The following is a 57,671-nucleotide window of genomic DNA, read 5'->3' as shown; positions in this document are numbered from 1 at the left end:
ACAGACCTTTTACTGCCGGAACATCGAGCGAGAACATCGCTTTACCCATCATAGGTCCACCTGCAATGATCTTCTCCGGCAGCTTGCCATCCTTAAAACCGCCTGCCGCTTCTATGATCTCCCGACAGCTTGTACCATTACGAACCAGCAGATTACATGGATTAACGATAGCATCACCTGTAACCGTTACGATTCTGGTGTACAGTGGCTTACCCTCGATCACCGCTTCATAGATGGAAACAATCGTATCTGCATTATGTACGATACAGCCCGCATCTGCAGGAAGCATCTTGGAATTCACATATCTTCCTGTCGTTGCATAAATCAACTGACGTTCCGCACCCTGTGGATATTTTGTCTTTAAAACTTTTACCTCGATCTTATCGTTATCAGCCAGATGCTCTGAGATCTTTGCAATTGCTTCCGGCTTATTGTCTTCAATCGCGATAATTCCCTTTGCCTTATCAAACAGATTTACACAGATCTGAAGTCCAAGGATCAGCTTATCTGTCTCCTCTAACATTCTTCTGTAATCAGAAGTCAGATACGGTTCACACTCCGCACCGTTTACAATGATATATTCGATATCATCTTCATTTCTCGGTGACAGCTTTACATGAGACGGAAACCCTGCACCGCCCATTCCAACGATACCTGCCTCCTTGATCATATCCTTGATATCTTCTCTGTAAAGTGTGGAGAGATCTCGCACATTCTCGGAGAAATCAACCGTCTCAAATAAACCGTCATTTTCTATTACGATTGAATTTACTTTATTACCGCCACTTGTCATCCTCGGTTCGATCATTTTTACCGTTCCTGAGATTGAAGAATGGATATTTGCCGAAACAAATCCTCCCGCCTCTGCAATCTTCTGTCCTACCAGTACACGGTCGCCACGCTTTACGATCGGAACAGCCGGTGCACCTATATGCTGACTGAGCGGATAAACACACTCTCCCTTTGGAAGATATTCTCTGACAGGCTTGTCTTTTGTTAGATCTTTGCCTTCATATGGATGAATACCACCCGAAAAAGTTAATAAACCCATCTGCATACCTCTTTCTCTCGTTATTCTTATCAATTCATTCTCTGTTATCGAGAAAAACTAATCATATAATAATACTTCACAGGGTCAAAAACAACCCTAAAACTTGCCAATCTGACCGCCAACCGCCCGCATGACAAATGCTGCCGCAAGACCGATCAGAACTCCCGTGATCGTTCCAGAGACCAGTAAAACCGGAGCATATATCAGGATATTTTGGTTCTTTATCACCAGATATGCAACGATAAGCTGACCAACATTATGTCCGACACCTCCAAGAATACTCGTTCCCGTTGTTGAAAAAAAACCAATCTTAACAGAGATCCACATAAACAGCATGCTGACTGCTGCTCCGGCAAGACTGTATATCATAACGGTAAAATTGCCAAATAATAAAGACGACAGGAAGATACGGAGCACGGATACCAAAACCGCATCCGCAAGTCCAAGCTTGCACAGCACTACAATAGTTACAATATTGGCAAGTCCGAGCTTGATTCCCGGTACCGCGATATCGATCCGGATAAAGGATTCGATATATGAAAACACCATTGCAACCGCAATAAACATTCCAAGCTGTGCTATCGTTCCTGCGCTGTTATGAGCCTTTTTCTGTATCTTTCTATTTGTAGATTTTTTTTTGGAATTTTTTTGTTTCTTCCCCATCTTTTCTTTCTATATATGCCTTTCCTGCTATACTATGAATAGCCCTTATCGATTATCATATTCTGCTTTCTGTCCAACATCACCCTCCACCTGAATCACCAGCTTATGCGGCAGGCAGACGATATTTTCTCCTGTCTTTGATATCTTCCCCATACGAATGCATACCTGATCCGGACAGTCTGCTTCTGTTACATATGCCATTCCATTCTTTATTTCCAGAATATTCATTCCTTTTGCGGTCTGAATCTCTTTCGTGGTATCTGTATTCAGATCATATCTGCCAATCTCTTTCTGGTCTTCATATATAATAACCTGACTGCCTTTTTTCTGACCCAGCCGGATGACTCCATAGCAGACGATTCCTAAAAGGATCAGCACAAGTGCCAGAATGATGTCTCTTTTTTTTATCATTTTACTTTATAGTCTCCATTTGTTATCGTGAACTGTTTTCCTGCCTGCTCTGTCATATATATATTCTTATCCTTATCGATCAGGATCACATCTGCGTCAAAGCTTTTTACAAGCTTAAGTGCCCGATCCGCCGGAAGCAGAATACACATCGTTGATAAAGCATCACTTAATGCACCGCTTTCACAGATCACTGTCGCTGATATCGTTCCGGTGTCTGCCGGGTATCCGGTCTTTGGATTTAAGATATGATGATATCTTTTTCCATCCTGAATAAAATACTTCTCATAATCGCCGGATGTTGATATATAGACCGGATGCTTGTCTGACCGGACTTCTACGGTTCCCATCATATCATTTTCATTTCCTCTCGGATCACGAATACCGATCCGGAAACCGGAACCATCCGGCTTTGCGCCGTAGCATAAAACGCTGCCGCCGACTGCCACACAAGCGCCTTCCACCTGATTTTCTTCAAGTCTTTCTGCCACCCGATCACAAGCAATGCCTTTTCCCATCGCACCGAAATCAAGGCTTAAGCCTGTTTCATCAAACAGCACATACCATGTTCCATCCTCTGAAAGCTCACTTACCTGTGTCAGCTCTTTTCCCTGTTCGTCTACGATATGCACTTTCGAATCGTTAACTACCGAACAGGCTTCTTCTATCTTCTGAGTCTCCGGTACTTCTTTCTTCCCATCTTCGATACCCCAGCAGGACGCTAACGGACGGATCGTGAGTGCCAGTAGATCATCTCCTGCCGCGCTTACTTCTTTTCCCTGCAAGACCGCAGATGCCAGGTCATAGCTTATCTCATAAGGCTCTCCTGCCTTATATTCATGATTCACACGGTATACCTCTGCGCCTTCTATCCGCCATGAGATCTGTTCACGCTCCAGTCTGCTTACGCAGTCGATCACAGCATCCGCATCCTGTCTGCCCTGATCCGAATAGACCGATACCGTAACTGCAGTTCCCATGGCAAATCCGGTCGTCGTATACCCCTTTTTTTTCTGGTTATCCTTTCCGGTATAAAAGATAAACGCAATTACCAGCCCGATACATAATATACCTGATAATAATGCAAGTTTATTCTTCAAAGCATTTATTCCTCCATATATAACAGCCAATACAGGCATAAACACACTTTGCAAACCTGTTCACAGGAACATCCCACGCGTAAATTAAAAGAGCTGTTGCCAACCACGGTTCCAGCTCTCTTTTTGTCTCTGTCTGCAAAGCTCCTCGCTCTGCACCTTTTTCTATCCTCTGTAATATTTCAGGATTGCTTCTACATCAAAGTATCTGCTTCCAAAATCTTTATAAATGGCATTCTTTGTCATCGCATAAACAAATACATCACCCTGACCTTTGATTCCGTCTAAGGCAGATGGCTCTATCGCTACTGCAAACTCATCAAAGTGAAGTGCAAGTATAAAGCCCTCTGTATAATATGTATTATACAGATTCATCACTGTAAGCTCTGTCTCCGGTGTGATCGTCATATCTGAGATCGTAAGACTGTTACCTCTTGGGATATTCATATATACCTCTGCTTTCATTTCTTTACCGAAGGAAAGCTTTACGGATGCAGGATCTTCTGTCGTACGAATGCTTTTCAGAATCTCTGCAGCTTCAGCCGGTATTGCTCCCGGTGTCTTCGTGCAGTCTACAACTTCCCGTCCTGCCATGTATTTCTTATCCAGAATGTTGACACACTTTACAATCTTGTTGTCATTGCCCGGATTCGGTAATATGCTGGCAACCTTGTAATAGTCTTCGTTCTCTAAAATCTCTTTAAACAATAAGCTTTTAATATCATAAAACTTTGCCAGCATTACAGGCTTGTAATCCATGTACTTGATCGCTGACCGTATTTCATTTATATCTCTGATTTCCATTTGTATATTGTCTCCACTTCATTCAAATTTGTTCCGCTCAAATCATACATCCATTTTCTGATCTTTGCAACCCGGTTTTTAATGGAATTCCTGACAGACCAGTTCTCGCAGACGATATCGGAAAGCTTTCTCGTATTCCTCGTCTTCATCAACGCTGTGATTGACCTCTTCAAAACAAGCTTTTCGGATGGCCTCCTGTGTAAATATCGTAGGGCTTTCATCATCTCTGCCCCAGTAGAATACCGCGCCATCAACACTCTCATTTCCATAGATCTCCTGCATCCGGCTGATACAGCTCTCATCTCCCAGGAACACATGACAGATACCGGCTAATGATTTACAGAGAACCTCTGCATTGATCGTATATCCGTCAAAATCCTGCGCCCAGTCCGGAATCTGCTCCGGCTTATCTACAAGGATCACCGGAAGACTTCTACCAGCATGTGAAAGAAGGTTTTTAAGCTGGTCTGCGGATATCGGAACCGCTTCGGTGTCTTCATCCATAAATACGTCCGCATCCAAGAATCCGACCTGATTAAATATATCCCGCATAAACTTTGGTCGATTATACCGGCGCTCTCTGGAATAGATATTCTCACAGATATGACGGCAGGTCAGATACAGTCCATCATTGTCTTTTCGAAGTTCTGCAACCACATGCCAGATCATACCGGCTTCTTCATTGCTGATTGTCTGCATATCCATAAGAAAATATTCTTTCTCTGCAACGACCTTTAACTTATATCCCATCACTTCATATGAAACGGATTCCAGTTTTTTCGGCATCTGTCCGAATATCAGGGAAATATGCTGATATGCCCATTCATATATAATCTCACTTGCCCGGTCAAATCCGTCATCCCGTATCCGAATTCTCTGGTCAAATACCAGATCCGATACCAATGGACGGATCTCCTGCTTAATCTCTTTGTTCAGCACTCTGCCGAACTGTTCTCTGTCAAGCTGTGCTGATATGAATTCATCATTTACCACTTCTTTATTGATAAGGTAGATTACCCGGTTCGGCGACAATACCTTCTGATATTTTTTATTCAGCAGAATATTTACAAGCTGCTGCTTGGATACCGCCCAGAACTTCTCTACAACCTCCGGATGTTCATCAAAATATGCCCGAACCTCAGGCTTAATCTTATCCTGTGTGATCTTTAACCGGTATTTGCTTCGGATCGCATTTTCCCAGTTTTTCTTAATATACTGGTCTCTTGCCAGATTATCGAAGATCTGCACGATTGACCAGTCGCACAGCTCTAGGTTTGCGATGATGCTGTTCATCATGCGGGCATCCTTTTCCTGTCCATCCCACAAACTGCTTCTGTTATCATCAAAGCCTTCATCCATTTTATACTTGTACCGCATCTCATGCTCGATCTCATGCCAGCCCTCAAACAGAACCGTTCTGAGCTGAACCTCAAAGGTCCGGTCAAATGGCTGCTCCCACAACTGATCGGATATGTTGATCAGATATTTGCTTGGGATCTTAAATACACCATTACACTTCTGTGCTTCAAACCTGTTTTCTTCCCATGCCGTCTTCGACCAGTTATCTACCATAAATGTATCTTCAAGCAATGCTTCACTGATCCTGATATCTTCTGTATAAAATAAATTAATACGGATACCGATCAGATCCTGAATCTTTTTATCATCTTTTCCTGTGCCATATTTCCCTGTATCTAACTTACGCTGTAATGACGTCAATGTCTTCACTCTCGACATACTGTGAAAATAGATTCCGGCATTTCTGAGCTTCGTCATCAACGTCTGTTCCAGCTTCGTTCTTATATCATTCAATTCCTGAATATCTTTGTCACTGATCAGTGCCAGAGACTCATTATTACGTTCCATATAACCACCTGCTTTTCAAATAACTTTCACCCGTAAAAAGCGCACAAAAATACACTATTATGATACCATTTTATTCCCTTGTCAGTCAATTTTTATGACATAACCTTTTTCTAAATTTTATGTGAAAATATTCCCTTTTTATTAAAATTCTATTTCAATGGATATTGCTTATTTCCTGACACACCGATATAATGTTATGAGATCTGACATGATATAAGAAAATAAGGAGGAATCTTATGATTCTCGATTGTCAAAATATAAGTAAAGCATTCGGAACCAACGTAATTCTCGACAATGTATCCTTTCATCTTGAAGATAAGGAAAAAATGGCGATCGTTGGTATCAATGGTGCAGGCAAAACAACATTATTAAAGATCATTATGCAGGAAGAAGAAGCAGATTCCGGACAGATTGTTTTATCAAAAGACCGTACGATCGGTTACCTCTCCCAGCATCAGGATATTTTCTATGACGATACGGTATACGGCGTGATGGAGGATGCCATGAAGCCTGTGATCGAGCTTCAGAATAAGATCCGCAAACTGGAACAGGATATGACAACACTGACCGGCGACGAACTGAAAGCCGCCCTCTCAACCTATAACCGCTATACACATGAATTTGAATATAAAAACGGATATGCCTACGAAAGTGAGATCACCGGAGTATTAAAAGGTCTCGGCTTCTCCAAAGAAGATTTCGACCGTCATACCGATACCTTATCGGGCGGACAAAAAACCCGTCTTTCACTCGGCAGACTTCTTCTTACAAAACCGGATATCATCATCTTGGATGAGCCGACCAACCATCTGGATATGGATTCGATCAGTTGGCTTGAAACCTTTCTAACCGGCTATCAGGGAAGTGTGATTCTCGTCTCCCATGACCGTTACTTTCTGGATAAGATCGTAACAAAGGTCGTAGAACTTGATCGTGGACACAGCACCGTATATAACGGAAACTACACCTACTTCTCTCAAAAGCGCGCCGAGATCCGGACAAATAAGATGAAAGCCTACTTAAACCAGCAGGCAGATATCAAGCATCAGGAAGAAGTTATCACAAAATTAAAGCAGTTCAATCGTGAAAAATCAATCAAACGGGCAGAAAGCCGTGAAAAAATGTTAGACCGTGTGGAACGTCTGGACAAGCCAACCGAATTAAACAGTGAAATGCGGCTGACGCTGGAACCATCCGTTATCAGCGGTGAAGATGTACTTACGATTGAAGGGCTGTCCAAAGCCTTTGAACAGTATAATCTGTTTTCCGATCTGAATATGGAGATCAAACGTGGTGAGCATGTCGCCCTGATCGGCGGAAACGGAACCGGTAAGACTACGATCTTAAAGATCATCAACAAGCTTGTTCCAAAGGATGCCGGAACTGTCATCTTAGGCTCCCGTGTCAAGATCGGTTACTACGATCAGGAGCATCAGGTCCTGAATATGAACAATACGGTATTTGACGAGATCAGCAACGCCTATCCTGACCTGACCAATACCAGGATCCGAAACGTTCTTGCCGCCTTTCTATTTACCGGAGAGGATGTGTTCAAACGGATCGCAGACTTGAGCGGTGGCGAAAAAGGGCGTGTATCCCTTGCCAAAATGATGCTCTCATCTGCAAACTTCCTGATTCTCGATGAGCCGACCAACCATCTGGATATCACATCCAAGGAGATCCTTGAAGAAGCGATACGGAACTATACCGGAACAGTCCTTTATGTATCCCATGATCGATATTTTATCAATCAGACAGCAACAAGGATCATCGAATTAAAGGATAAGCAGTTAACCAATTATATTGGAAACTATGATTACTACGAAAGCCACAGAGCCCAGCCGGCTTCCACCGGAAAGCAGGCATTTGCACCAGTATCTGATACTGTCTCTCAGGAAAAACAGACAGAATCCCAGGCAAAGCTCTCTTGGAAGGAAAACAAAGCCGAACAGGCAAGACTTCGGAAAAAAGCAAATGATCTGAAAAAGCTGGAAGACAAGATCGAACAGCTTGAAAACCGTCTGGCTGAAATTGATGAAGAATTTCTGGTTCCTGAAAATGCAACAAATGTTGCACTGTTAAATGATCTGACAAAAGAACGAAATTCTGTAGAAGAAGAATTGAACACGATGTATGAACAGTGGGAAGAATTATCTTCTGAGGAATAAACATCTAAAAAAGCATTAGATACGGACAATTTGCTGTTGTAAGTTACATACAACCATGCAATATCCGCATTCTAATGCTTTTGTATTATTAGTCGATCACATTTATGATCTTTCTTCCATATGTATATGTATTGCCGGATGCCGGAATACAATAAGTACTGTTACTGATATAGACCTGACTACTGCTTCCCATTCCACCGTGAATACACCAGTAAGTTCCATCATTATCATAATAAGCGCCCCAGTCCTTGACACAGGCTTCCGCCAACTGTTTGGAAACACCCATCCGGATCAGATATTTCTTAACCGCTGCCGCATTTTTAAACTTACCAAGAAACAGGGAAACATGGCTTGCCTCTGTCTCTCCGTTTTTATAATATACGATCACGTCTCCCGGAGTTAATGCATCATATGAGAAATCTACAATATCTGAATTCAACTGAATCGAATCCTGTTTCATCCAGCTTTTCCCATCTGACAGAACAACTTTTCCGGTCACAGTTCCGGCACCGCCCCATTCCGTTCCGGTATACATCCGATCTAACAGGATACCGCCTTTTTCCGGACTTGTATACTGAACCGCAAGTTTCTGCGATGGATCATCTCCACCAGCAAGTGCAAATGCCTGATCGACAAATACATTGCAATATATATTTGTCTTACCCAGATATGCCAGGATCACGCGCTTCATCCATGCATCCGTATCCCAGTAAACAGAACCTTCCAGTCGTCTGCTATATGCACGTCCATATTTATCAAAGTCATATAGATATCCATCCACGGACTGACTTCCAGATACACTTTGTCCCTGTTCATTCATCAGGTAATATACCGTCTTGCCATTGATCTGGACAGTAACAATCCCCGGAACGATCTGATCCAGCTTCTGTCCTTCTCTGTATATGGAATATTTTCCGGTCTTGTCATAATATATGTATTTTGATACTTTTCCGGAAGCATCCGTATAGACTGCAGTTTTTTTGTCAATGGTCTGCCAGCCCTCTTCTGCCTTTATCACGCCATCTTCCGGTATATAATAATAATCCGAATGAATATTTAATAATTTATCTGTTACCTGCTGCCATCCGGAACTTCCTGCATCATAGATCCATACTGTGTTCCTGTATTTGCTCTTTGAATAGCTGGCATTAAAATACCGGTACAGACTTGTTCCATTTTTATCATAGTAAAAGGTTTTTCCTTTATTATATGGCGCCCACATACTGGAAACTTTCTTCCATCTGACTCCATTTGCCTGATACAGCACATATCCGTTTCCGGACTGTTTTCGTTTATAGAGCACTTCTCCCTTTCGGATATAATACATGGTCGTATCATTTGAGCTGTACCATCTGGTTGATGTATAATGTCTTCCATTTTTAAAATATACAAATGAGCCATCGATCTTATAAATGCCATCTGTTACAAAATTCCATTTGTTTTTACTGTAGATCTTATACATTCCGATCCGCTCGCTGTCCTTATATCCATCCAGATAATAGGTCTTTGTATTACGTGCATTTGCATTAAAATACATCATGGCATTTTTTACATTTACCCATGTATCTCTTACTGCTTTGCCATCTTCGCCAAAATAATAGCCATAACGATCAACCTTTTTATAATAGTTCCGACGGCTTACACCATCCCGCAAATAATAATATTCTCCGCCGGCCTGTTTCATTCCCTGTGCCAGTGCACCCGCTGCATCAAACCAGTACACTGTGCCTTTAACGCTGATGTAACGATCCGTTACACGCTGTTTCTTGCCATTTGTAAATGAATAACAGGCATCTCCTGAAAAGCGGAATATTGCCTTTCCATCCTTTACATATACCTGTGATCTTCCATATGGATACCAGCCGGTTTCATCCACCCGCTTTCCTTTCCGGAAGAAATAATACGTTCCTGCTACCTTCTTGATTCCTTTTACCGGTGTTCCGTCAATGTAATATATATCCTTTGAAAAACCGGTTGTCAGAATGGAATAATCGTCACTATAGTAAAAGCATTTTTCAAGAGCTGTGTTTCCGGTTTTATTTTTTGAAAACCGAAGCACGGTCTTTGTCGTTGCCGGCTTAAATTTCAATGACATCTTGCCTGTATAAGAGCTGGTATCATAGGAACCATTAAACTCACTTTTCTTAGTTACTACAACCGCCCACAGCTTCTCATCATAGCTTACAAGTGCATATTTCAGTCCGGTGCTCTCATCTACACCCATACCTTTATAGTAATCTGACTTTACTGCATAATCATATTGGAAGGAACCGTCACTGGCATTTGAAAATGTATGTGTGTTCTCGTCCTGTGATAATTCCTGTTTCTTTACTGATTCCGCAGCCTGCACATTTCCGGTATTTTTCCCGGCTCCCATAAACAATATCAACAAAGCTGCTATACATAGAAGTATTAATCGTTTATTCTGCTGTTTCATTTTTCTTTTTATCCGCCTTTTCTGTCCATAAATACGGGGTTATCTGGTATACGTAATAAGATATTCTTGTTGTTAAAATTGGTACTTCACAAATGCTTATTTTAAGCCATTCTTTGAATATTTGTCTCCACTAACACCAGTTATACCACCATTGAGTCTCCACGAAAAACAGTTATTTTAGCATTATGGATGGTATTTTTGTATTGTTTTTCGACAAGATTATCACCCAATTGAGAGATGGTGTCAAGTACATCTGCAAATTTATTCATCTCTGTCTCCATATGCTGTGGCATAACAGATGTATAGAGATCCATTGTCATTTGTAATGTAGCATGTCCCAGATATTTTTGTACTGTCTTTGGTGTAATACCAGCTTCAAAGCAACGTGTGGCAAATGTGTGGCGAAAACAATGAGCAGAAAATGATTCCATTTCATCTAAATAGTCTTTTGTTAGATTGATCTCTTCAATGATTTTGTTGATTGCATCACATACAATTTGAGAATTTAAAGGTGTATTAAATCTTGTTGTGAATAACAAATCTGCACAATCTTCCCTGACATTTTTTGTGATTGGCTGTTTGGATGCTACAGCTCTTTTTTGCATGAACTGCTTCTTTAAGGCTAATTCACATTGTCTATTAATTGGTATCTTTCTTGTGCTTGTATCTGTCTTAGGGTTTTCAAAATGAAAATCCTTTTTGGCATCACCTTCGTATTGTTGGTATACAAGCGTTTTTCTGACATTAATAACCATGTTATTCCAATCAATATCTTCCCATTTTAACGCTGCAAGTTCTCCAATTCGCATTCCTGTTGATACCGCAGTCACAAATAGATTATCATAAAATGTGCCTTTACAGCAATCAAAGAAAGTTACCTGTTCTTCTCTGGTTAATACTCTAATATCTTTTTTCTCGTCTCTTTTTAAAGTGATTCCTTTCGCTGGATTTCTTCGCACATATTCGTTTATAAGAGCTTTATTAAAAATATCAACCAGTAAGATTTTTACTTTATTACAAGTTTCAAATTTGTACCCATTCTCTTTTAACTCTTTGAGTCTCTTTTTAATTTGATATTGAGTAATATCTGTTAAATGGAACATACCAAGATAAGGTGATATATGCTTTTTGTATACTGTGTTGTAATATTTTTTTGTATTTTCTCGTATAACATCAAACTTATAAACATCCATCCATTCTTTATACCACTCATCGAGTGTGATATTCTCTCTGATGTTGATTTGTTTATCATTTTCATACAATGCTTCATTGTATCGCTTTTTGACATCTTTTAAATCTTTGCCTGAAATCGATATTCTTTTGCCAAAACGATCAACATATCTTGCTTCATATCTACCACTCTTTTTTTGGACGATACCTTGCCCTAATTCTTTTCCTTTTAGATCTTTGCCCAATCGTAATTCCTCCTTTATATAAGGCAAAGAATCTCTGCGTGTATGTATTATACCACACAAAGATTCTTATTGTTATATCAATCTCATATAAAATGCTTACTATTTAAATATTTCTCGAATTCATTTCTTTTAATTAACTGTTTATTACCCACTTTTAATAAGAAAGGACATGCCGTTGCAGATAGTAGTTTTCTAATTGTAGTTTCTCCAATATTAGAGTATATCGATGCTTCTTTAATGGTAAGATTAATCTTATCCTTAATTTCCACTGTTTGTTCTATATATGCTCACCTCTTTAATTTGTTCCAGTAGACCCAATTCCACCTCTTGATTCATCATCTAAGTGATCAACTTCTACGAATTCGATCTCAGGCTGAATCTTCTGAATCTCAAACTGACAAATTCTATCATTTTTACGAATAATAGTATCTCGCATAGCAATAGCTGGGAAATACCGTGATTTTACGGTATTAAAATCTAGTAGGTATGTTTACATCTTTAAAGTCAGAGCAGAGCGAGGAAAAGCGTGTATCTGTTCCATTCACACGAAACTCTTAAAAATCCCAAGTATATCCATCCTTTTTACCACTCTCTCATTCCTACTACCAAAAATCACCCACTTCGATATTGAGTTCGACAAACCTCTTGCAAATCAATCAATTTTAATCATTTCTATAATATGTAAAATAACCCATCTTGTTATCAAACACTCAATTCAGCAAAGAAAATTAAGCAATTTACGAACATAATATAAATTAAGTCGAATATCACTCAATGTACCAAAATAAAAATACAAATTATACCTAGCTCAAGCTTACATTTCAATAGAAAATTAACTATAATTTCAAAATCAGCACCAACGCATTTCTCATCAATCGCCGAACTTAATTTTTAATATATATATTCTAACTTGCTATTCTATGTCCAATTCACTCTCAAACAGATAATAACCTAATAGAAACACAAAAAAATAATTATTGAACCAGGAAGATTTACAATGAACAAACCAACCAAATATTATCTTGTACCAATACAGACAAATACCAAGCAATGCTTATAGCAATATGATCTCATAATTAATCTGCCAGTGATAAACAAGGATATAAAACACCAGTTATGAAAAAAGATCAATGACATGTGGATTATAATTACAATGCATATCAAGAAAATAGAAAATCCAGAACAGATATTTACCTATATGAGTAGGTAACGCACATATTAAAATTAAAGGCAGATGATTTACTTCACCTGTCTTATTTTTATTTAAAACATAATTACTTGACTAATTCGTATCAAATCGACACAAAAATCAATTTTATCTTCTACCCTACCAATCTATCAACAAAGATATAAAAATAAAAATTTACCCTCAAAATGATCGATTTAGTTCCCATAACTCCATATAAAGAATGTAATGGTATACGTCAGTATAAAAATAGTCCCTTTGATAAGGGACGGTATTTTCGCAGCGTAGCAAGAAAATAATTTTGGGATAGATAACTGATCACAAACTAATACCAAAAGAGAGAATAATATATCAAGGAGGAATCAAATATGATACAAGAAAACGAAATACCAAAATATCTCAAATCAACAGAAAGCAATATCTCAAAGAGCAACCGTAAATCAAAGCACAAACATCAATATGAGGAATGTATTATAAGATATAAGTTTTCTTTTATGGGAAAGAATAATCTTTATACAGAATTAAGTAGCTACTGTTCTATTTGTGGAAAAATAGGTGATAGATTTAGCAAAGAGAAAAGTATTGTAGAAGAAAAAACTATTCATAAGCAGTTACCTAATGGAATAAAATATCTAACTCATATGTCTGGTAAAGAAATATATGAACAATATTATAACATATTACCTGTATTCAATGCTGAGTTTAATGATAAATATATAGATCTTAATCAAAAAGAAAATGATTAATGATAAGAGAATAAATATTATGAAATATATAGAATATTAATTTGACTATACTAAAAGGATGGAACAAGTAAATGAATATTATAAATAAAGTTGAAGAAATTCAATTAATGAGAAAATCTTTTATTGAGTGGGAAACAAATTCTTCGCAAGAAAGTAAAGATAAATTCAATGAATTAAAAATACAACTTGAACAAGCATTTAATAACATTCAAAAAAAATAAAAATAAAGAGTAATTTATGAACGTAGTGAATAAATTACGAATAGTCTGTCTTTTTAATAATGTTATATATCTTCTTTCAGTTCGGCAAAGTAGGTTTTATCCCCTATCAATTTCAAAAATAAAACAAACAAGTGGGGGTTCAGACCCACTTTACTGAACGCTCGTAAATTTATCTTCTGCCTCATGTCAAATAGAGAATAAATAAATATCACATATAAAGGAGGAATTTTTATTGCAACAGAAAACAGAATACTTTACTCGTTTTCCAAATAACTATATTCAGGGAAACATTAAAACTAAATATGGCGTTAGTCGTAAATTCTATATTACTTATATCCTTATTGATAAATATAGGTCTTACGAAGACTATAGCTGGATTACTCTTAGAAAAGTTTTAAATTTTTACGGATACAAGACACACAAACGTAGACCGAAAGCTGTTCAAGAAATTCTTGATGTACTGGAATATATGATTAACAACAAAATGATTGAAGTTCAACAGGATCTTGATACGCTTGGATATGATACTGGAATTGAAATTAAAATCATTCCTGAAAATTTTGATGTTGTTGATAAGTTCTCAAAGATCACATCTTCTCAACTTGATTTTATTATGATGAGTGAATCAAGTATCAATAAAGAGAATATACTAATGGCTTTTCTCTATATCAATTCATATATCTTCATTCGTCCTAAAAATAAAGATAATGAAGAATCTATGTATAATCCTGAAACTAAACCAGAAGCTTTTTGGCGAAGTATAGAATCTATGTCTAAAGAACTTTCTATGTCAAAGGATACAATTAATCAATGTATTCAATATCTTACTTCTTCAATTGGTGACAAAGAACCACTTCTAATCAAAAAAGAAGTTGGTAGTGTTCAACCTAATTCAAAGAAACCACCGCAAAATGTACCAAATATATATGTACTTAATAAAGAAGGATATGAGCAAGAAATTGAATGGGCTATTGCTAAAATGTTGGAAATTTATAATGTAGACTCATTTGGAGAAATTAAAAATGGTAATAAGTCGTAAATAAAACAGAGAATAAACATATGACACAAATTAACGCAACACTATAAAAGGAGCGATGCGAATGAAAAAATATTTAACAGAGAAAGGAAACAAAAAATTATATGAATTATACTACACCAAAAATTTATGTAGATCCATCAGAATATAGAGGACTGATCTACGAATCAGATTTTGACACTACTAACGCTACTTCCCACAATATTGCGGCGAGAATTGAATCAGATATGCGGTTCAATCGAGCATGTCGGTTAGGGAAAGTCTATGATCAATATACATATAAGAGAGGTATTAAAAATGCTTAGATACGAAAATATTGGAACAGTTTGTATAAAAATTGACTTACATAATAGGAATTATTCAGTAATTGCTATTGCTAAATGGAATAAAGAGACAGAAAAATATATGGCTACATTATATTTAAAAGAAAATAGTGTAGAGCTGCTTGATCTCATGGAAAAATATAAAGATGTCGAATTTGATTCAGATTCCTCTTCTATCCGTAATAATATATTACAGGAAGTATCGAAATTAAATGATCACGATTCATTCAAATATTATATGGATCGCTATGATCTTGAACAAAAATGCTTCGATCGAGGTTTGGAAATTGTTACTAGAGAGGAATTAAATAAATGAATATTATGAACTGTACATGTGAGTATTGCGGACAACTTCATCATATTCCAGGATGCCCTAATTATAGAGAATATAAAAGCAATGTTATATGTGCCGAATGTGGCGAAGAAATTTGCATTGGAGACAAATATGTGCGAAATGATGTTGGACAATCTGCCCATGTAGACTGTTTTGATAGAACTGAAGATATGGCTATTTTTCTAGGCTATAGGATTTATGAAATGACGGAGGACGATTATGGAGAATAAATATAATAGCGAAGATTTGTATAATATGGCAACAACTCTTCCACTATCAGAGTGTCCGATGAGTAATATGGTTGATTGTGCTGGTTGTGAATCTTTGCAGGTGTGTTATGAAGAGAATAATCCGATGAATGATGAATGCAAGGAGGAATTTTAAATGAATAAACAGGTGGTGATATAATATACATGAGTGAATTTGGAATCAAAATTAAAAACATTGAAGCAAGCACTCTTTATGAGTATAACAATGGTGTCAGAGATCATTATGAGTATAAAGATGCAATGTTTACAAATAGCCTTTTTAGTGACTTTCTAAAAGAAAACGGATTAAAAGTATGGAAGGAAGAATCTACACGAGATATAATTTGTTTAGAATTTAACTTTGGTTCTCGTTCATATGAAGAAGAAATTGCACATTTACAAAAAGTTGCCAAAAATGCTAGAACTGAATACAAATTAGCAAAATCATATGGTTACAAAAGCCAAATTCAAAAGAAAAGAAACAAGCGCAAAAAACTTTCACAATTATTTCAAGAAGCAAATAAAAATAAAGATCGTTACCATAAACATACCAAGGAAGAAATCAGAAAGTTATTTTATAATGATGGTGTGAATGTTGAATATATCACTAGAAAGAAAAATGATGATATTATAAAACGAGAAATTATTCATTATAAAATGCTTTATAGAAGTACAGGAAAAGCGAAAAAAGGATCATGTATGTTTATATGTGATCGTCTTTATAAAAAAGCAATTAAATTCTTGTATATGGGTATTCGGCTTCCGAAAAGGAATTCTCCTACAGTCGAAATCAGTGCATATGCCCCACTTATATCAAGTGCCATTGTTGGTAAAGTCAAAATTAATCCCAAGAATATTTTAATATTAAAAGATGTTGACAGGTCGTTTTTTACTAAAGTTGTCAGTATTGAGACTGATGAAAACAAACATTGTTACGCAAAACATATTGATAATTATGAATTGAAGAATACAATGTTTGATGGACAGGCTCTAATTGATTCTAGTATTTTCCCAACTTGGGGGAATGGATATATCCTATTAAGACATCATTTTTGTAAAATGGCAGCGTTCAGTACAAATATTCAACAGTTTTTCAGAGATTATTTTGGAGAAAACTACTACTCTGCCATTGTAAAAGATATGTTTGGAGTTGAGCATTTTGTCAAGGATATTGAGTTGATCACAACTGACAATGCTATGAAATGGTTGAAATTTGATAAGTCGTATGAATATTGGTGTGACAGAGTTTATGAAAATGGTTGTATGTTTGGCATTGTGAAGACAGCACATGAAAGTAAGCTTGGTGAAGTTCAGAGAATGAGTTATCAAATGGTGAACTCTCTTGATGAAGAAATAATGCCAAATGTTGTAAAAGAAAGTGTTGAGTATATTAATAAACTCAAACAGGACAATTCTGAGTTTCTGAAATATCTTGAAAAGAATAAAAATTTTTCAAATGATTATGAAGTTTTAATTGCTTTGTGTAATCAAAATCCAGATTTTGTAAGAAGTTCATACTTTCGTGACAGAAAAAAAGCTATTATTAAAGGATACGTGTTAATATGAAAAGTGGACGTATCATTCAAAATGCAGAAAATCTAGTAATAGTTGGATCTCCATATGCAATGCTTTTATATGCCGCTACTGGAAACGAATCTGATGTGGATAATGATAATACATTCTTTACAGAAAACAATACAATCCAATGTTACACTGAAAGATTTAATAGTGGCGAATATCTAGCTTTCTTTAGAAGTCCTTTCAATAGCAAAAATAATCTTACATATCTTCACAATGTATACCATAAAAATCTTGAAAAATATTTTAATCTTGGAAAACAGTGCATTGCAGTAAATATGAATGGAACAGATTTTCAGGATAGAAATAATGGGTTAATATAATGGCTCAGTTCTACAGAAATGTAGTTCTTAAAACAATCGGTGAAAATTGAGACGCTAAGTATGTGAATAATTTAAAGTATAAAAGAGAATATATATAGGAGGTGAAACATGAACGACTACTATGTATATGAGCACATTAGATTAGATAACAATACATGCTTTTATGTTGGCAAAGGGCATGGTAACAGATGTAATTATTACTCAAGAAATGAGCATCATGATAGGATAGCTGATAAAGTCGGAATGAAAGTAAATATCATAAAAGACAAATTATCAGAAGACGATGCTTATAAGTTAGAAAGAGAGTTAATTCATCATTATGTTTTTGATTTAGGGTATGGAATTGACATTATTGGATATAACAATAACCCAAATGAGAATGGTCATTTAACAAATCATACATTTGGCGGTGATGGTTCTTACGGTATGGTTCATTCAGAAGAGTGGAGAAGACAACATTCTATTGATATGATGGGTGAAAGTAATCCAATGTACGGAGTTAATCTTTGGGATACATATTCTAATGATAAAAAGAATGAAATTCGTTCACGATTAAGTAGATTGAATTCAAAAGAAAATAACAAAATGTATGGTATTTCACCAGAAGAACGTATGGATGATGAAACATATACAATATGGCGAAAGAAACTCGTTGACAGACTAAAATTTCAGACTGGAATAAATAATCCTAATTATGGAAATAAAACATTACATAATAAAATAAAAGATAATCCAGAATTAAGAAAACAATATTATTCTAGGAAAGGTTCTCAGAATGGTAGGTCAAAAGAAGTTTTTGTTTATGACTCAAATAAAAACTTTATCAAACACTTTGATTATATTGGTGAATGTTGTAAATGGGTAAAAGATGAACTATCTTTATCAAGCAATATTAATACAATCAGAGGTGGAATTATTGAGTCTATAAAAAATAAAAAAACTTATAGAAAAATGTATTTTTCTTTTACAGAGTTATAAATTATTCACATATATGCCAATCAATTACCAAGACTATCGAAATCCATAAAAGTAGATAGTAAGGTTTAGAGACTAGGTGGTGAGCAGGTGAGCAATAATCCACCCACGAGTGCCGATTACCCTAACATACAGATGAGGGTAAAGATATAGTCCGACACTCCGATGAAAATCGGAGGAGCCAAGGATAAAGAGCCTTGGATATAACAGATGCAGATCAAGATTCTGATAGCGGATATACAACAAATCAGTCTGATATTGTTGAACATGCAAGAAACTGTTATCAGAATTATCCTACAATTAAAAACAATATTCCAAAGGAAAAAAATATATATGGTAAATCAATGGATGATTATGCTGGCATTGACAACAATTTAGCAAAATCACAATTGGATATTGGCGAATCAAGTAATTTGGCTCAAATTGCTCAAACATATGCTTGCAATTTTGATGATAAAAAATACATTGACTATGTATGCATATTGAGTGTTTTAGCGCAAGTTGCTATTGATAATGCAAAAAGAAGATTTGATATTGACTTAACTGGTGAGATTAAAAGAATAAAAGACGACATGGATATTAAGACAAATCTTTATCCTTCTTTTTGGAAAATAATCAAACATGGATTTAATGATAAAAACATAAATAAAGATTTAAAATGTCCTATGAATTACTTATATGATTTGGATTTAATGAAGTTTCGTAATGTAGATACCACTTTATCAATGTGTCATTTTTTTGTTAAATATGAAATGAAAAGTAATATTCGTACTTGTAGAAAAGTTGAAGAAATTATAGCAAAATATTCATTGAAATTATACGAAATAAACGATGATGCAGAAAATGAGGATTATTTATTACTTAGAAAAGATTTTGATGATATAATTTGCGAAATACAATCAATTAAAATATCGAAGAATTATCTTGGGTTATTTTCTTGGATGATTGATCGTTCGTTCAAAATTCTTCCTGGTTCAATTCGTAATCAAAAAACAATATCTTCTGTTCTTAATAAAAATAAATCATTGTTGCTAAAAGTATTATATAATGTAAATTCAGCAAATTTGCTAAAATGTTTTTCAAAAAATTGTTAAAATGCACATTTTTTGTACAGACTTAATTATTTTACTATATCAAAAAGCTAGTAAAATCAACGGTTGTAACAGTTGTAGTTAAGTGAACTTATGAGGAGAAAGTGGGCAATGAAACTTTATCTATGTATAATAGCGTAAATTTGCGTGTACTTAGTACAATACCAACACAACTATCCTCTCCGCTTAAATGCAAATGCGGAATAAAAATATGCAACGATCGTTTTTATTACAAAAGAAAAGCCCTCTTAATTGAGGGCTATGCTGTAAGGCTAAAAACAATGAAATCAGCTTTTCCTAGCTGATAAAACAGAGAATATATAATTGTCGAGAGACATTACAATATTTCGTCTAACACATAGCTATAAATCATTGCTGTGACGCTATGTGAAAAACTTGTATGTGGTGCGCCAAACCAGGTAAGTGCAGCAAGCGAGCCTGTACCATATACATTCTGTGGAAGATATATGGATTCATGCCTACGGGTAGCAAATCAAGGCGTTTTCAAACAGATAATACATTTCATAAAAACAACTCTTCTTTTAGCAGTAGTTGTATTTTCGTTCTGAAGGTATGACTACTGCACTCTTTTTGGGAATTAGTTCAGTTTGGTAGAACACATGATTTGGGATCATGAGGTCGTAAGTTTAAGTCTTACATTTCCAATTTGCGGTAAGGTGTAAAGGTGCATGTTGGGTTCATACCCCAAAGGGTCTGTTCGAGTCAGAGTCACGCTACTCTTCCACTTTTCTTCACTTGTGGATGAAACTAAAACAGGAAGGTGGTTTTTATAATCAACAAAATATATTTTTATGATACTAACGCACTTCTTGAATTACAAAATAAGATATTTGACCATGAATTTATTATTAGTTCTATCTCGCTTCAAGAATTGGAAAATATAAAAGTATCAAGATCAAAAGATGATCAAGTAAAGTATAATGCAAGGAAGATACTACATTTACTTGATGAAAAATCTGATAAATATAAGGTTATTATATATGACCTCTTAATTGAGACATACATATCAGACAAAAATATGGAAATCACTCCTGACACAAAAATAGTAGGAACTTGTTCATATATACAAGATAAAATATCAGAGGAAGTAATTTTCGTAACAAATGATATAGCATGTAAAATGATTGCAAGTAAGATATTTAATCTCAATGTAGAAAGCGTTGGTGAAAATCCAGACGACAAGTATTCAGGATGTTTAGAAGTCACTCTTTCTGATGAAGACATGGCATATTTTTATGAACATTTGCAAGATAATATCTATAATTTATTTGAAAATGAATATCTTATTTTAAAAAATTCTGAAAATCGAATTGTTGATACTCTTGTTTGGAGAGATGGAACATATCAAAACATTAAATTTCCCAATATAAAATCGGACTACTTTGGCATTGTAAAACCTTTAAATGGTGATGTATATCAGCAGATGGCATTGAACAGCTTTTCAAATAATCAAGTTACTATGATTAAGGGAGCTGCTGGCACAGGAAAATCATATCTCGCCATTGGTTATATGATGTGGCTTCTTGAAAAGCATAAAATTGATAGAATTATAATTTTCTGTAATACTATTGCGACCGCTAACTCTGCAAAACTTGGATATTATCCTGGAACAAAAGATGAAAAATTATTAGACAGTTCTATTGGTAATATGTTATCCGCAAAACTAGGTGGTCTATTTGGTTTAGAGAGAATGATTAATCAAGAATTAATTCAGTTGCTACCCCTCTCTGATATTAGAGGGTTTGATACCAATGGAATGCGTGCAGGAGTTTATATAACAGAGGCACAAAACATGGATATATCTCTTATGAAACTTGCATTACAGAGAATTGGAGAAGACTCTATTTGCATTGTTGATGGTGATTATAACACTCAGGTAGATCTCAGCCAGTATGCAGGAAATAACAACGGCATGAGAAGAATGTCTGAAGTATTCAGAGGACAAGATTTTTATGGAGAAATAGAACTTAAAAATATATATAGAAGTAGAATTGCTGCTGTCGCAGAAGAAATGTAGAAAGAGGTGTTATTTATTAATTTAAAACCTATATTCAATAGTTTTTTAGCAAAGCAACTACTCCATTGTGGAAATCCAATAGTTGATTTACAGAAAAATCATAAATTAAAAAATGCTACTGTTTTCTTTTTTGAAGAAACTGATAAATTTATAAAAGACTTAAAAAAACTGACTGCTGAGTAATCGGCAGTCTTTTTATATTCATTAAAAATACAACGAAAGGACAAGGTGAATAATAATGGTACTAACAAAGAAAATTGAAAATAAATGGTGTCCGTCAAATAAAAAACATTTTGAATTGTTGGGCTATGAGTTTACTCATATGAGAGATGCTTTTTTAGTAAATTTTGAAGATATGCCGCATAATAGTGATAAATTTATTGATATTAAATGCGACTATTGTGGTGATATTTTTCAAAAGCAAATCAAAAAATATTACGATAGTAGAAAAATAATTCAAAAAGATTGTTGTTATAATTGTCGAAAACAAAAATCGTATGATGCAAAAATGAAGAAATATGGTACTGTATCTGCCTATGTAAATGGATATACCATTGAAAAACATAAAGAGAAATATAAAAATGATATTGGATTCAAAATCTTTAAACAAATAAAAGAAATATTTGAACAACGGGATTATACGTTAATATCAACAGAATATGTAAACAATCATACACCCATTGAATACATATGTAATAAACATTCTCAATACGGAATTCAAAAAATCACTTGGATGCATTTAAGAAACGGAGAAGGATGCTACTATTGCGGAAAAGAATCTTGTAAAGAAAAGTTAAGATATTCAATTGATTATGTCAAAAATTTAATAGAGTTAAATGGAAAGAATAAACTATTATCTTCGAATTATACATCATATAATGATTATAACTTATTGATAAGTTGCGAAGAATGCGGAAATCCATTTGTTACAAGTCTTTCATGGTTTAGAAGAGGAAAAACAAAATGTAATGACTGTAATTGCTCAATTGGTGAGAAAAATATAATGGAATATCTTAAGTCAAACAATTATATTTATGAACACGATTGTCATGAAATTTATACAGAATATTGGATCAATCCGCTAAGATTTGATTTTTATATACCAATAAAGAATTTAGCAATTGAGTTTGATGGTGAACAGCATTTTAAGCCTGTAGATTTTAATAATGAAGGCACTACTATCGCATATGAGAATTTTTTAGAATACCAAAAGAGAGATATGGCTAAAAATAAGTATTGCATAGATACTAATATAATTCTTATACGCATTCCATATTGGGAGCGAGACAATATAGAAAATATTTTGGATAATTATTTTAATAATAATGATTTAACATATGTTATAAATTATAAAGAGAGTTTAGCAAATGACTCTCTTTTATTATGTTCAAACGAATGAAATATTATAAATATGGAGGCAAATCGCCTATGGAGTTACTGGAAATACCTTTAATTGGAAATGCAAAAGAAAGTGAATTACCAACACCAGAGGAATTTACTTATTGGAAAGATAGAAAGAATAGGACTTTCTATATAGATTATGAGATTAATGAAGATTATTCATTAGTAGAACTGGCAAAGATTATTATCCAAATGAATATAGAAGAAAAAGATAAAGAGAATCCTGACCCAATTCGCCTCTTTATTCATAGCTATGGCGGTGATATTGAACAGGCTTTGTTTTTCTGTGATTTAGTAAAAAGCAAGTAGAATACCCATTATGACAATTGGTATGGATGTTGCAATGTCTGCTGGATTCTTAATCTTTCTGGCAGGAAGTAAACGCTATGCATTTGAACATACTTCAATGCTGGTTCATTCTGGATCGGCTGCCTTTCAGGGTACGGCAGAACAAATAGAAGAAGCACAAAAGAATTATAAGAAACAAATAGAACAAATGAAGTCTTATATTCTTGCTAATACAAAAATTGATGAGAAGACATTCAATAAAAATCGGAATAAAGATTGGTATTTATCAAGCGATGAACTTTTGAGATATGGAGTTATTGACGAAGTAATTACTGATATTACAAAAATATTTTAAGGAGAGCACACTGCTCTCCTATTTTAGTTGATAAGGAGAAAAAGGAGAAAACATGGTAGATAGTAAAATTAAGAAAGCAACTGTTAGTGCTGCTAAAAAGAATATTACAGCAAGTGGAGTAAGAATTGAAAATGGAATTTTTGTTGATGATGAAGGTTCTATTGTAGATCGTATTGCTGAGAAGTTACCAAAAGGTACAACTATCTTTGATATTAAAATCAGTATTGAGATTTCAGATGAAGAGTCTGAATCTGCTGAATAGAGAGTAGGTGGATACAATTAGCACCTATAAAAGATTCGAGAACGAAACAGATGAGGAACTTATCTATAGGATATGCGAAGATAAAGACCAGATAGGTTCTTGGAATGATGTGGCGAATATAATTAATGAACTTACTGGAAATGATTTTGGGGAAAGTACATACAGAAAGAAGTTCCAGGCATTTAAGAAGATGTTAAATGCAAATCAGTCTAAGTTTGTTGATTCCGATGCACAGTTAAAAGAAATTGAAGTTCAGAAACGTGAATTAGAACGAAAGAAAATTCAGTTCAGAGATGAGCGCAATGCTTGGCAGAAACAAAATTTTGCAGATGCTAGGGTTGAAGAAAAGCTTGACAAATTAGAATTAGAACTCACATCTCTTGGCAGAACGAATTTTGATAAACATAATAATTTTTTAATTGACTCAGATAATGATATGTTAATTATTCTAAGCGATTTACATATCGGACAAAGTTTTGATTCTATTTTTGGAAAATATAATACAGATATTGCAAAAGACAGGCTTAACCAATTATTAAACGAAGTCGTATCTATTCGTGATTTAAATAATTCTAAAAATTGCTATGTAAGTCTTCAAGGAGATTTAATTTCTGGTAATATTCATAAATCAATTCAGGTTTCAAATAGAGAGAATGTAATTGAACAGATTAAAATTGCCACAGAGTTGATATCTTCATTCTGTTATGAATTGTCATTACATTTTGAGACAGTATTTATGTCCAATGTTAGTGGAAATCATACTCGTATGGATCGCAAGGATGATGCAATTCACGATGAGCGGTTGGACGATATTATCAGTTGGGCAGTTGAATTATCTCTGAAACATATTGATAATTTCCATGTTTTACATAGAAATATTGATACAGGTATTTCTGATATTTCAATTAGAGGAAAATCATATATTGCTGTACACGGTGATTATGATGGATTTAATAAATCTGGGGTGCAAAACTTATGTTTGGCGTTAGGGTTTGTTCCATATGCAATTACATACGGTCATTTGCATGTTTGTTCTGTAGATGAAACAAATGGTGTAAAGATGATCCGTGGTGGATCTCTTGCTGGTTGCGGAGATTCATATACAATTGAGAAAAGATTAACAGGCAGACCATCACAAATGGTTTGTATTTGTACAGATAAAGGTGTAAAAGCTTACTATCCTATTGAACTCAAATAAAGACTTATTATAACAAAGTAGACTGAGTACGGAGTGACTTGGTTTGTATATTATTATGCATATACATAATATTTCATTAAATGTTTTATTTCACCATTTCGATGAAATTACATGTATGAATGATATATGACCTGAACCCAACAGGCGATTAATAAATGGGAATAACTTCGGTTTTGGGCTGACGAAGCCACGCATGAGGGAGTGGACTCATTGAGCCGCTACCCTCTTTTATTATTTGGCAAATATCAGAGTGCCGAAAAATACAAAATAAAATAGTCGAAAAAGACAAAATTAGTTGAGAAAAAGGAGAAATAAAAATGAATAAGGATAATATGATTAAAGAAGTTGCAGAAAGAGCTACAGATATTTTAAATGCTGATTGTGAGGAAACAAAGTACAAGATCACCAAGAAGGAAGTTGAAGCTATCCTGTCTGGCTATGTAGCTTGTGTATTCGAGAATCTAGCAGCCGACAAGACAGAAAAGATCGTTCTTCCTGGTATTGGTAGTTTTACAGCAAAACATGTAGATGAAAGAACTGGTACTTCAAAATTAAGAGGCGTAGAGACAAAATGGACTTCTCCGGCACATGACGAACTTGTTTTCACAATCAAGAAGTCAGTTCGTACACTGGATTAATTTGAGGGGACGTGATTAACATAAAAGCAGATATTGTTGAAAGAAACTTTACAGACTATACGGAATTAGTTGTAGATATTGAAAATACATATTTTGACTCTAATATGGACAAAACATTGGATTGTGTAGAAATTATTGCAAAGTATGAAGATGCGAAGAATATCATTGCTGAGTTAGTAGAGAATGGTCACGATCTGGCTCATATTTCAGATTTCGCTCGACCAGATCATGATAATTACAATGATGAGTATCTTATTGCTTTAGATCATGAAGGTATTTGGTGTGAACCTGCTAAACGTGAAAATGGATACTTATATGCTACAGGGGTAGTTTGTTATGTAATGGATAATTGTAATTCAAAAATTATTTCAAGTATCCAGTCTAAGGTAGTATATGAAGTCAGTATTGGTGATGATAATTGTGATGGGGACTGTGACCACTGTGATTGCAAGGAAATTGATAAAGATTACTATTCTATCAATGGCAAGCAGGTGTCTCAGGCAGAGTTCGAGAAGAAGACAAAAGAAATTCAGAAGACTTATGATTCATTAAATGATTGTCTTGATATAGTAGACGCATTTTCAGAGATTTACAAGCGGTTAATGAACTATGCATGTTATCTGGATAAATTAGATGAATCATTTTGGTATTAACTAATAAGAAATATGGGAGTGTGTGGTGTACGCTACACACTCTTTTTGTATGGGGCGTGTTTGGTTCTCGCTGAGTTCGATTCTCAGGTGTCCCATTAATTCGATGTTTTATATACGGATTGGGAGATGTTAAATCGGCAACGAACTTTATAGAAAACGGAGAATAAATATTTGTACTCATGATTGGTGTCATAGCTGATTGTGGGATTTATGGAGAGATAGTTGGGAAGTCATGAGCCTGACGAAAGTGTAACCTCATTCGCACTTCTCTCCTATTTTTATGGAATGAGGAGAAATGAGGAAAATAAATTATGGGGTTAATATTACCACAAAAAGTAAAAGTTAAAATTAGTAGTGCAAATTGGAAACATTTTGAAGAGCTTGGATATAAAATACCAAGAAAAAAAGGTGATAAAAATAAAATCGTAGCAGATACCACTGCTTATATTAATGCAAATGTAGAAGATTTGTCATATCGCTCTCATCAATTAGTAGAAATTAAATGTGATTATTGTGGCAAATTAGACAAATTAAAATATTATGATGTTTACAGACAAATAAATGGAACTGTTTGTAATAAGATATGTTGTTCCAATCCAGATTGTAAGAAAGAAAAAGCATCTTATATTAGACGATTTAATGTTAATAAAAAGACAAATATAACAAATACATCTTATAGAGATAAAGATTGGTTATATAATGAATATATCATTCTTGATAAATCAGCAGAACAGATATCAGAAGAAACTGGTCTTAATTTAAGAACATTGAGACAGTATATACATGATTTTGGATTTACAACTAAAAATGGAAGAAAAACTAAAAATATTACTAAAGAGGAATTATATGATTTGTACATAGAACAAAAAATGACCACTCTCGAAATAGGACAATTTTATAACCTTGGAGATACTACTATTGGTGCTCTTTTAAAGAAATATAATATTCCTATATATTCGCAATCCGAACGAATGATAGATTATTATTATGAAAAAGGTGGAATTGAAAAAGCTCGTAAAATCGCAAATGATGAAGAAAATCGTATATTGGCTTCGTGTAGACAACAAGGTATTTCAAGAGAAGAATTTACAGGATTTTTAACTTCTGAAAATTCTCGTATACGAGGTCGAGTAGAATATTTTGATTGGAGAAAATCTGTTTTTGAAAGGGATAATTATACTTGTCAATGTTGTGGTCAACATGGTGGAAAATTAAATGCACATCATATTAAAAATTTTAGCGATAATCAAGATTTAAGGTTTGATATAGACAATGGAATTACGCTGTGTTTTAATTGTCATAGTTTAAAATCAGAATATGGTTTTCATAGATTATACGGACAGCATAATAATACAAAAGAACAATTAGATGAATATATAAAAATGCGACAAGAAGCAGTTAGTTAATGATACTACTGCTTCTTTTTGTTATGAAAGGAAGTGAGAAAAATGGCAGAACGAAGCAAAAGAATTGTAATGTATGATGAAGATAAACTTGAACATATAAATCCTGATACTTTGAAATTATTTCAAAAATATCAAGTAGACATGTCTATTCGTGATTTATCTGAAAACACAATAAAAGCTTATAATATAGACCTTAAACAATGGTTTATCTACATGTATGATAATCAATTCAATTTATCTGTATTAGATGCAACAGACGAAGATCTCGAAGAATATTTTTACTGGCGTAAACAGCAAGGTAATAATGTTTGCAGACAACGTAGAGTAATGTCATCAATTTCTGCTTTCTATAAATTTTTAAGAAAGAAAAAGCTTATCAAAGAATCACCTACTGAGTTTTTGGAACGCCCAAAACAAGGTCAGGCTATTATGAAACAAACATTCTTGACCATTGAGCAAGTAAATGAGTTACGTCAAAAGCTTGAAGAATATGGAGATATACAATTACAGACATACATCATGTTTGGGTTATCTACTATGGCTAGAGTAAATGCTATGGCTCATTTAAGATGGGAACAGGTTAATCTTGATGAGCGTATGTGTACAGATGTATTAGAGAAAGAGCGAAAAATAGTTGATTTGTATTTCTCAGAAGAAGTTGAAGGATTATTAAGAAAATTAATCGAGTACAGAAAAGAAAATAATATAAATGACCATGGTTGGGTATTTATTACTCCTTATGTAACTGATGAAAAATGTATTCAGGGTGGTACATTAAATGATTGGTGTAAAAAGGCAGGTAGAATGATTGGTGTTCCTACACTTCATGACCATGATTTACGACATTCTGGAAGTAACATTTTAAAAGAACTTGGTATGGAATTACAGGATATTGCTGAATTACTCCATCATTCTAGTACGGAAACTACTGTTAAGCATTATTTATCTGTAAATAAAAAGAAAGTAAAAGAGAATAAAGATAAGTTTGCTTTCTAACCAAGATACTGAAGATACAGATGAAGCTTTTGTCTAACACTTTGTCTAATTCCCTCTTGCACCACACAATTTTATGTGTTACAATACAAGTCAAAAGAAACAAGCAATTATCCGTTAGACGGTTAAGCCAATATTGAACACTATTTGGCTAATATAACAATATCAACACAAAGGAAATGATCGCTATTTGCCGTGGCGGTCATTTTTGTGTTTATCGAACAATCTGACTAAGTATGTAGCAATTACACCACTTACTATGCCAGTCACTAATGTAAAAATTAGTAATTCACAAAATGTCACGTATTATCCTCCTTTGTAAGTATTTCCTACATTGTATCATGAGGATATCTATATAAACAGAGTATCACTACTCTGACGTGACTTAACCGCCTAACCATCTCTATCTAGCCAAAACAAAGATGTTTGAATAACTGCTTGTCCTTTCTATTATATATTATATGACACTTCTTGTCAAAATATGTCAATTTTTACGACATTTATTATTGGATTTTATATGTTTTATAATTTTCCTGATATAAATTAAAATATTCCTAAAAAATAAAGTTAATAACTCAATTATAATGATACATATTAAACTAAAAGCTATCCATGTTATAACTGTGTGAACTGATGCACTCAACAATGTATATGCGAGCATTGTTATGTATGCGACAGTACACTCTAACACTAATCGTAAAACAGATTTTTCATTTTTTGAAGAATATGTATACGCTTGTATCAAATTAGGTTCTAAATATCCAAGTCTTTTGCGAAGATATATGTATTTATTATTGATGTTATTTTTAAAATTTATAAAACTATCTTTATCTCTACTTTTACGATATAAATCAAATGCGTGAAGTGTCGATCGATCTGCATAATCATTATATTTATTTAAAATGACAAATATATCTAAGCTGATTTGATTTGTACATATATTATTAGAATTGTTTTGTAATAGTATATGATATATAGGATTATATATTTTATCATATGCTATCTCCATTTTGTCTAAAGGTATATTTTTATTATACGTATATTTAGTGGCTAGGAATGTAAAAATTCCAGTAATAATAGCAGGAAAAATGGTCTTAAATATTTCAAATATTGTGTCCAATATATACTCCTTATAAAATTTTTTTTTACATCATAGCATGTTAAGATGATTTATGTCAAAGTGATTGAATAATATTAAGGGTAACAAACTCATATACCTACAGCCGAATGCTCTGAAACCATAAGAACTCAACAAGGCTCTGTGAAAATCAGACGGACTAACAGACCGATAGAACTGTATTATCCAAATAAAGCCCTTATAAACAGGCACGAAAGGCATATATAAAACGGTGACGACAATGTAGAGAATAAATAAAAGAACCCTTAAGTGGGCAACCAAACAGAGAATATATAAGTATCACATCTTGGCATTTGCTATTCATGTAGTATTGTAAGTCCTACTTCTTTCCTACCGACATCTAGGATTATCGGTTACTCTCAACCTTCAGAAATGAGAAGATGTTCGTGCCTCTCTACGTTAATGAGAACCATTATTATGATTAAAACTGTCCACAGAGTTTTGTAAGAAATGGCAAATTGTCTTTTCTGATTTTTACAATTGGAATTTTGACGGATAAGAGTCATTAAACCTTATCGAGTGGTCTTTGTTCCGAAGACTGAAAATATGCGGAGAATGATAAAGTAAACGGTTGTTCATACACATATCATGCATTTGACGTACTATAAGTACGAGTTAGGAATGATCAAATAATATATTATTCAGGTCACCAGCATGAAAGGATCATGCGTCTCTCCTATAGAGAGAAGATTTCGGTTCGAGTCCGATGTGGCGTTGCAACTGGATAAATTAATGGAGTATCAATACATAAGCGCAATGTAGTTTGGTTGATACGAGTTGTCACTTACTCTTCTTGTGCGTTGGTTAGCAAGAAAAACAAGTGCATGGAAGCATGAATTAGGTTGCGGATAAGCGATCATATTCTAAATAACTGGATGTGTACAGTCCAAGATCTGCTAGTTAGTGCTTCATGCAGACCAGAAACTTGCTGTCTTAGCTCAATTGGATAGAGCATGGTTCTTCTAAAGCCAAAGTTGTAGGTTCAAATCCTATCGGCAGCTTTTCTAATTCTATCATTTTGGAGGTAATTTATATATGTATAAAATATTAATTAAATATAACTCTGTGCTTGGAAGAGAATTTTATCAAATGTATCAGATTCAGACTGAAGGTTCTTTATTGGAACTAATCGAATACTCAACGGATGACTTGGATGAGTTGAAAAATACAATTAAAGAGCTTGATCGAGAATATGGATATAAAAATATTCGTGTCATTAAGGATGTGACATACAATGTTGGAGTTACTGTGGATGAGATTAAGGTAGATGCTATAGAGCCTAATCCATCTGAACCATAATATAAGTTTCGTGCGGTAAGTCTGATGCCAAAACCTATTTTTTGGATGCATACGAAACTTAGGTGTGTAAGTTCAACACTTACTACCGCCCTATGCCCTTTGCGGTCTTCGGACTGGTACTGTTGTAACAATAGGATGCGTCCTATGCAGTTTAGATGAAAGCTCGCCATTCGAGGATGGAATGAGAAAGACAATATCATTTTGGAATTTTATCAAATATCAATTTTCTTAACTTGAGTTGATATTTATCATAATGAGACTCCCAATCAAATTCTTTTGTATTATCTAAGATATCTTGTTTGAGATTTTCGAGTTGCTGTTTATCTGTTTTATGCTTCATGATAATCGGTAATTCGTTAATCTCGTTCTCATAAAATAAAATGGTTGCAATAATACAATTCTTATTGGCAAACAACGCAACTAATTCTTGTTTTGTACCAAATACAATTTCAGCCATACCTACTACTCTATTCGTAGTCATAGCTTTACGAAGAAGTTCATATTCGATTTCTGACTCCATTTCAGGAATTAAATAATATGATTTATCTATGAGTAGGTCTGATATTTCCTTTGATTTACAGAAATATTTTATTGAAAGTGTTCTATCTTTGTTTGATGTAATTGATTCTATATCATATTGTTCCAAAATAACATACTTATCTTCTGCATATTTATATCCTTTTACAATATCTTCATTGTGGATTTCTTTATTACAAGATGGACAAAATTTGATATAACGCACTCTTTCTTTGGAGTCTTTGCAGAGTTGATTAAGTTCTATAGAACTATTGTGTGATGTTTTTAACATTTTTACGGGAATATATAAATCTTTGAATTGAATTGCAGTTTTATATGAAGCGTTCATGATAGTTTCTCCTTAGATACTTTTGGTTTAGTATATGGAGAAATTTGAAAAATATTATCTGGATATAGGACAATTTGGTAGTCCGCTAGTTTTGGGAACTAGACGTTGTAGGTTCGAGTCCTGCTATCCAGACTACTGCTCTATACAGTTATAACCGGTTTGGCGACTGATTGGTAAAAGCTTTAAAGAAAGAGTCATTTCCTTTGGAGGTGGCTCTTTTATTATGGTCAGATGTCCGAGTCTGGTTTATGGTGCTTCCCTGCTAAGAAAGTGTGCATATATTTGCACCGTTGGTTCAAATCCAACTCTGACCGTTAAGTACAAAAATAAAAGAGAGGCTTGCACCTCTCTTTAAAAACTGAATAGTATCTATTTACGCACCCTTTACACCCAGTAAATCCGGATAACGCTTGCACCATGGCACAAAAATTGTGCCAAGGCTTGCTTACCACACTACTTGTTTGAAAAAGTAGAGAATAATTATAAAGAAAAACATTTTTACAATTCCTCTAACCATTTCATCAAAGAAGCCATTTTTTTGTAAAAAATTATAAATGGAATGTTTCTTTGTTTTTAAGTATGAAGCAATTCTTTTTACTGGGTGTTTCATAGAAGCCTCCATTCTTAAATACTATTCAGTTGTCAAGTTTCAATTTATGGGTTAAGTATACACTTTTCTCTACCTAAAATCAAGATAGAAAAGAGAATAAATATATAGCCAACTATGAGAGGATTGTTACTGTTTCGGTTACAGATAGTTGGATTATGGAGTGAGAAGCTGAAGAAGTCATGAGCTTCAGTATAGTAGATACTCACACTACTCTCTCACTCTTTTTAAGATATTGAACAAATTTTAGATAGTCGATTGTTATTGTAGCAATCGACTTATTTAGTTGTAAAAGGAGGTGTGGCTTCGTGCCAAAAGAAACAAAAAATGAAAAGATAATTGAAAACATGAATGCTACTCCAATTATTGATACGAATGTAAATATAAAAATACCAAGATCTCCTATTGCATTTGATGAAAAGAAACATAAATTCAAATGCTCTTGTTGTGGTCGTGGATATTCAAAACAAGAATCTTATTTTCAAAAAAGTAATGATGTATTGTTTCAAGCCAATGGTGGTTATTTGCCTTGGTGTAAGGAGTGCACTGATCGTTATGTTGAACAAATGACTGCTTTATATTCTAATAATGAAGAACATGCAATGAAAGATTTTTGTCAAAGAGCAGGTTGGAATTATGATGTATCTGCACTTACTGCTTCTATGGAAACTTATAGTGGTCATCGTTCTCGTTCTCGTATTTCTCATTATGCAGCAAAGAAAAATCTGAACTGTGATGGGAGAAAAACTTATATTGATTCATTAAAAAATTATTATACACAAAAACAGAATGAGATTATCACTTCGAGAGAGCAGGCAAAATCAGAAGAATCTACTATTTCTGCTTCCGCTGTTGATAGGTGGGGAGTTGGATTTACTGAAATGGATTATAAAAATCTTGATGAACATTGGAGAATGCTTAAGAAAAATAATCCCAATGCCGACTCGAATCAGGAAATATTTATTCGAGATTTATGCAATATTAATATGTTAAAAATACATGCGTTACAGAATGGCGATTCTAAAGAATATGCAACACTTGTTGAACAATATAGTAAGACATTTAAACAAGCTGGATTAAAAACTATTGAGGAAAAAGATAATAGTAATAATGAAACTGTTGGGGTTACTCTTGCTACTATCTCACAGTTTACCCCAGAAGAATTTTACAAGGATAAAACACTATACGAGGACTATGATGAGATTGGTAATTATTTTGAACGTCATGTATGCAGACCTATGGAAAATATAATGACTGGAAGTGAAACAAGAGATAAGGAATTCTTTGTTCCTGAAAACGGCGGTGATGATGATGACTAACCAATATCCTGCCGATAAAAACCAAATGGAATTATATAAAAAATTCCCTTCTACTCATTATCTTAGTAATCCTAATAATGTTCTACATATGATAGCATGGTGTACTTTTTGGCGTAGGAATATGCATCGATTTGTTCAAGATTATTTAAAAATTTCTTTATACTTATATCAACAACTAGCTATATATCTTATGGGTATATCAAATTTTATTTGTATAATAGCAAGTCGAAACGATGCGAAATCTTTCATTATTGCATTATATGCCTGTTGTCGTTGCATTCTGTATCCTGGTACAAAATTTCGTATAGGATCTTCAACAAAAAAACAGGCTAAACTTATTGTATCTGATAAAATAATTGATGAATTATGTGAATGGAGTAAACCGCTACGTGCTGAAATTGCAGATTGGAGTACGAGTGATAATAATATTTTTGTAAAATTTAAAAATGGCTCTAAAATTACAGTGTTTGTAGCAAATGAAAATGCCCGTGGACTTAGAAGTACAGGGATTGTCAGAGAGGAGTTTCGACAAATCAATAAGAAAATTGAGGACTCTGTTATTTCTCCATTTCAGACTGTGCGTAATCAGCCATATATGCTTAATCCTTATTATGGAGAAAATGAAGTTTTACAAGAAGACCCTGTTGATATTTATATTAGTTCATCATGGGTAGACGATGGGCATTGGATGTGGGATATTGTTGACCAAGCGTATAACGGAATGCAAAAGCATAATGGTTCTGTATTGCTTACATTTGACGAAAGCATTACACTTAAGCATCACTTGAAAACTATGAAACAGATGCTAAAAGAAAAGCAGAAACAAGATCCTATCACATGGAAAATAGAATTTTTAAATCTTCGAGTTAAAGGTTCTTTATCATCATATTTTACCTATTCTATGTTAATGAATCGTCAGATTCTAAAACATGTCTTTTATCCACGTAATACATTTGATATAAAAATAAATAAACGAAACAAATATGCTATTCCAAAACAAGATAATGAAATAAGAGTAATTTCTTGCGATATAGCATTTGTTGCAGGTGATCAAAATGATAACTCCGTTTATAGTTGTATTCGTGGTATTCCAGAATCTATGACTTATGAATCGGAAAATAATACAGTTGAAGTAAAACAAGGATATAGAAGACAATATCCTTATATTGAATCAAATCAGATTGGAGATACAACATTACAAGCCATAAGAATTCGTCAATTATTTGATGATTTCAACGCAAATTACATAGTATTGGATGTAAGAAATGGTGGTCTTCAGATTCTTTATTCATTACAAAAAGTTTTATACGACGAAGAGAGAGGATTAGAATATTCTCCACTACGCTGTATGAATAACGATGAATATGCAAAAGTATGTCAAGATCCAAATGCAAAAACTTGTATATTTGCTGTCAATGCAACTCAGCAACTTAATAGTGATATTGCTATCGGATTCAGAAAAAATCTTAATGAAAATAAGATTGATTTTCTTGTTAATTACAATACTGCAAAAGAAGAAATACTTGCTGAAAATATAGATTATATTAATGAAGTTGATTTGGATAGACAAATGGAATATGAAAACCCATTTCTTGAAACACAAGCTATGATAAGCGAATGTGCAGAATTAAATTACGAAAAAATGCCGCAAACAGGTATTATTAAAATTCATGAACAAGGTAAAAATCGAAAAGATAGATATACTTCTTGTTCATATGGTTCATATTTCTTTGATTTACTTGAAAATGATTTGATTGGTGCAAGTTCAAGTGATTATGATTATTGTACCCTCATCAATTAACAAAAATTTAAACACTTTAGAAAGGAGGCACTCACTTGCCAGAAGAACAAATAAAGCGTAAACGAGGTCGCCCTCCAAAGACGCAAACATTAGAAACAAATTCAACACAGATATCTCAGTCTGCTAATTCTACTACCCCATCAAAAACTTATGAATACAATAGTTATGTTGGTAGAGTTTTGTCAACGGATATATTTGGATGTCATCTATATGATGAATTCACACCAGAAGAAATCCGAGCTATTGTCAAAGACCCAATTGCAAATCATGACCTTACTAGACGACTTGCAATGTTTGTTTACAACAGTGAAGGTGTTGTAACTAACTCAATTGACTATATGGTATCACTCCCATGTTTAGATAGAGTTATTTATGGTAAAAAGCGTTTATTTGGTAAAACTAAGCTAAATAAAAATAAAGATCTAATGCTGTCTACCCTTGAAAATATCAATGATAAACAATTTATTAGAGATGCACTTTTTACGGATATGAACGAGGGCAATTGTTTTTATTATTTTGAAGTAACCAAAAAGCCAAATGATAATACAAAAGCATTGTCTGATTATGATGTCGAAAACATTGTAGAACTGTGTGATATGGGCATGAATGCTTCTATTATTCCGCTACCATATGAATATACCAAAATCGTAGGTAGAAAAAATAATAGAAATGTTATTGCTTTTAATTTACGGTACTTTGAAGAGAAATGTGTAACTCAGGAAGAGAGAAATCGTAAGCTGAAAAAATATCCTTCTGAAATTCGTAATGGATATTTACAGTGGGAAAAAGGAAATTTTGCAGGTAACAATTGGCTTATATTAGATAATAAACATACCATTGCCCATAAAATCAAGTGCAAAATTAGTGAACCTTGGGGAAGACCTCTTGCAATTGCTGCTATTGCTGACATTCTTTATCAGAATGAATTCGTTGATACTAAACGAAATGTCTTGAAAGAATTAAATAATAAGATAATATTCCAAACTTTACCAGAAGGAAAAGACAAAGGTAGCTGTGCATTAACTAAAACTCAGCAACAAGACCAACACAATAAAGTTAAGCAAGCTGTTATGACCAAAAACAATCGTGGGGGTACATCGTTTTTTACAGTGTCAGCAGGTACAAAAATAGATACCTTAGATGTTGACGCTACCGATATTTTTGATAATAAGAATGAATCTGATTTAACAGATAAAATTGCTTTGGATTTAGGTGTAGCGGCATCATTATTAAATGGATCAGGAAGTGGAAATTACTCTTCTCAACAAAATAATCTTGAGTTGATTAATGCCCAGATATATACGTGGATTCAAGAACTGCAAACTGAACTTAATTATGTAATAAATGAAAATATAATTAAAGATAGACGTAATCGGGTTGAAGTATATTATCTCCCAACATCTTTGGTTAATAGACAACAATTCTTCGATATGATGAAGAATTTATATTTACAGGCAAGTGGTTCTATGACTATGTTAATAGCAAGTACAGGTATAAATCCAGATATTTATTTTAATATTCTTGATGAAGAATACGACAATAAGATTTTTGACAAATATGTGCCCCATCTTACTAGCAATACTATTTCTAAAGATGATAAAGCAGGGGGAAGACCTTCGGAAAATCATCCTACGAATGAAAACACCATAAAGTCTCAAAGTAATAATGGAAATCATCAACCCAAGCCATCAACCAAATAGCAATTAAATATTAATAATAATGAGAAGTCTGCTTAATTGTAGGCTTCTTTTATTATATACAACTTAACAAGGAGGATAAATATATGTTAGGAAATATCCTCGAAATTTCAAAGCGATCAAACAAGAATGGTCGTGTCCCTATTAAAGTCGCTCTTTTAAAAATCCATGATAACACTGAAGATACAAATAAAAATGGACTTCATTGGAAGAAAGAATATGTCGAAGCTGCCATGGAAAGTGCAATTGGAATGCCGTTCTGTGCTGAATTTGTAGATGAAACAAAAGAAGTCCCGTTAGGTCATGGTTTGACTGGACAGATTATTAATTCTGATGGTCTTCCTGAACCTATATTTGAAAATTCAGAAGTAGTTGGTACTTGCAATGAAGTATCAATCGAAACAGTAAAAGATGCTGATGGAAACGATATAGAGGTATTAGTCGGAAGTGGTTTTTTATATGCACAACGCTATCCAAATTTTGTGAAGTGGGTAAGAAAAAATTATGCACTTGGTAAGGTTTGTACTTCTATTGAAATAATGGGTATACCGGAAAATGATAATAAGATAGTTTTTGAGGAAGAAGAACCTACGGAAGCTTTTAGATCACCTATGAGGTATGTATTTTCTGGATCTGCTATCTTATCCGTTTCACCAGCGGATGATGATGCTATTGTTCTTGAAGTCGCAGAAAAGAAACAAAATAAGGAGGACAAAAAAACAATGGAATTTACAATTGAAGACATGAAGACTGCTATTCATTCTACAATTTCTGAATTAAATGATAAGTCACAGGCTTATGAATCACAGATTGCAGAATTAAACAGCACTATTGAAGCAAAGAATTCTGAACTTGCTGAAAAGGATGTTAAGATTTCAGAACTTAATGCTTCTGTTGAACAGATTCAGGCTACTCTCGATCAGTTAAAGAAAGACTATGAAACATATTGGGCTGAAAGAGAAATTCTTGAACAGGAGCTTGCAAAAGCAAAAGTAGCTGAGAAACTTAGAGAGTTAGACACTACTCTAGGGGAATTCAACGAAGATGAGAAGGATATAGCAAAGGAAGATATTGATAAGCTCACTTCCGAAATCAACGCAGCTACAAAGAAGGAAGATTTAGAAAATGTCACATCTGAAATTAATTCTATTAAATCAAAGATTTGCATGAATATTGTTGAATCTCAGAAGAAGGCTGAGTCTGATGCAAAGATTGCTGAACAGAATTCAATTCACGATGGTTCTGTTGAAGATATTTTTTCAGAGGTTTGTTCTGAGTCTCATATAGATGATGAAGATACAAATATTTTTTAAAGAATTTTTTATATTATGAATAATCAACCATTAATCTCAGGCAATTTGTGTGTCTGAGCTATTTTTATTTTAAGGAGGAATTAAAAACTATGATTAAATTTAGAAATTTTGATCAGATTGAGCACAAGTACGCATTTGAGAATGCTGTAGCTGGTGCAGATACATTTAATGGTTCTTTTGGAACAGTTAGTTCTGGTTCTTTTTCAAGTGCTGAAGATGGTACTAAAGTTATTATGCAGGCAGAGGAAGGAAACAATTCAGGTCTTCCTAAGTATCCTATCGCAAAGGGTGAGCATGTTAGAGTTCTTGATCTCACAAAACTTGCAGGTAAGGAATTAGAAATTTATGACTATCCTCTCCCAGAGACTGTAGCTGTTGGAGACAAACTTACAGCAACAAAAGACGGTGCGCTTGAGGTTAATAGTGCAGTATCCACAGAACTTAACCTGGAAGTTAAGAGCGTGATTGGTAATAAGCAGGGTGTTGTTGTTTTAGTTAATGGTGCAACAGCCTAATTAAAAATTTTAAGGAGGATTTATATATGTCTTATACATTTGAATTAAATAATGAAAGAAAAGACGCTAATTTTGTTAGTGGTAAGGTAAAAGCTAACTCTCCTGTTGTAGAGATCTTTTCTGCTATGGCACAGGGTAAAGATTTAGCTCCTTATGGAAAGAAAGCAGATGTCGCTGCTAAATATATTATGGAACTTAATGCCAAGGCTTCAAATGGAGATTTGGGTGCTATGTCTGAACTTAATGAGATTAGACGTTTCGCAATGGAGCCTGTTCTGATGAAAGAAATCAAGTTACTTTCTATTTATGGTAATTACAAAGCTATTGGATTTAATGATTCTTGCGAGGTTGAAATTCCAGAATTCGCTAATATCGATCCAAAGATTCAGGCTGCTGGACAGGATGTAACATTCCCAGTTATCAGAAAGAAGAGAGTTCCTATCGCTACAGTTAATATTTCTGGTGGTTATGCAGTTGACTATAGAAAGGCTGCTGTTGGAGATATGACTGATGAAAATGAACTTCAGGATCAGGTAAGAGTTCAGATTAGAAACAAGGCTACTAAGTATGTTGTTGAAACAATCTATAATGCCATTAAGAATGCAAAGGGCGTTAAATATTTTGCAGAGGATGCAGGTCTTACAAAGACAAATGTAGATAAGGTCATTACAAATGTTAGACGATTTGGAAAGCCAACCATTACAGGTGATTATGCGTTTATTTCACAGTTTAATGCATTTGCAGGATATACTGGAACAACCCCAACCGTTAATGGCATTTCACAGAAGGTAATGGATGAAATTCATGATACAGGACTTATGGGAATGTATAATGGATCAGTTCTTTCAGAGCTTCCAAATCCGTATGACCTTACTACTATTAACAAAGACGGAGATAATTTTGAAACAATATTACCTGCTGGTCTTGGATATGTTATTCCTGCTGGTGGTCAGTCTCCTATTTACACAGTTACTCGTGGTGGTCTTACATCCTTTACAGGTACAGATGTAACTACAGGTCAGATTATGTCTCGTTTTGATCTCTCCGTTGGTGCTCTCGTAGCTCCAAATAGAGAATACGAAATTGGACTTATTCATGATAAGAATCTTGATTCATTAACAGTCTAATGGATACATAGGGGTGGTTTAATACCACCTCTATATTTTTAGTTATATGGAGAGAACTATGAACAATAATTTTTATTGTTATTCAAAAAAACTATCTCATTTTATTAGAGCATTTGATGTGCCTTACATAGATATCGGAATTCATCCAACAACAAAAGTTAAATATTATATATTTACAAAATCTGAACGGTTGGATAAGATTATAGCTTTATATAATGAGATTAAATACAGATATTAGTTGAAAAAAATTTTATAGTTGATAAGGAGAAAATTATGACATATAAAAAGAAGGATACAGATAATAGCACAAAATCTACAGACAATGTTTCAGTTGAGAATGATACTTCAATAGACGAAACGCCTGTTAAAACTGTGGAAAGGGTTGTGGAAAAAATCATAGAGAAACCAATTACAGATGAAGATACTCGTCTTGATAAAAAAGTCACTGTACGAAGTATTGCTCCGTGGACTACTGGTGCTCCAAGGCACACGACCAATGGAGATATTAGTATTCCTCCAAAGGGCACTGTGTTACTCTCTCGTGAAGAAATTATTGCACAGGCACAAAATGGTAATACATTATTAAATGGTATTGATTCTCTTGGCTCTCATGCTACATGGTATATTGAAGATGATTTTACAAGATCTGAATTAAGTTTTGATATTCCGAATGAAAATAAAAAGCAGGCATTCTTAACCAAGAATTCAGTTAAAAAGATGTTCGATAAAAAACAGGACGACTTTGAACAGGCAATTATGAATAATGTTGTGATTAGAGCTGAAAAAGCATATTTAATTGAATGTATCAAGGAATTAGGTATCAATGATTACAAAAAGGTAGATTTTTGCGTTAAATATACTGGTATTAATCCATAAATCAATGAGGTGATAGCATGGAAAAGATGACAACGGCACAAGATGTAATTGATTTTTTTGAATCTTCTTTTGCCGATAAACAGGTAATTCCGTTTGATCTTGAGCTTATTTGGTTAAGAAAAGCTATTAGTCGATATTCATTAGAACTAGATCCGTTACTCTTTGATAACACATTAGAACAATTTGATTGCGTTTTAGATGATGTAGTAATATCTACTTTAGCTGCATTTATGAAAGAGTTGTATCAAGAAAGGCAAGTATCAAAGGTTAATAAAAGAGTTAGTATTGTTGGGAAGGACTTATCGATTGATGGAAGTAATGGAACAAAAACATCTGAAAAGTCTCATCTTGATTATGTTGCAGAAAACTGTAGAGATCTTATCGAAAATCAGAAACCAACAGCATTCATTTAAGGGGGTATTATGGCACAAGAATGGTATTTACTCTCCTCTCCTACCAAACCAAATAGTATTGGTGGGTATGAAAATGAAGGTTTTACGGATTATAAGGATGATGCTTTTTCTGAAGTATTAGAAACAAATATAGCTACGACCGTTATTGTATATAACCATGATTTGTCTGAATCAAAAGAAGTTCGTTGCATTGTACAGGGCAATACAGGGGATACACAGTTAAAATCTATGGAACGTATAGGATTATTTACTCCAAAAACTGTCAAGGCAGGAATGTATGTTCTGTTCGAAGGTAGATATTGGCTAATAGATGGATATCCAGGTACTCAAGGTATATATGAAAAAGCGACTATGTGCCTTTGCCATTATAAGCTCCGTTGGCAAAATAATAATGGGAATATTATTGAGCGTTGGTGTAATATTCAGTCTGCATCCAAGTATGATGTCGGTGAAACAGGTAACAATGTTCTTATCCTGACCTCGAATAATTATACAGTCAAAATTACATATGATGAGGAAGTGCTTGAATTAGAGGGAAAACGTGTGTTTATTGACAAACATAATACAAATCCGAGAAAAGTTTTTAAACTGACTCGAAGTGATGACGTTCTATATGATTATGGTGATGATATTCATGGAAGTATATTGAGCTTTATAGCGGATAAAGATGAATTAAATAATGAAAAAGACAACCAAGAATTGCGTATCTGTGATTATATTTCAACGACTTCTACTACCGATTCAGTAGATGAAACAATCATTTTAATTACTGGAACTGATTCAATTAGGATTGGAAGATCTAAAGTATGGAGTGTTGAGTTTAAAGATGCACATGGAAATCAAATCAATAATCCCGATTGGGAATGGAACGTCAAAATGCAAATGGATATCTCTCAAGATTGCATACAAAAATCTGAAACAAAAATAAAAATCACAGTACCAAATGATGACTCATTTATTAATGAGTCTTTTATTTTACAGGTTGTTAATTCGGATGGTAGTGTTTTGGCTGAAAAAACAATTCAGATAATCGAAAAGTATTAGGATGGTGATGTTATTGGGCAAATCAAGAAGTTATGAAATTATTGAATATCGGAGAAAAATTTGTGATGCTATCATCGATTCCTCCAAGTTGATTCAATTATTAGGTAAGGAAAATTCAGATGACCCAGAAAGTGATATGCTTTTTCATTGTGTATACCCACATGAATTCGTCCCAGAGACAATAGATGAAACAAAAAGGTATATTAATTTTGAAATCAGCGCAACAATTGATCCACGAAACAATGTATATAAGGACTTAGCTGTATATTTTTTTATACTATCTCACAAAGATGTAATTAGATACTCAGAACATGGAACTGATTATTTATGGTATGACAAGGTTGTTTGCGAATTAGATAATATTTTTAGTGAACATGATGTTTTAGGAATTGGTGGTACTTTACAATTAGTAAGTAACACTCCATATTCTCCACAGCATAAATTTAAAGGAAGATTATTAAAATTTATCGTTAAAGATTTTAATAACGGGTTGAGATATGGTAAATAACTCAATTCAACAAATACCCGAAAAAAAGATTTTTTATGATAGTGGGCAAAGTTGGCTTAACGCAAACAGAATTTATCTGAATGAAAATCTTTATATCAACATACCTACAGTTCGTGAAATATTAGATCATGAACAATTCTATTTAGGCTTAGTCACTGCGTTAACATCTACACCATATCAGTATATGGCACAATTAGATGATATGGGTATTGACTATGAGACATTATCTGATTATCAATTCTTTTCTTTAATGTTTATCTTAAATTCGACCAATGATTTGTCTTTAGTGTTTGGAGACTTAAAAACACAAGGATATTCGATCATACCTAATGATTTCAATAATACAACAGTGTTGTTTAACCCAGAGTTAGGTAATGACTATATCATTGATGAATTACTATATGCCAATATAGCAAAAACAATTCGTAAAATAAACAATATCGAAGAAGTACATTGTAAAGCCGGAAATGCAGAGGCAAAAGCATATTTATTAAAAAAAGAAAAAAGAAAATTGCGGCGAAATGCCAATAAACCATATAATAAATACTTCGAAAAAATGGTAATTGCATTGGTAAATCGACCAGAATTTAAATACAACTATGAAGATGTAATGGATTTGTCTATTTATAAATTCAATCAAAGTGTACAACAAATTAGAACAAGCATCACATTTGATAACACTATGATTGGTGTATATGCAGGAACAGTCGATCCTACAAAAATGGTAGATAAATCAAGTCTATCATGGATTCAAAATTAGTAAACAAGATCTCTATATTAGAGGTCTTATTTTTATATTTATTTTAAGGAGGAAATATTTATGGCAGAGATTGATATCAATAAGCTTAGTATTACTGAGATTGATCAGATTACATGTTTTAATAATGCTGATCAGCTTGAATTTATCATGGATGAAATTCAGGAAGGATCTATCAACAATACACAGGAAAAATCTGATATTACAGGTAGAGGTGGACGTAAGATTGGTTCATTGAAAAAGAATAAGGGAGTTACAGTATCTGCAACAAATGGTGTACTGGTCGGAGGTGCTTTGGCAGCACAGACAGGTTCTACGGTTGAACAGGGTAAGTTCAAGGTTAGAAAGCCAGAAATTGTTGTTGTTAAGAGCAATAAAGCAACACTTACAGGCACACCTGTTGGAACAACAGGAGCAGAAATTGGATATGCATACATAAAAAATCCATCAGGCTCACTTGGAAAGTCTTATGAGCAGAATGCTACAGCAGATGCTACTGGTCAGTTTGCATATTCCGAGAAGGAATTGACATTTTTTGCTGGTGATATTCCTGACGGAACTGAGATCGCAGTATTCTATGATGAGGAAGTTACAGCCGCTAAGATTTCAAATGATTCAGAACATTATAGCAAGGTTCTGAAGATGTATATTGATGTAACATGTCAGGATGTGTGCGACAATGTATATCACGGTCAGTTCATTATTAATCGAGCAGATTTTAATGGTGAGTTTGAGTTATCAATGGGTGGAGATCCAACTGTTCATGCTATCGAGGCTGAATCTTTGGCTGGTGGATGTTCTGGTTCAACAGCTCTTTGGGATTTCATCGTATACTAAATCGTTTTGAGGGGAGTATTATACTCCTCTCTTCTCGATATAAAAAAGGATGGTGAAATATGAGTTATAAAGTACAAAAACCGTGTAAAATTTGCGGAAAAATGTATACCCCGTGTTCTGATTGTGAAACAGATGACAAGGTGTTCCATTGGCGTAAGGTAGCTTGTTCATATGAGTGTGGACAAAAGTATTTAGCAAAAGTCCTTGCTGAAAGAACACCATCAGATCATTCTGAACCTATTACTGACAAAGCAGGTGCAAATCACAATTCTGATACAGCACAGGTAAAAGATTATAAAAGAGATGTTAAACAGATAAATTATAAAACATCACGAAAAATAGTTAAAAGAGAGAATAAACAAGAAAGTGAGCAGATTGGATAGAGAATGGGATACGTTACCACTATACAATTTGTGGATTTAATGTATCCCATTTTTTTACGATTAGTTGAAAATTATGGAAAAGAAAAATAAATGGGACAAAGAATATGCTACATCATTTTTAGATGAAGTTTTGTTTTTAAAATCTAAAGGGATTAGATATACATGGGTTTATACAAATGATGATGATATTTCAGTATGGAAATATAAAAAAGAAAAGCGACTTTGGGACGCTTTATCAGAAATGTATGCTTCAGAAAAATATAAAGGGTAGGTGGTTGTATGTATCTTGATTACGCAGCCACTACCCCACTAACCCCACAAGTTAAAGATTATATAGTATCTCTTTTGGATACATATCAGAATCCATCGTCAATGTACCAATCGGGTGTTGAGGCAAAGAAAATTATTACTACTGCAAGAAATAATGTAGCAAAATTCATTAATGCAGATTCTAAAGATATTATATTTACATCAGGCGGTTCAGCCAATAACACGTTATTTATTAAAGGTTATACAAATAAACATCATTGTATGGTTTTATACTCTCCTACATCTCACAAATCAGTATTAAAATGTGTAGATTCTCTCAAATATAAATGTCCTCTTAGAGTTGATCATACAGGAAAAATTGATTTTCAAGATCTCAAAGAGTGTTTGTCTATGAACCCTATGAAAAAACTTGTTATTATAGAATACGCCAATTCTGAGATAGGAACAATTCAGGATGTACAACAGGTTATTAATATATGCCACTTGTACAATGCTATTGTTTATGTTGATTGCACAGGATCTATCAGTCAAATTCCCGTTGACGTAAAGAGACTGAATGTTGATGGTTTAGGATTCTCTGCACATAAACTTGGAGCATTAAAAGGTACTGGTGTTCTATATAAGAAATCATCAATTGAATTAGAACCGCTTATATATGGCTCACAAGAGCAGGGATTATTTAGTGGCACTGAAAATGTAATAGGTATTGCTGCACTGGGGAAAGCAGTTGAGAATTATAACTACTCTTCTGTTACATCTGATAGTAGAGATTATGTTTATGATTTCATTATTAATAATATAGCAGACTCACATATTATTGGTACGAATATTAAAGATCGTTTACCACACAATCTATATGTCTGTTTCGAAGGCATTGAGGGTGAGTCATTGATGATATTATTAGACATAGCAGATATACAGGTATCAACTGGTTCTGCATGTACATCAGGTGACTTAACTCCATCTTCTACTCTTACGGCAATTGGATTAGATGAAAAACTAATACATAGTGGTATTCGTATGACATTTAGTGGATATGAGACAAAGGACGAATTGGATTATTTATGTAGTAATCTGAAACGATGTGTTGAGATATTAAGACAATTAAATAAGTAACTATGACGAGAACGGTAAACCCGTTCTTTTTTGTTTGGAAAGGAGAAAAAAATTATGAAAGATATATTGGGTAGCTTAGATTGGAATACGATTCTTAGGACTTTATGGACTATGATTATACTTCCAATTGTTGTAAATGTTGCAACATATGTCAAACAGTGGCTTGAAGCTAAGAAATTAGATAGACACGCCAAAAAACTATACGACATAGTAGTTGAAATGGTGAAAGCAGTATATCAGTCTGTTGTTGAAAATATTAAAGGGACAGATGATTGGACAGATGAAAAGAAGAAGGAAGTCAAAGAACTTGCAAAAACAAAAATACTTGAAGCACTTCCAACTTTCGTATATCAAACACTGAATGCAGCAAATAGCGATTTTTATGCATACCTCGATTCTTTAATTGAAACGGCTATTAATGACGAAAAGAAAAGAAATAAGAAGAAGGAGGTGTGAGTATGGCATGTACAGTAAATGAAATGATTACTTTTGCCAGATCGTTTATTAATACAAAAGAATATCCAGCTAAGAGCAATAGAACGAAATTTGGTGAAGCATATGGAGTAAATGGCGTTCCGTGGTGTTGCATTTTTCAGTGGTATTTGTTTAATAAAAAAGGCATGTATGATCAGTTTTATGATGGCAAAAAAACAGCAAGTTGTACCACTCTTATGAATTGGGCGAAAAGCAAACATAAATTTTATACCAACAAATATAAACCAGGTGATCTTGTATTTTATAATTTCGATAAAGTTTCAGATGCGGATCATATTGGCATCATTACTAGGGTGTCTGGCGATTATATTTATGCCGTAGAAGGTAATACCTCTAAGAATGGATCTCAGGATAATGGTGGTGCTGTATTGGAAAAACAACGACATAAATCTCTTATTCTTGGAGTTTATCGCCCTACATATAAGACAGACAAAGCACCTTCATCGACAACCCACTCTTCTACTTCTACATCCAATCAGGCAAAAAAGAAGATCGTGGCAAACGGACAAAAAGCAGCCAATAAGTTTGTAGGTTGTAATATTGTTGCTGATGGTATCTGGGGAAATAAAACAAAGAAAGCTGCCATTAAGGTTGTTCAGACCGCTTTAAATAAGGATTATGGAGCAAAACTGTCAGTTGACGGAATTTGGGGTTCTGCTACAGACAAAGCTTTTGGATCACACTATGTTAAAGTAGGTGAAAGGCAGTGGTTAGTAACCGCACTTGAGATATTATGTGCACTCAAAGGAAAAGACCCAAAAGGGATTGAATATCCTGGTACATTTGGTAGCGGATTGAAAGCAGCTTGTGGAGTTTCTAAAGCGGTGAAATCAACATTCAAGAATTTATGTTCTTAGAAAGGTGGCTTGAATGGAATATTTAGAAGCTGCTTTGAAGATAAATTATGTCAATGTTATATTGGCTATATTTTTATTTCTGTTTGCTATTAAAGAATGTTTAGATGTATATACATACTTCAAAAAGAGATACAAAATCAAAACAGGCTCCGAACAAGATAGGGAGTCAATTGAGAACCGATTGACAATATTAGAAAAACATGATAAATGGCAATATAACGAGATTTCTAAAATATCTAAAGGTATTGAAGAAATTGCTAGTCGATTAGATTCGGCAGAGGAAGACACACGAAAAAGAATAATTATCGAGTATGGGGCAGACCTTTATGAACTTCATATTAAATTTATGAAACAAGGATATGTTACAAAAGCAGGATTAGAAACATTTCAATCATTAGCAGATACCTATATTGCTTCTGGTGGCAACCATTCTATTAAGGGTAAAATTATACCAGAGGTTATGTCGTTACCGATCAAAGATGAATAAATATTTCTACCACAGTAAAAATTATTTATGATAAGCTTTGTATAAACAAAATATACTTGTGCATATTACTACTATGAAGAACAAAGTGTGGTATTACAGGAATCAAAGAGGATTCACATTACAAGAGCTATCAAGACTTACCGGCTTATCGGTTGCAGCTATTAACAAAATAGAAAATGATAATACAAGTGATATACTTCTTACTAATGCTATCATATTATCTCGTGTCCTTAAAGTTGATATATACGAGTTATTTTGTATATCTAAATGAGGAGGAATAAGTATGGAAAGATATTACTTTAATGTAATCTGTGAGGAAATTTCAATTTTGGGTGGTAAAGTGATTCATGTTGATGAAAATGTGGGAAGTTTAGAAGAAGTACATAAGGTTGTCATGGACAATGTCACTAAATATCCTAATGGTAAGTGGGAATTATATCCTATGCAATTAGCGATGTAAAAAATTAAATAAATATGTTTTAGAAAGAGCAGTTTCTTCGGAAGCTGCTCTTTTGTTATGTAAAGAAGTGATAAATATATCAAAAACACGTACAAAATTTAAAGTGGCTACCACCGCCAAAGGTATAAAAGATAGACAGGCTATCGATTATAAAACTGGCGAAACTCTAACATTTATGAGTAAATTAGAGAAACGTTTTTACGAGGACGTGGTAGTGACAGGCATGAAAAATGGCACTTTGAGAGATTATAAATTGCAAGTCAAATATAATTTACAAGAACCTTTTAAATATATGAATAAAACTATAAGAGCAATAGATTACATATCGGATTTTGATTTATATTATACTAATGGATATTTTGAAGTAATAGACACCAAAGGACTTGCTACTGCTGATTCAAAAATTAAAGCGAAATTGTTCAAGCATAAATATCCAAATATTGTATTAAGATGGTTATCTTGGACAAAAGCAACTGGTTGGATCGAATATGATGAATTACAACGACTTCGGAGAGAAGCTAAGAAATGTAAGAAGTAAAGGAGAATATAATTATGAATTATCCATTCATATGTCCTAAATGCAATACAAAAGAAACAATAATTATGCCAATGGTTGAGTATACAGCAAGTGGTCATTATTGTAAGAAATGTGGGACAGAAATGATTAGAGAAATTAGTTCTATGGTAGCCCACTCTATAGATAAAACAGGAACATTTTTTAGAAAATATAATTAATGGAGGAAAATTTTTATGATTACATATATTAAAATGAAGCTTAAGGAACACAGAATTAAATTAGCACTGTACTCTTCTATTGAAAAGGTAATGGATGAAAAGTCAGATATTATTGATACAATTCAAGCCCTATATTTGTCAATTAAAGATACCCCAATCGATGAGTTACAAGAGAAATTTATTACCACCCTTGCGGAAGTAATTCACAATGACACTAATAATAACTAAATACAACAGAGAATAATTTATAATTTAAGGTCTACATCTAATGGTAAATAACATAAACAAGTTGAATAAAGTTTTATCGCCATATATTGAAAATGCTATGAAAATGACTAGAGATATTGTATTTGAAATTGTCTCACAAAAGGTAGTTGACTATTATAATGAGCCTGTCTTTTCAGAACCTGATGAAAGCGAACCAGATTATTATCGTAGAACAGGTAAATTAATGGAATCCCTTAGTGCGTCAGCCATAACTAAAAATGGAGGCGAATTTACATTCACGGTTGGATTTGATGATGAATATTTGCAATATCGATACCCCTCTGGATTTGTCACAAGATATTACGGAAAATCGTATAATAACGTTACAGGGCATGATGTTTTAAATTATTTTAATACTGGTTCTCATGGTGGAACTGTTAGCGGATCACACAATTATTGGGATGAAGCTTTAGAGGAAATAAATGCTAGATATGGAAGTATAACAAATTTATTTAAACAAAATTGTAAAAAAGTAGGGCTTCCTATTAAATAATCGAATATATTGAAATTGCAAACACAAACAACTCTATCTTCTATTTTACAACGCTCCTTTCGTGAGCGTTATTTTTATACAAAAAAATAAAATTCGGAAAGGAGAATATTAAAATGGCTTTAAATGATTTTCAAATAGGATTAATTGCTGGTTTGGATGGAACGAAATCTAAACAGCAACTCAATCAAGACATTGAAGCTTTAAAAAAGCAAATTAACACAGTAGAAATTCAAGCTAAACTAGGAAAAGATGTAGCTACTAATTTAACCAAACAGTTAAATTCTACACAGATTAATTTACAGAATGTCAATATTGATCAAAATGCAATTAATCAAATGGTTTCCAATATTAACTCTGCTTTAAATGGAATCAACATTAATATTGGAAACAATATAAACAGTAATGGACTTACTCAGAATGCACAAAGAACTGGTCAGCAGATTGGGCAACAGCTTCAAAATGGATTAAATCAAGGTTTAAATAATAATCGTGTATTAGACAACTTTAGGCGTTCATTACAGAATATTAGGATCAATCGTAATCAGTTTATGGGTTCTAATGAGATTAACACGATAGCAAACAGTATACAAAATTTAGGTGTGCAAATTGAAACTTTAGATCAGTCTGTTTCGCACTCTACTGGAAGGCGTGGAGATCGAGATATCTTGTCTGTAAATATTTCTGGTACAGATAAGTTTGGTCAAGCTATTAAATTAACAGAGCAATATGATATTGCAACTGGACATTTAATAAAAAGCTTAGATTCTGTTACTACTGCCCAACAAAAAGCAGGTGTTGCAACTGACACATTTATTGATAAACAAAAAACTGCTGTGGCAAAAGCGCAAAACATACTTAATTCCATACAGAGCAGTTTGAATGATACAGGAGCAAATAGAACTTTAGCAAACACAAATTTTGATACTAATGGTCTTACGACAGCGATTACACGGGTTCAGAATGCAATCACAGCACTGGGGAATTCAACGAAAACAACTTTTGCAGATGCTAATAATAATGTAGGAAAAGAAATTTCTGCTTTAAATGATTTAATTGTAAAACTAAAAAATGCTGAATATGCTGCTACATCACTTAGAACAAAAGACATTAGCACTGTAAAAACTGACGAAGGTAATAAACTTGATACTTTCGCAGAGAAAATGAAACAGTCTGGACATTATAGTGATGATTTGCAAAATAAGGTCGCCAGATTAAAAGACGAGCTTAATTCTGTATTTGATACTAGTTCATTGACCAGCTATCTCAATAATATGAGCAATTTAGAATCAGAATTTAAGTTAGTAGATGCCCAAGCAAAGACACTTGAGAAAGATACTAAATTACAAACAAATATTGAATCCGAAAAGAAACAACTTCAGGTATATACGAACGAACTGAAACAAGCTGGTGTGATGTCTGGTGAAGTAAAAGATAAAATTCAACAGATGTTTTCTTCTCTTTCAAAAGTAAATACCCAGACAGGATTAACTACTTGGAAAGCAGAATTACGAGGTGTTAGAGCCGAAACTGACGAAGTGTTAAAATCTGTTCAGAAATTGTCTGTTACATCTATCCCAAAAGCGAAATATGACAAAATTATAAATGGTGGATATGAGTTAGATTTAGATAAGCTGACATCTGGATTTCAGAAAATCAATGCTTACTCGAATGAAACTCAAGATAAAATTAATTCTTTAAGGCAGACTCTTGCAAATATGCAAACCATGTCTGGAAGTGAATTAGTATCGACTTTTAATAATTTTGAAACAGAAGTCGGAAAGGTAAAAGTACAACTTGATCAAGCAAAATTATCATATGATAAATTTGCACAGCCTGTATCTGATGAGAAAATCACTGCTCTTCTTATTAAAATTCAGGATTTTCTAAGCAAAAATACCGCTATTACCAAGGAAGCGAGAACTCAGTTAGAATTATATATAAAAGATCTAAGTAGTGGCAATGTTCCGTTGGATAGATGGAATCAGATTAACCAGTCGCTCGCAAAAACTGAATCACAAATGAGAGTGCTTGGTAAGCTTGGCATGACATTTAAAGATCAATGGCGACAAGCTGTTAGTTCATTTGGTACGTGGTTATCTGCAAGCACTGTAGTTATGAAAATTGTTTCTGCAACTAGAGAGGCTGTTACTGAATTAAAGGATATAGACACCTATTTAACAGAGATAAGTAAATCTAATGATAAACTTTCTAAGAATCAATTAAGAACAATTGGGATTGATTCTTTTGAAACCGCTTCTAAATATGGTAAAAAAGCAACCGATTATTTATCAGGTGTCCAGGAAGCTTCCAGAGCTGGTTACGAAAATGCAGAGTCGATAGCAAAATTATCTGTTGCTGCGCAAGGTGCAGGTGACATGACAGCAGATTTAGCTAATTCATATATTATAGCAACGGATAAAGCCTATGATATGAATGGTAGTGTTACGGAATTAACAAAAACATTAGACGGTGCAAATAATATTACAAACCATAATGCGGTTAATATGACAGAGTTAGCCGAAGGTATGAAAGTTGTTGGTTCACAGGCAGCTTCGTCTCAAATGAGTGTTGAAGAAACTACCGCTGCGATTGGCACTCTTGTTGCAGTTACTCAGCAAGGCGGTTCTGAGATGGGTAATGCATTTAAAGGAATTTTAATGAATCTTCGACAAATTAAGGGTGATGTCGGAGATGGCGAAGAAGTTGTTGATGAAAAATCTTTGAATAAATATGAAAAAGCTTGTCATTCGTTAGGTGTTTCGTTAACAACTGTAAAAGATGGCGTACAATCATTAAAAGCACCTATGCAAATTTTGAAAGAATTGTCTGAAGAATATAATAAACTTGATGAGTCTGATGTTAGACGTGCAAATTTATTAAATTCTGTTGGTGGTAAAATTTACCACGTTGTACAGAAATGTATAACTAGAATGAATTTAATTGCAGGTAATGCCTCGATAGGACAATCCTATCTCCTATGTATATAGGAAGAGCCTTGCACCACAATATAGAGGATAACTACTATATGATGGTTTTAAAACGCAAGGATTGGCTGTTCATGCAGCGAAGTACCCTAACGTATTCCGTAGATCATACGGTACTTGAGCCGAGGGTAAACGTTCAACGACTAGATTCATGTCGAGTCATAGACTAGAGAATAAAGGTGGAAATCCTGAATATCTATGACAAAAATCGTAGGGCGCAATCGCAAATGGCGTGGGTGAAAATCCCTTAAATCGAAAAGGTCACTCTTAACACGTAATGGTGAAGATGAAGAAATAGTCTAAACATCTATTGAAAAATAGAGATGTTGTTGATTTTTATGAGAGCTGATTACTCTTACATTCTATAAAAAGAATAGGTGAAAAATATTGAATAATAAATATAAATGCGAATCTGTACGGTTGTGTAGGTTCTTATATTCTCTTGGTTTTGACAAAGAATCAAGATTTGACGAAAATAACAACGAATATTGGTTATTTGAAAGAAGTCAAGATTTACAAAAATCCTTAGACTTCTTTTTTAGTATGAGAAAGAAATACAAAAAAAGAAATAATTAGACTATTATAGGAGCAAATGACGTTATGAGAAAAATATTAACGAGTGAAATATTTGAAAACATGTTGAAAGATTATCATAATGGTATGTGTCTTGTGGATTTATCCAATAAATATGGTTTTCAAGAACAAACAATTCAAAAACATTTTAAATCAATTGGTATAACAATATTTAAAAGGAATGTGAAGAATTTTACAGAACAAGAAGTAAATCATATTATTGAAGATTATAAAAATGGAATGAAGCCATACGAACTCTCCATTAAATATCAAAGAAATTCTGCTACTATTATCGGGAAATTAAAGTCTTTAGGTGTTTATGTAAATTCTACATATCGATTCTCATTTGAAGACATAGAATTTTTAAAAGTACATTATCCAAAAGGTGACTGGACAGCAATAGAGAAAAGATTTCCTGATTTAACAAAGACATCTATTCATACTAAGATGTCTAAGCTTGGGATATCTCTTGATAATTATTTTTGGGACAAAAAAGACGAGGAATTATTAATAAAATGTTATTCTGAGTTATATGGCAACATTACAGACTTAATAAAGTTATTCGAATATAAATATACATATGCAGCAATTATATCTAAAGCAAGAAAACTCGGATTAAAAACACGAAATTTTTGGAGTAGTAACGAAATAGAAATTTTGAAAGAAAACTATTCGACTCATACTGTAGATGATATGAAAATATTATTGCCAAATCGTAGTCGAGATTCTATAATTGGACAAGCGAAAAAGTTAGGATTAACTAATAAGTCAAAGCTAGATGTCTGTTTTTCAGCTAAAGAAAAAATGTATATTGCTAATAATTTTAATAATATGTCAGACAAGGAAATTGGAAAGAAACTGCATCGTTCTTCTTCCGCTATTAATTGTTACCGCTTTAGAAACAGGTTGATGAAGACTTATGAAAAATCTAGTTATTTAGACTTATCTGAATATATCAGAAGAAATAATATCGAATGGAAAAAGAATTCTATGAAAAAATGTTCGTATAGGTGTGTTTTATCTGGAAAAAGATTTGATGATATACATCATATCTATGGGTTTAATTTGATTTTAAATGAAGCATTAGAGGTTTTAAATCTTGATGTAAAAGATAATATCAATAAATATTCTAAATTAGAATTGAAAAAGATTCTGTTAACGTTTAGAGAAATTCAATCTCATCATCCATTAGGTGTGTGTCTAACTAAAGAAATTCATATGAAGTTTCATGAAATCTATGGCTACGGTAACAACACGGAAGAACAATGGAATCATTTTGTAGAAAATTATAATAAAAAAGTAGCTTAATCAACTACTTATATAAATAATCAACAACTAGATAGATATTGCGAATCTATCTGAATATAATTGAAATATCGTTCTAACGCATTGAACGCTATTCTTTCCAACTACTCAACCTATGAAAAGATGCTTCAAGATTATACCGATGGAGAAGGGTCTATGCAAGAAGAAGCAGAAAAAACGGCTAATTCTTGGGAAGGTTCTTTGAATCGATTGTCCAACACTTTTGATAATGTGGTTGCGAATATTATTAATTCTGATGATGTTATTTCTGGTATTAACCTGTTTAACTCATTGATATCAGAAGTTGAGAAATTAACTGGTTCACTCAATCTACTAACCACTGCTGGATTAGCTGTTGGTGCTGTATTGGGTAAAAAAAAGCTGAATTATGCAAGTATATAATGTGCAAGATTATATACACATACAAATGTAGTAAGCAATATGTGCAAGGTTCAGAATATATCTCGTGCCAAGGTGAGAATCCCTGGGTAAAACACAAAGAACTTGTAATTAAACAAGGAAGATATATAAGTAAAATCAACTACAGATACTACACTGTAGACCTCTGATATGACTGTGCGTGAACTACGCAGTCTCTAAGATTCGTAAGGCTTAGACAAGGACTGGAATGGCTCGTGTGACTCGTAATGTAGCACGATGATCTAATCAGCAGAGAGGCGTACTGCCAACTAGGTAAGTGCCGCTCCCATCGACTACCAAGAGGGCGTAGGTTATAATAACCCACGAAGGTATAGTCAAACACCTATCATTGAGCGTGATAGTGAAAAAGTTCAACTGTAGCTATACAGTGCGAAAAAATAGTGAGTTATATTACTCTTCTACTGCTGACTTTGTAAAACAGAGTAGAAAAACAATAAAAAAGTGATACATATCAATGTTATCATATCGATGTACCACTTTTATCTTCCTCTTATGAGAATATTATATTCTTATGATATTCTGTAATAAATAATAATTGATCGACAAAGTTCGACTCATTTTGATAAAGACTGTAAGCGTATTATATATCATATTGGAATATTCTGGTAGAGAGAACATATATTCCAAGGAATCTCGATTTCTTGCAAATTTTGTCATACGAAAATCATTGAAAATCAAGGCTTTTTGAACTATACTATCTTCAAAAAGTTAGTCAGGAGGTCAATTATGGCAAGAGGACGCAAAAATCTCACATTAGATGAGCAATTAACAAAAATAACAACAGAAATTGAGAATATGGAAAATTCATTAAAAGAAATGAAAAAAGCAAAGAAAGAACTCGAAGAACAAATTCATCAGCAAAGACTTTCTGAGTTAGACGAGCTGATTCAGGAAAAAGGCTTGAGCTTTGATGAGTTAAAGGAAATGTTAAGCAAATAGTAATTATGCACAAAAAACTTTTCTTGTTTTGGTGACATTTTTTATGTGTTACAATATATAATATAAGTAAGAAATCAGAAATGGTTTCTAGTAAGTCGTGAGTAACGGCAAGAATATTACTCAATTGTATGTTTGTCTCCGTGAATGACGGGACTTAAATTTAGAATATCATTCAATTGTAAGTATATCTCCGTGGATAACGGGATGTAAAATTAGAATATTATCCAATTGTAAGTTAGAAAGAGCCAGAGATGGCTCTTTCTTTATAGGAGCAAAAGATGAGGTTAGTTAAAATATCTAATGAATTTTTCAATAAGTGTAGAGAAAACAACGTGCATAAGGAACTTATGTTTAATGAAGATGGTCGTCCAAGTGTTTTAATTGTAAAATTGAAGTATAAGGAACAATATCATAAGTTTGTTGTACCTCTTCGTTCAAATATATCACCCAAAACGCCAAAAGATCAATATTTTTCATTACCACCAAATTCAAAAACAAAGCCTCGTCATTCGCATGGAATACATTATATTAAATTGTTTCCAATTGAT

General features: G+C 33.6%; 61 protein-coding genes and 4 tRNA genes (2 of these 65 cut by a window edge). 55 read left to right on the top strand and 10 right to left on the bottom strand.

The features are described 5' to 3' along the window. The 6 genes from rsxC to OCV60_RS08205 form a co-directional block, all read right to left on the bottom strand. Positions 1-1,051, bottom strand: the 5' portion of a protein-coding gene (gene rsxC / locus OCV60_RS08230) for an electron transport complex subunit RsxC (RefSeq protein WP_117785399.1). 275 nt of this gene lie to the left of the window's left edge; the window shows 1,051 of its 1,326 coding nt (coding positions 1-1,051); it begins with the start codon at positions 1,049-1,051; its stop codon lies beyond the left edge, outside the window. Between the two features lie 96 nt (positions 1,052-1,147). Further along, entirely contained in the window at positions 1,148-1,714 is a 567-nt protein-coding gene (locus OCV60_RS08225) for a Gx transporter family protein (RefSeq protein WP_117785400.1), read from the bottom strand. 45 nt (positions 1,715-1,759) lie between these two features. Next, positions 1,760-2,125 (bottom strand): NusG domain II-containing protein, encoded by a 366-nt coding sequence (locus tag OCV60_RS08220; protein ID WP_262530005.1) that lies wholly within the window; start codon positions 2,123-2,125, stop codon positions 1,760-1,762. After that, on the bottom strand, positions 2,122-3,222 hold the full coding sequence (locus OCV60_RS08215; RefSeq protein ID WP_262530004.1) for an FAD:protein FMN transferase: 1,101 nt from the start codon (positions 3,220-3,222) through the stop codon (positions 2,122-2,124). Before OCV60_RS08215 ends, OCV60_RS08220 begins: the two co-directional genes overlap by 4 nt. 162 nt (positions 3,223-3,384) lie before the next feature. After that, entirely contained in the window at positions 3,385-4,023 is a 639-nt protein-coding gene (locus OCV60_RS08210) for a hypothetical protein (RefSeq protein WP_262530003.1), read from the bottom strand. Between the two features lie 78 nt (positions 4,024-4,101). Continuing rightward, positions 4,102-5,889, bottom strand: coding sequence for a nucleotidyltransferase family protein (locus tag OCV60_RS08205; RefSeq protein WP_117785404.1), 1,788 nt, complete (start codon positions 5,887-5,889; stop codon positions 4,102-4,104). 236 nt (positions 5,890-6,125) lie between these two features. Here OCV60_RS08205 and OCV60_RS08200 point away from each other — a divergent pair, with 236 nt between their 5' ends. Continuing rightward, entirely contained in the window at positions 6,126-8,057 is a 1,932-nt protein-coding gene (locus OCV60_RS08200; RefSeq protein WP_262530002.1) for an ABC-F family ATP-binding cassette domain-containing protein, read from the top strand. An 88-nt stretch (positions 8,058-8,145) separates the two neighbouring features. Here OCV60_RS08200 and OCV60_RS08195 read toward each other — a convergent pair whose 3' ends face one another. The 3 genes from OCV60_RS08195 to OCV60_RS08185 all read right to left on the bottom strand — a co-directional run bounded on the left by OCV60_RS08195 (position 8,146) and on the right by OCV60_RS08185 (position 12,178). Continuing rightward, positions 8,146-10,494 carry a hypothetical protein gene (locus OCV60_RS08195; RefSeq protein WP_021944429.1) on the bottom strand — a complete coding sequence of 783 codons (2,349 nt, stop codon included), beginning with the start codon at positions 10,492-10,494 and terminating at the stop codon, positions 8,146-8,148. 140 nt (positions 10,495-10,634) lie between these two features. Continuing rightward, entirely contained in the window at positions 10,635-11,909 is a 1,275-nt protein-coding gene (locus tag OCV60_RS08190) for a tyrosine-type recombinase/integrase (protein WP_262530001.1), read from the bottom strand. 83 nt (positions 11,910-11,992) lie between these two features. Then, a complete protein-coding gene (locus tag OCV60_RS08185; RefSeq protein ID WP_226800996.1) occupies positions 11,993-12,178 on the bottom strand; it encodes an excisionase in 186 nt (61 codons plus the stop codon). Positions 12,179-13,463: 1,285 nt separating this feature from the next. Between OCV60_RS08185 and OCV60_RS08175 the strand changes: the two genes are divergently transcribed. The 23 genes from OCV60_RS08175 (at position 13,464) to OCV60_RS08065 (ending at position 31,639) form a co-directional block, all read left to right on the top strand. Beyond that, positions 13,464-13,841 (top strand): hypothetical protein, encoded by a 378-nt coding sequence (locus tag OCV60_RS08175; RefSeq protein WP_262530000.1) that lies wholly within the window; start codon positions 13,464-13,466, stop codon positions 13,839-13,841. A gap of 71 nt (positions 13,842-13,912) precedes the next feature. Continuing rightward, on the top strand, positions 13,913-14,062 hold the full coding sequence (locus tag OCV60_RS08170) for a hypothetical protein (protein WP_262529999.1): 150 nt from the start codon (positions 13,913-13,915) through the stop codon (positions 14,060-14,062). Positions 14,063-14,294: 232 nt separating this feature from the next. Next, positions 14,295-15,101 carry a hypothetical protein gene (locus OCV60_RS08165; RefSeq protein ID WP_262529998.1) on the top strand — a complete coding sequence of 269 codons (807 nt, stop codon included), beginning with the start codon at positions 14,295-14,297 and terminating at the stop codon, positions 15,099-15,101. A 294-nt stretch (positions 15,102-15,395) separates the two neighbouring features. Continuing rightward, positions 15,396-15,737: a hypothetical protein gene (locus tag OCV60_RS08160; RefSeq protein ID WP_262529997.1), complete on the top strand. Its 342-nt coding sequence runs from the start codon at positions 15,396-15,398 to the stop codon at positions 15,735-15,737. Further along, positions 15,734-15,985 (top strand): hypothetical protein, encoded by a 252-nt coding sequence (locus OCV60_RS08155; RefSeq protein WP_262529996.1) that lies wholly within the window; start codon positions 15,734-15,736, stop codon positions 15,983-15,985. Before OCV60_RS08160 ends, OCV60_RS08155 begins: the two co-directional genes overlap by 4 nt. Beyond that, the gene (locus tag OCV60_RS08150; protein ID WP_262529995.1) at positions 15,975-16,139 is read left to right on the top strand and encodes a hypothetical protein; all 165 of its coding nucleotides are present in this window, start codon (positions 15,975-15,977) and stop codon (positions 16,137-16,139) included. Before OCV60_RS08155 ends, OCV60_RS08150 begins: the two co-directional genes overlap by 11 nt. A gap of 29 nt (positions 16,140-16,168) precedes the next feature. Beyond that, positions 16,169-17,569, top strand: a complete 1,401-nt coding sequence (locus tag OCV60_RS08145; protein WP_262529994.1) for a hypothetical protein — start codon at positions 16,169-16,171, stop codon at positions 17,567-17,569. Next, the gene (locus OCV60_RS08140; RefSeq protein ID WP_262529993.1) at positions 17,566-17,904 is read left to right on the top strand and encodes a hypothetical protein; all 339 of its coding nucleotides are present in this window, start codon (positions 17,566-17,568) and stop codon (positions 17,902-17,904) included. The genes OCV60_RS08145 and OCV60_RS08140 overlap by 4 nt, the downstream gene beginning before the upstream one ends. A gap of 108 nt (positions 17,905-18,012) precedes the next feature. Continuing rightward, a complete protein-coding gene (locus OCV60_RS08135; protein WP_262529992.1) occupies positions 18,013-18,882 on the top strand; it encodes a GIY-YIG nuclease family protein in 870 nt (289 codons plus the stop codon). A gap of 194 nt (positions 18,883-19,076) precedes the next feature. Beyond that, on the top strand, positions 19,077-19,973 hold the full coding sequence (locus tag OCV60_RS08130; RefSeq protein ID WP_262529991.1) for a hypothetical protein: 897 nt from the start codon (positions 19,077-19,079) through the stop codon (positions 19,971-19,973). A gap of 589 nt (positions 19,974-20,562) precedes the next feature. Then, positions 20,563-20,636 (top strand) — tRNA-Pro (locus OCV60_RS08125). 115 nt (positions 20,637-20,751) lie between these two features. Beyond that, entirely contained in the window at positions 20,752-22,008 is a 1,257-nt protein-coding gene (locus tag OCV60_RS08120; protein WP_262529990.1) for a PhoH family protein, read from the top strand. Positions 22,009-22,246: 238 nt separating this feature from the next. Beyond that, positions 22,247-23,407: a PDDEXK family nuclease gene (locus OCV60_RS08115; RefSeq protein ID WP_262529989.1), complete on the top strand. Its 1,161-nt coding sequence runs from the start codon at positions 22,247-22,249 to the stop codon at positions 23,405-23,407. Between the two features lie 29 nt (positions 23,408-23,436). Then, positions 23,437-23,718: a hypothetical protein gene (locus tag OCV60_RS08110; protein WP_262529988.1), complete on the top strand. Its 282-nt coding sequence runs from the start codon at positions 23,437-23,439 to the stop codon at positions 23,716-23,718. A 10-nt stretch (positions 23,719-23,728) separates the two neighbouring features. Continuing rightward, positions 23,729-24,052, top strand: coding sequence for a ClpP family protease (locus tag OCV60_RS08105; RefSeq protein WP_262529987.1), 324 nt, complete (start codon positions 23,729-23,731; stop codon positions 24,050-24,052). Between the two features lie 52 nt (positions 24,053-24,104). Continuing rightward, positions 24,105-24,314, top strand: coding sequence for a hypothetical protein (locus tag OCV60_RS08100; protein WP_262529986.1), 210 nt, complete (start codon positions 24,105-24,107; stop codon positions 24,312-24,314). A gap of 7 nt (positions 24,315-24,321) precedes the next feature. Next, positions 24,322-25,512: a metallophosphoesterase family protein gene (locus tag OCV60_RS08095; RefSeq protein ID WP_262529985.1), complete on the top strand. Its 1,191-nt coding sequence runs from the start codon at positions 24,322-24,324 to the stop codon at positions 25,510-25,512. A gap of 317 nt (positions 25,513-25,829) precedes the next feature. Next, complete coding sequence (locus OCV60_RS08090; RefSeq protein WP_262529984.1) at positions 25,830-26,150, top strand: HU family DNA-binding protein; 321 nt, start codon at positions 25,830-25,832, stop codon at positions 26,148-26,150. A gap of 11 nt (positions 26,151-26,161) precedes the next feature. Further along, positions 26,162-26,803 carry a hypothetical protein gene (locus OCV60_RS08085; RefSeq protein ID WP_262529983.1) on the top strand — a complete coding sequence of 214 codons (642 nt, stop codon included), beginning with the start codon at positions 26,162-26,164 and terminating at the stop codon, positions 26,801-26,803. Positions 26,804-27,114: 311 nt separating this feature from the next. Then, positions 27,115-28,209 (top strand): HNH endonuclease, encoded by a 1,095-nt coding sequence (locus tag OCV60_RS08080; RefSeq protein ID WP_262529982.1) that lies wholly within the window; start codon positions 27,115-27,117, stop codon positions 28,207-28,209. Between the two features lie 42 nt (positions 28,210-28,251). Beyond that, positions 28,252-29,205, top strand: a complete 954-nt coding sequence (locus tag OCV60_RS08075; protein WP_262529981.1) for a tyrosine-type recombinase/integrase — start codon at positions 28,252-28,254, stop codon at positions 29,203-29,205. A 2,062-nt stretch (positions 29,206-31,267) separates the two neighbouring features. Then, a tRNA-Arg gene (locus tag OCV60_RS08070) sits at positions 31,268-31,341 on the top strand. Between the two features lie 34 nt (positions 31,342-31,375). Beyond that, complete coding sequence (locus OCV60_RS08065; protein ID WP_262529980.1) at positions 31,376-31,639, top strand: hypothetical protein; 264 nt, start codon at positions 31,376-31,378, stop codon at positions 31,637-31,639. 196 nt (positions 31,640-31,835) lie between these two features. Here OCV60_RS08065 and ku read toward each other — a convergent pair whose 3' ends face one another. Next, positions 31,836-32,504 carry a non-homologous end joining protein Ku gene (ku, locus tag OCV60_RS08060; protein ID WP_262529979.1) on the bottom strand — a complete coding sequence of 223 codons (669 nt, stop codon included), beginning with the start codon at positions 32,502-32,504 and terminating at the stop codon, positions 31,836-31,838. A gap of 58 nt (positions 32,505-32,562) precedes the next feature. Here ku and OCV60_RS08055 point away from each other — a divergent pair. The 31 genes from OCV60_RS08055 to OCV60_RS07910 form a co-directional block, all read left to right on the top strand. Then, positions 32,563-32,636: transfer RNA gene (locus tag OCV60_RS08055), tRNA-Pro, on the top strand. 93 nt (positions 32,637-32,729) lie between these two features. Beyond that, a tRNA-Ser gene (locus tag OCV60_RS08050) sits at positions 32,730-32,818 on the top strand. A 601-nt stretch (positions 32,819-33,419) separates the two neighbouring features. Further along, positions 33,420-34,430 (top strand): hypothetical protein, encoded by a 1,011-nt coding sequence (locus tag OCV60_RS08045; RefSeq protein ID WP_262529978.1) that lies wholly within the window; start codon positions 33,420-33,422, stop codon positions 34,428-34,430. Beyond that, positions 34,417-36,231: a hypothetical protein gene (locus OCV60_RS08040; RefSeq protein ID WP_262529977.1), complete on the top strand. Its 1,815-nt coding sequence runs from the start codon at positions 34,417-34,419 to the stop codon at positions 36,229-36,231. The genes OCV60_RS08045 and OCV60_RS08040 overlap by 14 nt, the downstream gene beginning before the upstream one ends. Before the next feature lie 35 nt (positions 36,232-36,266). Further along, complete coding sequence (locus OCV60_RS08035) at positions 36,267-37,931, top strand: phage portal family protein (RefSeq protein WP_262529976.1); 1,665 nt, start codon at positions 36,267-36,269, stop codon at positions 37,929-37,931. Between the two features lie 83 nt (positions 37,932-38,014). Further along, positions 38,015-39,241 (top strand): coiled-coil domain-containing protein, encoded by a 1,227-nt coding sequence (locus OCV60_RS08030; protein ID WP_262529975.1) that lies wholly within the window; start codon positions 38,015-38,017, stop codon positions 39,239-39,241. A gap of 89 nt (positions 39,242-39,330) precedes the next feature. Next, positions 39,331-39,756 carry a hypothetical protein gene (locus tag OCV60_RS08025; protein WP_262529974.1) on the top strand — a complete coding sequence of 142 codons (426 nt, stop codon included), beginning with the start codon at positions 39,331-39,333 and terminating at the stop codon, positions 39,754-39,756. Between the two features lie 26 nt (positions 39,757-39,782). Continuing rightward, positions 39,783-40,883, top strand: a complete 1,101-nt coding sequence (locus tag OCV60_RS08020) for a hypothetical protein (protein ID WP_262529973.1) — start codon at positions 39,783-39,785, stop codon at positions 40,881-40,883. A gap of 273 nt (positions 40,884-41,156) precedes the next feature. Then, a complete protein-coding gene (locus OCV60_RS08015; protein ID WP_262529972.1) occupies positions 41,157-41,759 on the top strand; it encodes a hypothetical protein in 603 nt (200 codons plus the stop codon). A gap of 17 nt (positions 41,760-41,776) precedes the next feature. Next, positions 41,777-42,172 (top strand): hypothetical protein, encoded by a 396-nt coding sequence (locus OCV60_RS08010; protein WP_262529971.1) that lies wholly within the window; start codon positions 41,777-41,779, stop codon positions 42,170-42,172. A 9-nt stretch (positions 42,173-42,181) separates the two neighbouring features. Further along, entirely contained in the window at positions 42,182-43,216 is a 1,035-nt protein-coding gene (locus OCV60_RS08005; RefSeq protein ID WP_262529970.1) for a hypothetical protein, read from the top strand. Between the two features lie 13 nt (positions 43,217-43,229). Next, complete coding sequence (locus OCV60_RS08000) at positions 43,230-43,724, top strand: hypothetical protein (RefSeq protein WP_262529969.1); 495 nt, start codon at positions 43,230-43,232, stop codon at positions 43,722-43,724. Beyond that, on the top strand, positions 43,714-44,484 hold the full coding sequence (locus OCV60_RS07995) for a hypothetical protein (protein WP_262529968.1): 771 nt from the start codon (positions 43,714-43,716) through the stop codon (positions 44,482-44,484). Before OCV60_RS08000 ends, OCV60_RS07995 begins: the two co-directional genes overlap by 11 nt. A gap of 60 nt (positions 44,485-44,544) precedes the next feature. Then, entirely contained in the window at positions 44,545-45,318 is a 774-nt protein-coding gene (locus OCV60_RS07990) for a hypothetical protein (RefSeq protein WP_262529967.1), read from the top strand. A 59-nt stretch (positions 45,319-45,377) separates the two neighbouring features. Further along, entirely contained in the window at positions 45,378-45,701 is a 324-nt protein-coding gene (locus OCV60_RS07985; RefSeq protein ID WP_262529966.1) for a hypothetical protein, read from the top strand. Between the two features lie 73 nt (positions 45,702-45,774). Then, positions 45,775-45,972 carry a hypothetical protein gene (locus OCV60_RS07980; RefSeq protein ID WP_262529965.1) on the top strand — a complete coding sequence of 66 codons (198 nt, stop codon included), beginning with the start codon at positions 45,775-45,777 and terminating at the stop codon, positions 45,970-45,972. Positions 45,973-45,980: 8 nt separating this feature from the next. Continuing rightward, positions 45,981-47,087 carry a cysteine desulfurase family protein gene (locus tag OCV60_RS07975; protein WP_262529964.1) on the top strand — a complete coding sequence of 369 codons (1,107 nt, stop codon included), beginning with the start codon at positions 45,981-45,983 and terminating at the stop codon, positions 47,085-47,087. A gap of 54 nt (positions 47,088-47,141) precedes the next feature. After that, on the top strand, positions 47,142-47,543 hold the full coding sequence (locus OCV60_RS07970; protein ID WP_262529963.1) for a phage holin family protein: 402 nt from the start codon (positions 47,142-47,144) through the stop codon (positions 47,541-47,543). A gap of 2 nt (positions 47,544-47,545) precedes the next feature. Then, positions 47,546-48,439, top strand: a complete 894-nt coding sequence (locus tag OCV60_RS07965) for a CHAP domain-containing protein (protein ID WP_262529962.1) — start codon at positions 47,546-47,548, stop codon at positions 48,437-48,439. A gap of 13 nt (positions 48,440-48,452) precedes the next feature. Further along, on the top strand, positions 48,453-48,926 hold the full coding sequence (locus OCV60_RS07960; protein ID WP_262529961.1) for a hypothetical protein: 474 nt from the start codon (positions 48,453-48,455) through the stop codon (positions 48,924-48,926). Between the two features lie 73 nt (positions 48,927-48,999). Then, positions 49,000-49,197 carry a helix-turn-helix transcriptional regulator gene (locus OCV60_RS13150; RefSeq protein WP_416810455.1) on the top strand — a complete coding sequence of 66 codons (198 nt, stop codon included), beginning with the start codon at positions 49,000-49,002 and terminating at the stop codon, positions 49,195-49,197. A 12-nt stretch (positions 49,198-49,209) separates the two neighbouring features. Further along, positions 49,210-49,386 (top strand): hypothetical protein, encoded by a 177-nt coding sequence (locus OCV60_RS07955; RefSeq protein ID WP_262529960.1) that lies wholly within the window; start codon positions 49,210-49,212, stop codon positions 49,384-49,386. Between the two features lie 52 nt (positions 49,387-49,438). Beyond that, on the top strand, positions 49,439-49,924 hold the full coding sequence (locus OCV60_RS07950) for a DUF1064 domain-containing protein (RefSeq protein ID WP_262529959.1): 486 nt from the start codon (positions 49,439-49,441) through the stop codon (positions 49,922-49,924). Positions 49,925-49,938: 14 nt separating this feature from the next. After that, positions 49,939-50,121, top strand: coding sequence for a hypothetical protein (locus OCV60_RS07945; RefSeq protein ID WP_262529958.1), 183 nt, complete (start codon positions 49,939-49,941; stop codon positions 50,119-50,121). Between the two features lie 15 nt (positions 50,122-50,136). Beyond that, a complete protein-coding gene (locus tag OCV60_RS07940) occupies positions 50,137-50,349 on the top strand; it encodes a hypothetical protein (protein WP_262529957.1) in 213 nt (70 codons plus the stop codon). Between the two features lie 40 nt (positions 50,350-50,389). Beyond that, positions 50,390-50,881 carry a hypothetical protein gene (locus OCV60_RS07935; RefSeq protein ID WP_262529956.1) on the top strand — a complete coding sequence of 164 codons (492 nt, stop codon included), beginning with the start codon at positions 50,390-50,392 and terminating at the stop codon, positions 50,879-50,881. Between the two features lie 113 nt (positions 50,882-50,994). Further along, on the top strand, positions 50,995-53,868 hold the full coding sequence (locus OCV60_RS07930) for a phage tail tape measure protein (protein WP_262529955.1): 2,874 nt from the start codon (positions 50,995-50,997) through the stop codon (positions 53,866-53,868). Between the two features lie 597 nt (positions 53,869-54,465). Continuing rightward, a complete protein-coding gene (locus OCV60_RS07925; RefSeq protein ID WP_262529954.1) occupies positions 54,466-55,746 on the top strand; it encodes a hypothetical protein in 1,281 nt (426 codons plus the stop codon). Positions 55,747-55,899: 153 nt separating this feature from the next. Further along, on the top strand, positions 55,900-56,145 hold the full coding sequence (locus OCV60_RS07920) for a hypothetical protein (protein WP_262529953.1): 246 nt from the start codon (positions 55,900-55,902) through the stop codon (positions 56,143-56,145). Between the two features lie 765 nt (positions 56,146-56,910). After that, positions 56,911-57,123, top strand: coding sequence for a flagellar export protein FliJ (locus tag OCV60_RS07915; protein ID WP_262529952.1), 213 nt, complete (start codon positions 56,911-56,913; stop codon positions 57,121-57,123). A gap of 278 nt (positions 57,124-57,401) precedes the next feature. Next, a protein-coding gene (locus tag OCV60_RS07910) for a hypothetical protein (protein WP_262529951.1) crosses the window boundary here: on the top strand, positions 57,402-57,671 show its 5' portion. It continues 198 nt past the right edge of the window; only the first 270 of its 468 coding nucleotides appear in the window; it begins with the start codon at positions 57,402-57,404; its stop codon lies beyond the right edge, outside the window.

Origin of the sequence: Coprococcus ammoniilyticus, assembly GCF_025567345.1 — a bacterium.
Classification (GTDB): Bacteria; Bacillota; Clostridia; order Lachnospirales; family Lachnospiraceae; genus Coprococcus; species Coprococcus ammoniilyticus.
The sequence above is the reverse complement of the archived record's forward strand: the minus strand, read 5'-3'. Positions and strand labels throughout refer to the sequence as shown.

Coding starts and splice junctions, on each gene's coding strand:
- OCV60_RS08225 (WP_117785400.1), bottom strand. CDS start 1,714: ATGGGGAAGAAACAAAAAAATTCCAAAAAAAAATCTACAAATAGAAAG.
- OCV60_RS08220 (WP_262530005.1), bottom strand. CDS start 2,125: ATGATAAAAAAAAGAGACATCATTCTGGCACTTGTGCTGATCCTTTTA.
- OCV60_RS08210 (WP_262530003.1), bottom strand. CDS start 4,023: ATGGAAATCAGAGATATAAATGAAATACGGTCAGCGATCAAGTACATG.
- OCV60_RS08205 (WP_117785404.1), bottom strand. CDS start 5,889: ATGGAACGTAATAATGAGTCTCTGGCACTGATCAGTGACAAAGATATT.
- OCV60_RS08200 (WP_262530002.1), top strand. CDS start 6,126: ATGATTCTCGATTGTCAAAATATAAGTAAAGCATTCGGAACCAACGTA.
- OCV60_RS08195 (WP_021944429.1), bottom strand. CDS start 10,494: ATGAAACAGCAGAATAAACGATTAATACTTCTATGTATAGCAGCTTTG.
- OCV60_RS08175 (WP_262530000.1), top strand. CDS start 13,464: ATGATACAAGAAAACGAAATACCAAAATATCTCAAATCAACAGAAAGC.
- OCV60_RS08170 (WP_262529999.1), top strand. CDS start 13,913: ATGAATATTATAAATAAAGTTGAAGAAATTCAATTAATGAGAAAATCT.
- OCV60_RS08160 (WP_262529997.1), top strand. CDS start 15,396: ATGCTTAGATACGAAAATATTGGAACAGTTTGTATAAAAATTGACTTA.
- OCV60_RS08155 (WP_262529996.1), top strand. CDS start 15,734: ATGAATATTATGAACTGTACATGTGAGTATTGCGGACAACTTCATCAT.
- OCV60_RS08150 (WP_262529995.1), top strand. CDS start 15,975: ATGGAGAATAAATATAATAGCGAAGATTTGTATAATATGGCAACAACT.
- OCV60_RS08145 (WP_262529994.1), top strand. CDS start 16,169: ATGAGTGAATTTGGAATCAAAATTAAAAACATTGAAGCAAGCACTCTT.
- OCV60_RS08140 (WP_262529993.1), top strand. CDS start 17,566: ATGAAAAGTGGACGTATCATTCAAAATGCAGAAAATCTAGTAATAGTT.
- OCV60_RS08135 (WP_262529992.1), top strand. CDS start 18,013: ATGAACGACTACTATGTATATGAGCACATTAGATTAGATAACAATACA.
- OCV60_RS08115 (WP_262529989.1), top strand. CDS start 22,247: ATGGTACTAACAAAGAAAATTGAAAATAAATGGTGTCCGTCAAATAAA.
- OCV60_RS08110 (WP_262529988.1), top strand. CDS start 23,437: ATGGAGTTACTGGAAATACCTTTAATTGGAAATGCAAAAGAAAGTGAA.
- OCV60_RS08105 (WP_262529987.1), top strand. CDS start 23,729: ATGACAATTGGTATGGATGTTGCAATGTCTGCTGGATTCTTAATCTTT.
- OCV60_RS08100 (WP_262529986.1), top strand. CDS start 24,105: ATGGTAGATAGTAAAATTAAGAAAGCAACTGTTAGTGCTGCTAAAAAG.
- OCV60_RS08090 (WP_262529984.1), top strand. CDS start 25,830: ATGAATAAGGATAATATGATTAAAGAAGTTGCAGAAAGAGCTACAGAT.
- OCV60_RS08080 (WP_262529982.1), top strand. CDS start 27,115: ATGGGGTTAATATTACCACAAAAAGTAAAAGTTAAAATTAGTAGTGCA.
- OCV60_RS08075 (WP_262529981.1), top strand. CDS start 28,252: ATGGCAGAACGAAGCAAAAGAATTGTAATGTATGATGAAGATAAACTT.
- OCV60_RS08065 (WP_262529980.1), top strand. CDS start 31,376: ATGTATAAAATATTAATTAAATATAACTCTGTGCTTGGAAGAGAATTT.
- ku (WP_262529979.1), bottom strand. CDS start 32,504: ATGAACGCTTCATATAAAACTGCAATTCAATTCAAAGATTTATATATT.
- OCV60_RS08040 (WP_262529977.1), top strand. CDS start 34,417: ATGATGATGACTAACCAATATCCTGCCGATAAAAACCAAATGGAATTA.
- OCV60_RS08030 (WP_262529975.1), top strand. CDS start 38,015: ATGTTAGGAAATATCCTCGAAATTTCAAAGCGATCAAACAAGAATGGT.
- OCV60_RS08025 (WP_262529974.1), top strand. CDS start 39,331: ATGATTAAATTTAGAAATTTTGATCAGATTGAGCACAAGTACGCATTT.
- OCV60_RS08020 (WP_262529973.1), top strand. CDS start 39,783: ATGTCTTATACATTTGAATTAAATAATGAAAGAAAAGACGCTAATTTT.
- OCV60_RS08015 (WP_262529972.1), top strand. CDS start 41,157: ATGACATATAAAAAGAAGGATACAGATAATAGCACAAAATCTACAGAC.
- OCV60_RS08010 (WP_262529971.1), top strand. CDS start 41,777: ATGGAAAAGATGACAACGGCACAAGATGTAATTGATTTTTTTGAATCT.
- OCV60_RS08005 (WP_262529970.1), top strand. CDS start 42,182: ATGGCACAAGAATGGTATTTACTCTCCTCTCCTACCAAACCAAATAGT.
- OCV60_RS07995 (WP_262529968.1), top strand. CDS start 43,714: ATGGTAAATAACTCAATTCAACAAATACCCGAAAAAAAGATTTTTTAT.
- OCV60_RS07990 (WP_262529967.1), top strand. CDS start 44,545: ATGGCAGAGATTGATATCAATAAGCTTAGTATTACTGAGATTGATCAG.
- OCV60_RS07985 (WP_262529966.1), top strand. CDS start 45,378: ATGAGTTATAAAGTACAAAAACCGTGTAAAATTTGCGGAAAAATGTAT.
- OCV60_RS07980 (WP_262529965.1), top strand. CDS start 45,775: ATGGAAAAGAAAAATAAATGGGACAAAGAATATGCTACATCATTTTTA.
- OCV60_RS07975 (WP_262529964.1), top strand. CDS start 45,981: ATGTATCTTGATTACGCAGCCACTACCCCACTAACCCCACAAGTTAAA.
- OCV60_RS07970 (WP_262529963.1), top strand. CDS start 47,142: ATGAAAGATATATTGGGTAGCTTAGATTGGAATACGATTCTTAGGACT.
- OCV60_RS07965 (WP_262529962.1), top strand. CDS start 47,546: ATGGCATGTACAGTAAATGAAATGATTACTTTTGCCAGATCGTTTATT.
- OCV60_RS07960 (WP_262529961.1), top strand. CDS start 48,453: ATGGAATATTTAGAAGCTGCTTTGAAGATAAATTATGTCAATGTTATA.
- OCV60_RS13150 (WP_416810455.1), top strand. CDS start 49,000: ATGAAGAACAAAGTGTGGTATTACAGGAATCAAAGAGGATTCACATTA.
- OCV60_RS07955 (WP_262529960.1), top strand. CDS start 49,210: ATGGAAAGATATTACTTTAATGTAATCTGTGAGGAAATTTCAATTTTG.
- OCV60_RS07945 (WP_262529958.1), top strand. CDS start 49,939: ATGAATTATCCATTCATATGTCCTAAATGCAATACAAAAGAAACAATA.
- OCV60_RS07940 (WP_262529957.1), top strand. CDS start 50,137: ATGATTACATATATTAAAATGAAGCTTAAGGAACACAGAATTAAATTA.
- OCV60_RS07935 (WP_262529956.1), top strand. CDS start 50,390: ATGGTAAATAACATAAACAAGTTGAATAAAGTTTTATCGCCATATATT.
- OCV60_RS07930 (WP_262529955.1), top strand. CDS start 50,995: ATGGCTTTAAATGATTTTCAAATAGGATTAATTGCTGGTTTGGATGGA.
- OCV60_RS07925 (WP_262529954.1), top strand. CDS start 54,466: ATGAGAAAAATATTAACGAGTGAAATATTTGAAAACATGTTGAAAGAT.
- OCV60_RS07920 (WP_262529953.1), top strand. CDS start 55,900: ATGCAAGAAGAAGCAGAAAAAACGGCTAATTCTTGGGAAGGTTCTTTG.
- OCV60_RS07915 (WP_262529952.1), top strand. CDS start 56,911: ATGGCAAGAGGACGCAAAAATCTCACATTAGATGAGCAATTAACAAAA.